We start from the raw sequence: 56,451 nt of genomic DNA on the forward strand, positions 1-56,451 counted from the left end.
ATCCCGTCGTCCTCGATGGAGCCCGGCCTGGTCGAGAACGACCGGATCCTGGTGCAGAAGGTGTCCTACTGGTTCGGCGGCTCGCCCTCGCGTGGCGACGTCGTCGTCTTCGAGGACCCGGGCGGCTGGCTGGGCAACACCAGCGACGACGGCCAGGGGCCCGTCGAGGACCTGCTCTCCACCATCGGTCTCTACCCCGAGGGCGGCCACCTCGTGAAGCGGGTGATCGGCGTCGAGGGCGACGTCATCACCTGCTGCGACGACCAGGGCCGGATCATGGTCAACGGCAAGCCCCTCGACGAGGGCGACTACATCGCCCCGCGGGGCGAGGACGTCGAGTGCAACGGCCCGATGATCCCGTGCGACCCCGGGTGGTCGGCGGGCCCGGTGCCGGCCGGCAAGGTCTTCGTGATGGGTGACAACCGCGCCGACTCGGCCGACTCCACGGTGCACCTGTGCCTGCCCGACGAGGTCGACTGCAACCGCGACCCGTTCGTCGACGTCGACCTCGTCGTCGGCAAGGTCTTCGCCGTGGCCTGGCCGCTGAGCCACCTCGGCTTCGTCGGCCGCCCCGACGCGGTCGAGGACGTCCCCGACGCAGCCGACGCCGGCTGAGCGATGAGCACCCTCCCGCGCGGGCTGACCGTACGCCGGGACGCCGGCCTCTACGGCTACGAGCGCGCGCTGCACCGCCACGGCGCCCAGCTGGTCGCCGGGGTCGACGAGGCCGGCCGCGGCGCCTGTGCCGGGCCCCTGGTGGCCGGTGCGGCCATCCTGCCGCCCGGCAGGGCCGGGATCGTGCCGGGCCTGGCCGACTCCAAGCTGCTCACCGAGAAGGCCCGCGAGCGCTGCTACGCCCAGGTCGTACGCCGGGCCCTGGCCTGGTCGGTCGTCGTGGTGCCCCACGACGAGTGCGACCGGCTCGGCATGCACGTCGCCAACATCGAGGCGCTGCGGCGCGCGGTCGCGCAGCTCGAGGTGCGCCCCGACTACGTGCTCTCCGACGGGTTCCCCGTCGACGGCCTCGGCGTCCCCGGCCTGGCGGTGTGGAAGGGCGACCGGGTCGCGGCCTGCGTGGCCGCCGCGTCGGTGCTCGCCAAGGTCACCCGTGACCGGATCATGGTCGAGCTCGACCGCGAGCACCCGGCGTACGACTTCAAGACGCACAAGGGCTACATCACCGACGTCCACACCGCGGCGCTCGAGGCCCACGGGCCCTCACCGGTGCACCGCATGCGCTTCGTCAACGTCCGCCGTGCCGCCGGTCTGGAGCCGCCGGCGCCCCTGGGCGGGTCAGCAGACGACCCGGGGCACGCCGAAGACGGTGTGGACGCCGGTGGAGAACAGCACCGACTCGGGCGGTGACCCGACGACCCCCGGCAGGCCCGCGGCCGCGACCAGCTCGTCGTCGAGCGACAGCAGCCGGGCCCGGCGCAGCGGCCACGGCGAGTGGGTGTTGGGCACCCATAGCGTGCGGCCCCAGGCGCGGGTGTGCGCCCCGAAACGCGCACTGAGGAAGACCTCGAGGTCGCTGGGCTGCTCGACCGGGGCCCCGATCTCGACCGACACCTCGCTGCTCGGGTGCGGCCGCGTACGCCGACGGGTGCGGTAGGTGACCACGATGCCGGTCGGGTCGCCGGGCAGCACCCGTGGCTCCCGGCTCATCGAGGCCAGCTTGTAGGGCACGCGCAGCGAGAGGTTGGCCGCCAGCACGATGGGGACCTGCGCGGCCTCCAGCGAGCGGAACACCACACCGCGGCGTCCCTCGTCGTCGACGGAGTACAGCCGCACGTTGGTCTCGAGGAAGGTGCCCCACCGCGGCACGGCCGGTCCGCTGCTGCCGAAGCCGGCCTCGGACAGGGTGAACGGGATCAGCCCGACCCAGGTGCTGCCGTCGTGGACGTCGGGACGCACGCCACGGGGGAGTAGCGGGGCCACGCGGTCGGGATCGACCCGCCAGTGCACGTAGGTGAGGTCGCGCCACCACTGGTGCACCGTGCCCCGGCTCGTCAGCGGTGGTCCCTGCGGGTCCAGCGAGCGGGTGGGGGCCATGCCACTAGGCTCGCAGAAAGCGTGGCTCCGCCGAACACCCCGAGGAGGGCAGGTCGCATGAGTGCTGAGGACCTCGAGAAGTACGAGACCGAGCAGGAGCTCACCCTCTACCGCGAGTACCGCGACGTCGTCGGCATCTTCAAGTACGTCGTGGAGACCGACCGGCGCTTCTACCTGTGCAACCAGGTCGACGTGAAGGCGCGCACCGAGGCCGACGACGTGTTCTTCGAGGTCTCGATGTCGGACGCGTGGGTGTGGGACATGTACCGCCCGGCCCGCTTCGCCAAGAACGTCAAGGTGCTGACCTTCAAGGACGTCAACGTCGAGGAGCTCGTGCAGCCCGAGGTCGACCCGCCCAAGCCCTGACCCCCGCGTCCGGGGTGACTAGTCCGATCGGTCATTTCTCTTCTAGTCCTGCCCTAGGTCGGGTACGGGGCCCTTACCCTGAGGGCCTGGCGGCATGGGGCCGTCGTTCCCCACGTAGGAGCAGATGGTGCGACGCCTGGTCAGTCGGCGCCCCGAGGACCGTGGCGCGGCCGCGGTCGAGTTCGCGCTGGTGGCACCCGTCCTGCTGCTCATCCTCTTCGGCATCATCAGCTATGGCTTCATGCTCGCGTTCCGGCAGTCGATGAGCCAAGCCGCCGCCGAGGGTTCCCGAGCGGTGGCCGTCCTGCCCGTCAGTTCCACGGTGACCGCCGCCCAGCAGGCCGACGCGGCACGGGCCGGGGTCAACAACTCGCTGAGCTCGTTCGGGGTGACCTGTGTCGGGTCTGATCTCAAGAGAGGGTCGACCGTGGCCGGTACCTGCATCATCACCGTGGCCCCGTGTGTGGGCCAGACCACGGTGAACTGCGCGACCGTCTCGCTCGACTACAGCTACCGGGACCACCCGTTGGTGCCCACGCTCTTCGGCTTCACCTTGCCCAGCAGCCTCTCCTACGCCGCTTCGACGCAGGTGAACTGATGGTGGCGCTCAGCCGGCGACGGTGCCTTGACGAACGTGGCTCCGTCGCGATCCTCGCCGCCGTCATGTCCTTGGTGCTCGTGATGATGACCTCGTTCGTGGTCGACCTGGGCATGCAACGCATCGTGCGGCGCGACATGCAGGCCCTCGCTGATGTCGTGTCGTTCGACATGTCGCGCCAGCTCGACGGCCGTAGGGCCTCGGTCGTACTCGCCAGCGCGTCGTGGCAGGCCGCCCTGACCGCGTCGGTCGCCCGCAACTCCTCGACCCTGGGAGCCACCCCGTCAGTGACCGCCGAGGTCGGCGAGGTGAGTGACTCGGGCGTCTTCACGGTCTTCACCGGGACCGACATCCCGACCGCGGTCCGCGTCACGGCCTCGAGCAGCGTGGGGTTCTCGATCCCGGTGATCGCCAGCAGAGGCAGTGCCACGCGGTCGGCGGTCGCGACACAGCGTCGCCAGGCCTGCATCAAACTCGGTTCCTATGCCGCCTCGGTCCAGTCCGGTCAGAGCGCGTTGTTGTCCTCCCTGCTCAGCCAGCTCGGCGTCAACATCACCGCGGTCGGCTACCAGGGCCTGGCCACGTCGACGGTGTCGACAGGTGCCCTGGCCACGGCACTCGGCCTCGGCAGTCCGACCCAGCTGACCACAGCGACCGTGACCTATGGCCAGTTGGTCAGTGCGGCGGCGACGGTGCTCAACCAGAGCGGCAACAGCGCCGCCGCCGCGACGTTGACGAGCTTGTCGACGACACTGGGCGCCCAGGCAAGCCAGGTGGTCAATGTCGGCACGCTGATCGGGGTGGCTGCCGGGTCGAGCTCAGCCCTAGCGGCCAATCTCAACGTGCTCGACCTCGTCGCGGGCGGGGCCTTCTTGATCAATGGCAGCTCCTTGCTGAGCGTTCCCGGACTGGGGGCCAACCTCGGACTCCTCAACGCGACCACCTCACTCAGCCTCATCGAGGGAGCCAGGACGAAGTGCGGTTTCCGGGGCTCGACCACGGTCGACACGTCCCAGGCTCACCTGGTGGTCCAGGGCGGCATCAACCCGATCTCGCTCGTCGACGCACCCCTGGGCCTCGCCAACGTGACGGTCAGCAGCCCGCCGGGCTCGAAGGTCAAGCTGGAGGTCGACCTCGCCAAATCCACGGGATCGCTGGACGACGTGACCTGCCCCAGCACCGACGCCGCGTCTACGAACACGTCCTTCGGTGCCACAGTCGGAGTCACCAGCGGCGCCCTGAGCGCGGTCCTCACGGTACCGATCCGGATCTCCGGCAAGATCCAGCTCTTGGGCATCATCGGACTCACCAGTTTCACCATCGACGCGACCATGACGGTGCGCAGTGACTCGGCGTCTCGGACCAACTCGGTCACAGTCACGATCCCGCCCAGCAGCTTCGACACGGCCTACTCGAGCGGAACCGGTCAGCTGGCCCTCAACTCGACATCGACCAGCACCTCCGCCGTGACCATCACTGCGACGACGCTCAGCGGGACCCTCTCGTCGAGCACGAGCACCTCGATCCTCGACGACACCGTGGCGCAGCTGGTCACCCCGTTGGTGAACGCCGTCAACAGCTCGGCGCTCAGCCCGCTCGGCGGCCTGCTCGGTGTCGGCCTGGGCGGTGCTGATGTCTTCATCCTGGGTCCTCGCCTGGTGTGTGACAGTCCCGCGCTTCGGGGCTGAGCGCCGGAGGCCGGACCGGAGTTCGTCGGCCCGACCAGGAGTTGTCCACAAGGACACCGTCATGCTCGTTGTCCACAAGGTGCGGCCTCGACCCACGTGAACGTCCTTGTCCCACATCACGCTGGCCCCAGGAGGTCAGCAGATGACGACGAGACAGACGGGCCCCGCCACCGCGGCCAGCAGGACCGCCCTGGGGGCCTACGGCGAGGCGGTGGCCGAGCGCCACCTGGTCGAGGCCGGGTTGCTGGTGCTCGACCGCAACTGGCGCTGCGACGAGGGCGAGATCGACCTGGTGCTGCGCGAGGGCGCCGTCCTCGTGGTGTGCGAGGTCAAGACCCGCAGCAGCGTGCGCAGCGGCACCCCGCACGAGGCGATCACCGACGACAAGCTCGACCGCCTCCACCGGCTCGGGCAGCGGTGGGCCCAGGCGCGCGGCGTCCGACCGGCCGAGACGCGGGTCGACCTCGTCGCCGTGCTGCGCCCGCCGCGGGGTGCTGCGGTCGTCGAGCACGTGCGGGGGCTGTGCTGATGCCGTTCGCCACCGCCCGCACGGTGTCCCTCCACGGTGCGCTCGGCCACCTCGTCGACGTCCAGGCCGACGTCTCGCCCGGCGGCTCCCACTTCGTGATCGTCGGCCGGCCCGACCAGTCGTTGCGCGAGGCGGGCGACCGATGCCGCATGGCGATCGTCAACAGCGACCACGTCTGGCCCGCGACGACCCGTCGGGTCACCGTGCTGCTGTCCCCGGCCGACCTGGTCAAGCGCGGACCCCACTTCGACCTCCCGGTCGCCGTGGCCATCCTCGCCGCCGACGGCGTGGTCCCGACCAGCGCGCTGGTCGACACCGCGTTCATCGGCGAGCTGACCCTCGACGGTGGCCTGCGCAGCGTCCCGGGCGTGCTGCCGATGGTGCTGGCGGCCGCCAGCCGCGGCGTGCGGCACGTGTTCGTGCCCGAGCCACAGGCCCGCGAGGCCGCGATGGTCCCGGGCATGGCGGTCTTCGGCATGCGGTCGCTGTCCCAGGTCGTCGCCGAGCTGTGCGGCGAACCCGTGCCGGAAGCGCCACCGGTCGCCCCGATGAGCGGGGCACGGCTGCTCTCCTGGCGCGGGGAGGGACGTCTCGACGAGGTCGACCTGGCCGACCTGCGGGGCATGACCGACGCCAAGTACGCCGCCGAGGTCGCCGCGGCCGGCGGCCACGCGCTGCTGCTGTCCGGTCCCAAGGGCGCCGGCAAGACCAGCCTGGCCGAGCGCATCCCCGGACTGCTGCCCGACCTGGGCCCCGAGGAGTCGCTCGAGCTGACCGCGGTCCACTCGCTGGCCGGCGTCCTCGAGCCCGGTGACGGCCTGATCACCCGCCCACCCTTCTCCGCACCCCACCACGACGCCAGCAAGTCCAGCCTCATCGGTGGCGGCACCGGGCAGGTGCGGCCCGGCGAGATCAGCCGCGCCCATGCCGGCGTCCTGTTCCTCGACGAGTTCCCGCTGTTTCGCCACGACATCATCGAGGCGCTGCGCCAACCCCTCGAGAGCGGCGACATCACGGTGGCCCGCGCCGACGAGTCCGTCACGCTGCCGGCGCGCGGCATGCTCGTGCTGGCCTGCAACCCGTGCCCGTGCGGCGAGTGGTCCGCCGAGACCGCCAAGAACCGTTGCACGTGCAAGGTGCCCCAGCTGCGCGACTATCGCAACAAGCTCACCGGCCCGCTCGCCGACCGGATCGACATCACCCGCTACGTCGGGCCGCTGCGCCACGACCAGCACGACCCGTTCACCCCGGCCGAGACCTCGGCCGAGGTGCGCGAGCGGATCGCCGCCGCCCGGGCCCGTCAGCTGCAGCGGTACGCCGACTGCAGCTGGCGACTCAACGCCCACGTCCCCGGCCCGCTGCTACGTGACCGCTGGCCGTTGAGCGAGGCCGGCCAACGGATGGTCGACCGCGACCTCTACGACGGCCGGATCAGCAGCCGAGGCGCCGTCCGTGTCCAGCGACTGGCGTGGAGCCTGGCCGACCTGGCCTCGGTCGTGTCGGGTCGCGACGTGGTGCCGGGGGTCGCCCAGGTGGCGGTCGCGCTCCAGCTGCGCAAGGGTGACCCCCTCGCCGTCGCCACGACCTCGCGGCGGGCCGCCGGATGAGCGTCCCCGAGCAGGAGCGTCTCGCGCGGGTCGCGCTCAACCGCCTCGGTGAGCCGGGCGAGACCCGGATGACCGGGCTGGTCGCCGAGCTCGGCCCGGTCCGGCTCCACGAGCTGCTGCTCGCCGAGACCGACCTCGACGGCCTGGGCACCGACGTCGCCGCACGCCTGGCCGCGGTCGACCCGGCGCGCGACCTGGAGCGCGCCGAACGCATCGGCCTGCGGTTCGTCGTGCCCGGCGACGACGAGTGGCCCACGCAGCTCGACGACCTCGCTGCGGCCGGTTCCCTCCACGAGCGTGGCGGCGTCCCGGTCGGGCTGTGGGTCAAGGGCCCCTTCCACCTCGGTGGTCTCGCGGCCTCGGTCGCCGTGGTCGGCTCGCGGGCGGCCACCGCCTACGGCGACGACGTCGCCGGCGAGATCGCGGCCACGGTCGCGACCGCGGGACACACCGTCGTGTCCGGCGGGGCCTTCGGCATCGACCGGGCCGCCCACCGGGGAGCGGTCAGCACGGGCGCCCCGACCGTCGCGGTCGTCGCGTGCGGTGCCGACCGGGTCTACCCCGCGGCCCACGAGGCGATGTTCGACCACATCGCCCGTACCGGGGCGGTGGTGTCCGAGGCGGCCCCGGGCTGTGCGCCCCACCGCATCCGGTTCCTGGCGCGCAACCGGCTGATCGCGGCGCTCTCGCTGGGCACCGTCGTGGTCGAGGCCGCCGTGCGCAGCGGCGCGCTCAACACCGCCAACTGGGCGACCCGGCTCAACCGCACCCTGATGGGCGTCCCCGGCCCGGTCACCAGCGGCTCGTCGGCCGGGGTCAACGAGCACCTGCGCAGCGGCACCATGTCGCTGGTCACCCGCGGCGCCGACGTACTCGAGCTCGTGTCGCCCGCCGGCACCCACCTCGTCGAGCCGGCCCGGGCCGAGGAGACCGCGCGGGACCGGCTCACCCCCCGTCAGCGCCAGGTGCTCGACGCGGTCCCCGCGGCCTCGGGTGCCGGCTCCGACTCGATCGCCCGAGCAGCGGGGCTGGGGCTGCGCGAGGTGCGAGGAGCCCTGGGGGCGCTCGAGGAGTCCGGTTTCGTCGAGGGCGCCCTCGACGGCTGGCGGCTCACCGAGCTCGCTCGGCCATGACCGCGGCCCGGGCTCCTACGATCGGGGCGTGAGCGACGACCCGGCCCCACCCGAGCAGGACCTCCTGCCGGAGCCGATGGCGCGCGTCCTCGCCGACTACGAGCGCCACCTCGTCGCCGAGCGCGACCTGACCGCCCACACGGTGCGGGCCTACCTCGGCGACGTGACCGGCATCCTCGAGCACGCCCGACGGCTCGGCCAGACCGATCCGGCCCAGCTCGACCTCCGCACGCTGCGCAGCTGGCTGGCCCAGCAGCAGAGCATGGGCCGCTCGCGGACCACCGTGGCCCGACGCGCCACCGCAGCCCGGGTCTTCACCGCATGGTTGGCCCGCAGCGGTCGCGCACCGACCGACGTCGGGGCGAGCCTCGGCTCACCCAAGGCCCACCGCACGCTGCCGGCGGTGCTGCGCGCCGACGAGGCCAGCGACCTGATCGCCGCGGCCGTGGCGGTCGCCGACGACGGCAGCGCGCTCGGCCTGCGTGACGTCGCGATGCTCGAGGTCCTCTACGCCACCGGCATCCGCGTCGGCGAGCTCGTGGGCCTCGACGTCGACGACGTCGACCGTGAGCGCAACGTGGTGCGGGTGCTCGGCAAGGGTCGCAAGGAGCGCATGGTCCCGTTCGGCCGTCCGGCCGCACGCGCGCTCGACTTCTGGGTGCGGCAGGGGCGGCCGCTGCTCGTCGCCGACGGCGCCGGGGGCGCACTGTTCCTGGGTGCTCGAGGGCGCCGGATCGACCAGCGTGCGGTGCGCACGCTGGTGCACCGGCGCATCGCCGAGGTGCCCGGCGCACCCGACATCGGGCCCCACGGCCTCCGGCACAGCGCGGCCACCCACCTGCTCGAGGGGGGTGCCGACCTGCGCTCGGTGCAGGAGCTGCTGGGCCACGCCTCGCTCGCGACGACCCAGCGCTACACCCACGTCACCACCGACCGGCTGCGCCGCGCCTACCAGCAGGCGCACCCCCGCGCCTGACGCAGCTGGCGCTCGGCCGCTGCCGAGCCGCCGCCCAGTGGGGGACCGGTGGCGGACGGGCCTTCCGACCCTGGTGCGGGGTGGAGGACCGGGCCGACGGTGGGGGAGCGCCAGCGCACCCCGAGGAGCTGGTGGCGCGTCTCGGGACCCGCCTCGGACCGACAGACAGGAAGAACCCCATGGCCAACCCCATGACCGAGGAGCACCCGCTGCTCGACGCGATCCAGGACATGACCGTCGCCTCCGTCACGCGTGCCCACCTCGGCGCGCGCGAGCTGATGATGGTGCGGTTCGCGGCGCTGGCCGCGGTGGGGGCCCCGCCCTCGTCGTACCTGCTCAACATCGCCGCCGCCGCCGACACCACCGACCTCACGCTCGAGGACGACCTGGCCGAGATCGACTCGACGATCTAGTCAGCAGGACCGGGGGACGAGCGCGCCGGCGGCGACGGCCGGCCCCTCGCAGGCCGGGGCCGCCCAGGCGGTGCTGCTCACGCTGGCGGCCGCGCAGTTCGTGATGATCCTCGACGCGTCGGTCATGAACGTGTCGATCGCGACGGTCGCCAGCGACCTCGGCACCACCGTCACCGGCATCCAGACCGCCATCACCCTCTACACGCTGGTGATGGCGGCGCTGATGATCACCGGTGGGCGGATGGGCGCGATCCTGGGGCGCAAGCGTGCCTTCTCGATCGGGTGCGTCATCTACGCCTGCGGGTCGCTGGTCACCGCGGCCTCGCCCAACCTGACCGTGCTGATCCTCGGCTGGTCGGTGCTCGAGGGGCTCGGGGCCACCCTCGTGATGCCGGCGGTCGTGGCCCTGGTGGCCTCCAACTTCGCCAAGCCCGAGCGGCCCAGGGCGTTCGGGGTGGTCGCCGCGGGCGGGGCGATCGCCGTCGGGGTCGGGCCCCTGATCGGCGGCCTGTTCACCACCTACTGGTCGTGGCGCTACGTGTTCGTGTGCGAGGCCCTGGTGATCGGCGGGGTCCTGCTGCTCAACCGGCGTACGGCGGACACGCCCAAGGACGAGCAGGCGCGCCTCGACCCCGTCGGCACCGGGCTGTCGGCCCTCGGGCTCGGGCTGCTCGTCTACGGCGTGCTGCGCTCGGGCACCTGGGGCTTCCTGCTGCCCAAGCCCGAGGCGCCCACCTGGCTCGGGTTGTCGCCGGTGGTCTGGCTGGTCCTCGGCGGCGGCGTGGTGCTGCTGGGCTTCCTGGCCTGGGAGAGGCGCCAGCGCGACGCCGGCCGCCCGGCCCTGCTCGACCCGGCCATGCTGCGGGTCAAGCTGCTGCGCACGGGTCTGGTCGCCTTCTTCTTCCAGTACCTGCTGCAGGCCGGCCTCTTCTTCGCGGTGCCGCTCTACCTGTCGATCGCGCTCGGGCTCAACGCCATCGACACCGGGGTGCGCATCCTGCCCCTGTCGATCACCCTGGTGCTCGCCGCCGTGGTGATCCCCAAGCTCTGGCCGCGGGCCTCGCCGCGCCTGGTCGCCCGGATCGGTTTCCTCGCGCTCTTCGGTGGCCTGGTCGTCTTCGTCGGCGCCCTCGAGGCCGGCGCCGGACCCGAGATCGTCACCTGGCCGATGATCCTGGCCGGGCTCGGCATCGGCGCCCTGGCCTCGCAGCTCGGGGCGGTCACCGTGTCGTCGCAGCCCGACGAGCTCAGCAGCGAGGTCGGCGGTCTGCAGAACACCTTCTCCAACCTGGGCATCTCCCTCGGCACCGCGCTGGCCGGTGCCGTGCTGATGTCGGCGCTGACCGCGTCGTTCTTCACCGGCGTGGCCGACAACCCCGACGTCCCGCAGAGCCTCGTCGACCAGGCCCAGACCTCGTTGTCCGGAGGGGTCCCCTTCATCTCCGACGCCGACCTGAAGACCGCGCTCGACGAGGCGGGCGTCACCGGCAGCACGGCGTCGGCGATCGAGGAGGAGAACGCCACCGCCCGCCTCGATGCCCTGCGTGCCGCGCTGTCGGTGCTCGCCGTGCTGGCCCTGGTCGCTCTCGCTCTCAGCGGCAGCCTGCCGACCCGGCCGGTCGGTGCCACACCCGAGGCCGCGCCCGAGGTCGCGGCCGACGGCCACTGACGCTCAGAACCAGTCGAGCAGCCGCTGCAGCGTGGTGGCCGCGGCCGTACGCGGGTCTGGTGGCTCGGGTGGGTCCTGCGGCACGGGCGACGGCGGGTCACGCCAGAGTGGCAACAGCCGCACCGGGCCGGCCCCCACCAGCCGGAGCGGGTCGAGGTAGGTCGAGGCCCCCTCGATCCACCCCCAGTGGAGGCAGGCCCGAGGGAAGCAGTGGGACGTCGGCAGCTGCAGGGTGCCGATCGGGGCGCCCCGGGGGAGCCGGTCGCCGACGGCGACCGTGGCGGCCACCGGCTGGTAGGTCGTGCGGGTGTGGCCGTGGGTCACGACGACCACGCCGCGGCCGGCCAACGCACCGGCGTAGGAGACGGTGCCGGCCAGCGCCGTGTGCACCACCTGGCCGACCGTGCCGCGCAGGTCGACCCCGCGGTGACCGGCGGCGTAGGGTCCCGCGGGTGGATCGAACGCTCTGACGACCTCGGGCTCCGGCTGCACCGGCCACACCCCGACCGGGTCCGGGCCCTGTGGTGCGCCGGCCGCCCCCGTCGCGCCCACGACGAGCAGCGACCAGAGGACGGCCAGGACGACGGTGGCGCTCCGCAGGGCCCGGGCCCGGTGGGCGGGGGGATGGTAACGGGTCATGCGCCCATCGTCGGCGGCGACGACGACACCCGGGCCGAGCTCGACCGGGGGCCTGTGGACCACGGACCTGAGGGCCGGGCTGTGGACGACTCCGGGTCGTAGGTCGGTGGATTCGCGAGGTGACGCCAGGCTCCCGTAGGCTGTGGCCACCACTCTCCGGAGTGGAATTCGCACGCCCTCTCACCACGAGGACCCACCACGGGTCGTCGTGGGCGTCGGCCCTCAGTCCCGCCCGGTCACCACGTCCGGGCCGGTCGGGTCACGCGAGGGCGTCAGGGCCAAGGGCACCCGTCCGCGGCGTCGAACTGAAAACAACCCGGACCCACCACCGGTGTGCCCTGCTGGACACGTCACCGCCTGCACGCAGGCACGGCGTGGGCAGTCGAAGGGCACGCGCACGGCGGTGCGTCCACAACGGAAGAGAACCTCCATGGCAGTCGTGACCATGCGCCAGCTCCTCGAGAGCGGCGTCCACTTCGGGCACCAGACCCGTCGCTGGAACCCCAAGATGAAGCGCTTCATCATGACCGAGCGCAACGGCATCTACATCATCGACCTGCAGCAGTCGCTGGCCTACATCGACCGCTCGTACGCGTTCATCAAGGAGACCGTCGCCAAGGGCGGCACCGTGATGTTCGTCGGCACCAAGAAGCAGGCGCAGGAGGCGATCGCCGAGCAGGCGACCCGCGTGGGCATGCCCTACGTCAACCAGCGCTGGCTCGGTGGCATGCTCACCAACTTCCAGACCGTGCACCAGCGGATCAACCGCCTCAAGGAGCTCGACGAGCTCGACTTCGACAACGTCGCGGGCTCGGGTCGCACCAAGAAGGAGCTCCTGCAGATGAAGCGGGAGCGCGACAAGCTCGACAAGACCCTGGGCGGCATCCGCGAGATGACCCGCACCCCCTCCGCGGTGTGGATCGTCGACACCAAGAAGGAGCACCTGGCGGTCGAGGAGGCCCGCAAGCTGCGGATCCCGATCATCGGCATCCTCGACACCAACTGCGACCCCGACGAGGTCGACTTCCCGATCCCGGGCAACGACGACGCCATCCGCGCCGTCGGCCTGCTGACCCGCGTGATCGCCGACGCCGTGGCCGAAGGCCTCATCTCCCGCTCGGGCGCCAAGTCCGGCGAGGGTGCCGCTGCTGCCGCCGAGGAGCCGCTGGCCGCGTGGGAGCGCGAGCTGCTGACCGGTGACGCCGCTCAGGCCGCCGAGTCCGCGACCTCCGCCGAGCCCGAGGCCGCTGCCTCCGAGGCAACCGGTGCCTCCTCCGAGGGCGCTGCCGCCACCGAGGTCGCCGAGTCGGCCGAGGCGCCGGCCGCCGAGGTCACCGAGGCCCCCGCCGACTCCGCGGTCCCGACCGAGGCTCCGGCCGAGGCGACCACCGAGTCCTGACCCACCCCCTGCCTCAACCACTCGTACGAAGGAGTACCCATGGCTTTCACCGCTGCCGACGTCAAGCGGCTGCGTGAGCAGACCGGCGCCGGGATGATGGACTGCAAGAAGGCGCTCGACGAGACCGACGGCGACTTCGAGAAGGCCGTCGAGACCCTGCGCATCAAGGGCGAGGCCAAGGCGGCCAAGCGCGGTGCCGAGCGCGAGGCGTCCTCGGGCCTGGTGGCCCACGCGCCCGGTGTCCTGGTCGAGCTCAAGAGCGAGACCGACTTCGTCGCCAAGAACGCCGACTTCGTCGCGGCCGCCCAGCGCATCGCCGACGCGGCGTCGCAGGCCAAGCCGGCCGACGTCGCGGCCCTGCGAGCCGTCTCGCTCGGTGACCAGACCGTCGGTGAGGTCGTCGACGCCCTGGCCGTGAGCATCGGCGAGAAGATCGAGCTCGGGCAGTACGCCTGCTTCGACGGCAACGTCGTGGCCTACATGCACAAGCGTGCGGCCGACCTGCCGCCCGCCGTGGGTGTCCTGGTCGAGTACGACGGCGACGCCGACGCCGCTCGCGCCGCCGCCATGCAGGTCGCCGCGATGCGCCCGCAGTACCTCACCCGCGACGAGGTCCCCGCCGACGTCGTCGCCAAGGAGCGTGAGATCGCCGAGGCGACCTCGCGCGAGGAGGGCAAGCCCGAGCAGGCCATCGCCAAGATCACCGAGGGCCGGCTCAACGGCTTCTTCAAGGACGTCGTCCTGCTCGAGCAGGCGTCGGTGACCGAGAACAAGAAGACCGTCAAGGCGGTCCTCGACGAGGCCGGCACCACCCTCAAGCGCTTCGCGCGCTTCGAGGTCGGCGCCTGACGTCTCGTCCCAGCCTGACCCGTCCAGCAGCGCTGCCGCCCGCGGCAGCGCTGCTGGCGTTTTGGGTGCCGTGCTCTCCCGGGTCCGGGCACGTGACCCACGTCGCGGCCGCCCGGCCCTGACCGTGCACGCGCCCGGGTCGGCCGGTAGCCTCGCACCCGATCGCAACCCGATCGCACCCACGGACGGAAGGGCCCGATGACCGGCTACAAGCGAGTTCTGCTCAAGCTCTCGGGCGAGGTGTTCGGCGGCGGCAAGGTCGGTGTCGACCCCGACGTCGTCCAGGGCATCGCCCGCGAGATCGCCGCGGTGGCCGAGTCCGGCGTCCAGGTGGCGGTGGTCACCGGCGGCGGCAACTTCTTCCGGGGCGCCGAGCTGCAGCAGCGCGGCATGGACCGGGTCCGGGCCGACTACATGGGCATGCTCGGCATCGTCATGAACTGCCTGGCGCTGCAGGACTTCCTCGAGAAGCTCGGCATCGACACCCGTGTCCAGACCGCCATCACGATGGGCCAGGTCGCCGAGCCCTACATCCCGCGGCGCGCCATCCGCCACATGGAGAAGGGCCGGGTCGTCATCTTCGGCGCCGGGATGGGCATGCCGTTCTTCTCCACCGACACCGTCGCGGTGCAGCGGGCCCTCGAGAGCCGCTGCGACGTGGTCATCTTCGACAAGAATGGCGTCGACGGCATCTACACCGCCGACCCCAAGGTCGACCCGACCGCGACCCGCATCGAGCAGATCACCTTCGACCAGGCCATCGAGCAGGGGCTGCGCATCGTCGACCAGACGGCGTTCACCCTGGCCCGCGAGAACAAGCTCCCCCTCATCGTCTTCGGACTCGGCGAGCCCGGCACCATCCTGCGCGCCGTGCAGGGTGAGAGGATCGGGACGCTCGTCACCGCCGACTGACCGGCCGCTACCCGAGCACCACCACCCCGAAAGGAACCACCCGTGATCAAGGACATCCTCAACGAGGCCGACGGCAAGATGGACAAGTCCGTCGAGGCGACCCGCGAGGAGTTCGCCGCGATCCGGGCCGGACGGGCCACGCCCTCGATGTTCTCGAAGATCTTCGTCGACTACTACGGCTCGCCGACGCCGCTGCAGCAGCTGGCGTCATTCACCGCCCCCGAGGCGCGGATCATCATGATCCAGCCCTACGACATGGGCGCGATGAACGCCGTCGAGAAGGCCATCCGCGACTCCGACCTCGGGGTCAACCCGTCCAACGACGGCAAGGTGCTGCGCTGCGTCTTCCCCGAGCTCACCGAGGACCGCCGCAAGGAGTACATCAAGCTCGCGCGCACCAAGGCCGAGGACGGCCGGATCGCGGTGCGCAACCTGCGTCGTACGGCCAAGCAGAACCTCGAGAAGCTCGAGAAGGACGGCGAGGTCGGCAAGGACGACGTCACCGGCGCCGAGAAGCGGCTCGACGGCGTGACCAAGAAGCACACCGACGCCATCGACGAGATGCTCAAGAACAAGGAGGCGGAGCTGCTCGAGGTCTGAGACCTCGACGCCCGCACCGGCCCCAGATGACGACCGAGTCAGGTCCCACAGCCCCGCCCCAGAAGGACCACGGGCGGGCCGGACGCGACCTCAAGGCCGCCGTCGCGTCGGCCGTCGTGCTCCTCGGCGCCATCGCCGCCTCGCTGGCGGTGTGGAAGACCGCGTTCATGGTCATCGTCGTCGTGGCGCTCGTCGTGGCGATCTGGGAGCTGCGCCGCGGGCTGCTCGCCCACGACGTCGACCTGCCCGAGCAGCCGCTGATGCTCGGCGGTGCCGTCATGGTCGTGGTCGCCTACGTGTGGGGCACCGACGCCCTGGTGACGGCCACCGCCGTGACCGCGCTCGCGCTCATGCTCTGGCTGCTGCACCGCGGCATCGACGGCTACGTCAAGACGGCCACGGCGTCGGTCTTCACCCTCGTCTACGTGCCGTTCCTGGGCTCGTTCGTCGCCCTCATGCTCGCCGAGGGCGGCCTCGACGGCGGGGGGCTCGACGACGACGGCGTGCAAGGCATCCTCGTCTTCATCCTGGTCACCATCTCCTCCGACATCGGCGGCTACATCGCCGGCGTGCTCTTCGGCAAGCACCCCATGGCTCCGGTCATCTCGCCGAAGAAGTCCTGGGAGGGCTTCGCCGGCTCGCTGCTGGCCTGCGTGGGGGCCGGCTGGGTGCTCGTGGTCTACCTGCTCGACGGCGACTGGTGGGTCGGGCTGCTCCTGGGCCTGATCACCGTGGTGATGGCGACCCTGGGCGACCTGTGCGAGTCGGTGATCAAGCGCGACCTCGGCATCAAGGACATGAGCCAGGTGATCCCCGGCCACGGCGGCCTGATGGACCGGCTCGACTCGTTGCTGGCCACGATCGCGCCGATCTGGCTGCTGCTGCACTACCTCGTCTTCACCTGATGGCGGTGCGGCTCCACCTGGTGCGCCACGGCCTCTCGCTCCCGGTGCGCGGGGTCCCGGCCAGCGACTGGTCGCTCGACCCGGCCGGCTACGACGACGTCTGGGCGCTGCGCGACCGGTTGCCGCACGACGTCGCCTGGTACTCCTCCCCGGAGCCCAAGGCGGTCGAGACCTCCCAGCTGTTGACCGACGCCCAGGTCGGCATCGTCGACGGGCTGCGCGAGCACCAGCGTGACGGCGCCTGGATCGACGACTTCGACGGCGCCGTACGACGGGCGTTCGCGCGTCCCGACGAGCGGGCCGAGCCGGGGTGGGAGCCGCTGGCCGAGTGCCGGGAGCGGGTGGTGGGCGCCGTCCGACCGATCCTGGCCGCGCACGAGCACGAGGACGTGGTGCTGGTCGGCCACGGGACGGCCTGGACCGTCCTGGTCGCCGCGCTGACCGACACCCCGGCCGACCTCGACCGGTGGGCCGCGTTGTCGATGCCCGACGTCATCTGCGTCGATCGGCCATGAGCCCGTGGTCCTCGGACCTACGATCACAGCAATGAGTACCGACGAGGGCGTCCGCGCCCAGCCCGCGGACGACGCCGACGCGGCCGACGAGGGGGAGGCCGCCGCCGACCCCTACCGCCGCCGCGGCGGTGCCCGACGGGGGAGCCGCCGCGAACCGGGGACCGGCACGTCCGCCGAGGCGGCGCAGCCGCGCTTCTGGCACCGCGACCACCCGGTCTTCACCCCGCTGGCCGGGTTCTTCACCGGGGTCCTGCTGGTCGTGGTCGTCCTCGGTCTGCTCGGCGCGCTCCTCGACCTCGTCCTGGGCTACGACGTGGGCGCGCACCCGTGGGTGTTCCTCGTGGCGCTGGGGGTGCTCCTGGCGGCCAACCTCGTGCTCGTGGTCGCCGGTGGCACCCGGCGCTTCGCCCGCTACATGCTGTTCGGGGTGCTGACCACCCCGGCCGTCGTGGTGGCCGTCGGCGCTCTCACGCTCTCGCTGCTCATCAAGAACGACGGCTGAGGCCGGCCCGGGGCCGGGCGACGACTCTCAGCTCCCGCGTCGCGCGGGCGTCACCGGGTCGCCGTCGACCACCCAGCCCAGGGTCCGCTCGACCGCGCGGTCCCAGCCGGCGCGCTCGCGCCGGCGCAGCGCCGCACTCATCGCCGGCTCCCAGCGGGCGGCCTGGTGCCAGTTGTCGCGGAGCACCTCGAGGTCGGGCCAGTAGTCGACGGCCAGGCCGGCGGCGTACGCCGCTCCCAGCGACACGGACTCGGCCATCAGGGGGCGCTCGACGGGGAGGGCCAGCACGTCGGCGACCTGCTGCATCAGCAGGTGGTTGGCGGTCATGCCGCCGTCGACCTTGAGGCCGGTGAAGGCGATCCCCGTGTCGGCGGCCATGGCCTCGACGACCTCGGCGGTCTGCCAGGCGGTCGCCTCGAGCACGGCGCGCGCCAGGTGCGAGCGGGTCACGAACGAGGTCAGCCCGACGACCACCCCCCGGGCGTCCGGTTGCCACCGCGGGGCGAACAGTCCGGCGAACGCAGGCACGATGTAGCACCCGCCGTTGTCCTCGACGCGGCGCGCGAGGGTCTCGATCTCGGGGGCGGAGCGGATCATCTCGAGCGAGTCGCGGAACCACTGCACGAGTGCGCCGGCCACGGCGATCGAGCCCTCGATGGCGTAGCGGGGCGGCTGGTCGTCCAGGGCGTAGGCCACGGTCGAGATGAGACCGTGGTCGGAGGTGACGATGCGCTCGCCGGTGTTCATCAGCAGGAACGCTCCGGTGCCGTACGTGCACTTGGCCTCGCCGGCGGCGAAGCAGGTCTGGCCGAACAGGGCGGCCTGCTGGTCGCCGAACGCCCCTCCGATCGGTACGCCGGGCAGCCCGACCCGGCAGGTGCCGTAGACCTGGGCGTTGGGGCGGATCTCCGGGAGGATCTCGCGGGGGATGTCGAGCGCGTCGAGCAGCCGCTGGTCCCAGTCGAGGGTGCGGATGTCCATCAGCATCGTGCGGCTGGCGTTGGTGACGTCGGTGACGTGGACCCCGCCGTCCGGACCGCCGGTGAGGTTCCAGATCAACCAGCTCTCGACGGTGCCGAAGGCGACCTCGCCGAGGCGGGCGCGTCGTGGCAGGTCGGGCACGTGGTCCAGCAACCACCGCAGCCGGGGCGCGGCGAAGTAGCCGGCCGGGGTGAGCCCGCACACCTCGCGGAACAGGTCGGCCGACGGGCCGCGGTTGAGCTCCTCGACCATCTCGGAGGTGCGGGTGTCCTGCCAGGTGATGGCCGGTGCCACCGGGTGCCCGGTCGCGCGGTCCCAGACGACGGTGGTCTCGCGCTGGTTGGCGATGCCGACCGCGGCCAGGTCGGAGGGCTGCAGCCCGGCCTGCAGGAGCGCCTCGGGCAGCACCCGCAGGGTGTTGACCCAGATCTCGGCGGCGTCGTGCTCGGCCCACCCCGGCCGCGGGAAGTGCTGCTGGTGCTCGTGCTGCGCGACGGCCACCATCCGGCCACGGCGGTCGAAGATCAGGCAGCGCGTCGACGTCGTCCCCTGGTCGATGGCGGCCACGTGGGTCCGGGCGCCGGGCCGGACGGGGCGGTCGGGCGTGGCGGGGCGGGTCACAGTCGCTCCTCGAGGCGGTCGGAGATGGCGCTGCCCGCCGCGACGAGCTGCTCGAGCAGCCCGGGCAGCGGCTCGCCGGCGGGGGTGAGGACCCGTTCGCGCAGCCCGACGACGGCCAGGGCCCCGACCCCGACACCGACGTGGTGGCGGATGGGCGCGGCCAGGGCCGCCACGCCCGGGCGGTAGGTGCCGTCGGCGAGGCTCCAACCGCGCCGTGCGGTCTGCTGCACCGCCCTGGTCAGGTCGAGGGCCCTGGTCACCGTCGCCGGGGTGTAGGCGGTCATCACCAGGTCGCGCGGTCGCACGGCCGCGGGGGAGAAGGCGAGCAGCGCCAGCCCCAGGGCCGTGGCGTGCAGGGGTTGCAGCTCGCCGACGCGCAACCGCTGCGGTGAGTCGTCGGGGCGGAAGACGTGGTGGAGCAGCTCGACGGCCGAGCCGGACAGGATGCCGAGCTGCACCTCGAGGCCGGTGCGGGCGGCCAGTCCGTCGGCCCAGTTGGCGGCGCGGGAGCGCAGCAGGTGGGGGTCGAGCGTCTCGCCGAGACGCGTGAGGCCCCCGCCGATCGCGTAGTGCCCGCTCTCGGGGTCCTGGACGACGAAGCCGACCCCGAGCAGGGTCCGCACGATCCCGTGCGTCGTCGGCTTGGGCAGCCCGAGCGCGCGCGCGAGGTCGCCCAGCGCCACCGGTTCGGGCACCGCCCCCAGGAAGTGCAGCACCGCGGCGGCCCGCTCGATGGACTGGATCGGACCGCTCACCCGCGTCACCCTACGCGTTCGGTCTTGGCGAACGGACGTTCGGCAATGCCGAACGTCTGCTCTGTTCTCCCGGGGCTGATTCGGGGCAAGGTGTGACGGACGCCACGGCGGCGTCTCTCTCGGGAGGAGAAATCGTGAGCAAGTCTCGGAATCCACTGGTCGGGGAGCTGTGTGCCGAGTTCGCCGGCACCCTGATCCTGATCCTCTTCGGCACCGCGGTCGTCGCCCAGGTAGTGACCAGCACCGACGGGTCGCTGGGCGACCACGACTCGATCGCCTGGGCGTGGGGCATCGGCGTCACCCTCGGTGTCTACGTCAGCGCGCGCCTGTCCGGCGGTCACCTCAACCCGGCCGTCACCATCGCCCTCGCGGCGTTCAAGGGCTTCTCGTGGGCCAAGGTCGGTCCCTACGTGGTCGCTCAGACCCTGGGCGCCTTCGTCGCGGCGCTGATCGTGCGCATCAGCTACGCCGAGCTCATCGGCACCGTCGACCCCGGCCACACCATCAAGACCCAGGGCATCTTCTCCACGCTGCCCGGCAACGGGATCGACGGCTTCAGCATGACGACGGCCTTCGTCGACCAGGTGGTCGGCACCGCGATCCTCGTCTTCGTCGTCTTCGCGCTCACCACCGTGTGGAACAACCCGCCGATGGCCAACCTCGGCCCGGTCGTGGTCGGTCTGCTCGTGGTCGGCCTCGGGATGGCGTGGGGCGCCAACGCGGGCTACGCGATCAACCCGGCTCGAGACCTGGGCCCGCGGCTCGCCTCGTTGATGACCGGGTACGGCGACGCGCTGTCGGACCAGAACGGTGATCTCTACTTCTGGCTGCCGATCGTGGCGCCCATCATCGGCGGGCTCATCGGCGGAGCGCTGTTCAAGGTGCTCATCGAGATGCACCTGACCGCCGGCATCGCCGAGGACGAGGCCGTCAGCGAGCCCGCCAACGCGCACCGCTGAGCCGGCGTACCCCACGACACCCTTCACCCGCAGCACACGACAAGGAGACAACGATGGCCGAGTACGTCGGAGCAGTCGACCAGGGCACCACCAGCACCCGCTTCATGATCTTCGACCACGGGGGCAACGAGATCGCCCGCCACCAGCTCGAGCACGAGCAGATCCTGCCGCAGGCCGGGTGGGTCGAGCACGATCCGGTCGAGATCTGGGAGCGCACGAGCTCGGTGATCCAGTCGGGGCTGAGCAAGGCCAAGCTGACGGCCAGCGACCTGGTCGCCCTCGGCATCACCAACCAGCGCGAGACCACCGTGGTGTGGGACAAGAACACCGGTCGCCCCTACTACAACGCGATCGTGTGGCAGGACACCCGGACCGACCGGATCGCGAGCAAGCTCGAGCGCGACGGTCACGGTGACCTCATCCGCACCAGGGCGGGGCTGCCCCCGGCGACCTACTTCTCCGGCGGCAAGATCCAGTGGATCCTCGAGAACGTCGACGGGGTCCGCGAGGCCGCCGAGGCCGGGGACGCGCTGTTCGGCAACACCGACTCCTGGCTGGTCTGGAACCTCACCGGCGGCACCGACGGTGGCGTCCACGTCACCGAGCCGACCAACGCCAGCCGCACCATGCTGATGGACCTCGAGACCCTCGAGTGGGACGACGAGCTGCTCGCCCTGTTCGACATCCCGCGCGCGATGCTGCCCGAGATCCGCTCCTCCAGCGAGCCCGGCGGCTACGGCACGACCCGGGCCAACGGGCCGCTGCGCGGTGAGGTGCCGCTGACCGGCATCCTCGGCGACCAGCAGGCCGCGACGGTGGGCCAGGTGTGCTTCCAGCCCGGCGAGGCCAAGAACACCTACGGCACCGGCAACTTCATGCTCCTCAACACCGGCACCGAGCTCGTCCGCTCGAAGTCCGGCCTGCTGACGACCGTCTGCTACAAGTTCGGCGACGAGAAGCCGGTCTACGCCCTGGAGGGGTCGATCGCGGTCACCGGGTCGGCCGTGCAGTGGCTGCGCGACCAGCTCGGCATCATCAGCGGGGCCGCACAGAGCGAGTCGCTGGCCCGCCAGGTCGAGGACAACGGCGGCGTCTACTTCGTCCCCGCCTTCTCCGGCCTCTTCGCGCCCTACTGGCGCTCCGACGCCCGCGGCGCGATCGTCGGCTTGTCGCGCTTCAACACCAACGCCCACCTGGCCCGCGCCACCCTGGAGTCGATCTGCTATCAGAGCCGCGACGTAGCCGAGGCCATGGAGAAGGACTCCGGCGTGCGGCTCGAGGTGCTCAAGGTCGACGGCGGCGTCACCGCCAACGAGCTGTGCATGCAGATCCAGGCCGACATCCTCGGCGTCGAGGTGAGCCGGCCCGTCGTGGCCGAGACCACGGCGCTCGGTGCGGCGTACGCCGCCGGCCTGGCCGTCGGCTTCTGGAACAACACCGACGAGCTCGTCGAGAACTGGAACGAGGCGAGGAGATGGTCGCCACAGTGGGACGAGAAGCAGCGCGAGGCGGGTTACACCCAGTGGAAGAAGGCCGTGACCCGCACGCTCGACTGGGTCGACGTCGACTGACCGACCGGTCGACCCGCGTCGCAGGCCCACCCGCCCCCACCCCACCGACATCCCTGACATCCCCGAAGCAAGGAGAGGTAGCACCTGATGAGGTCCGTCGCACTGTCGCCCGAGTTCCGCGAGGAGTCCCTGAGGGCCATGGCCGCCGAGGAGCTCGACATCCTGGTCATCGGCGGCGGGGTGGTGGGGGCCGGCAGCGCCCTCGACGCCGCCACGCGCGGGCTCAAGGTCGGTCTGGTCGAGGCCCGTGACTTCGCCTCGGGCACGTCGAGCCGCTCGAGCAAGCTGGTCCACGGTGGCCTGCGCTACCTCGAGATGCTCGACTTCCGGCTCGTCGCCGAGGCGCTCAAGGAGCGGGGCCTGCTGCTGCAGGAGCTGGCCCCGCACCTCGTGCGTCCGGTGGCCTTCCTCTACCCCCTGCAGCACCGGGGCTGGGAGCGTTTCTACGCCGGGTCCGGCGTCGCGCTCTACGACGTGATGTCGCGCGTCTCGGGTCGCGCGGGGGTGCCGCTGCACCAGCACCTGACGCGGCGCGGGGCCCGCAAGCTCGTGCCGTCGTTGCGCAAGGACGCGCTGGTCGGGGCCCTGAAGTACTACGACGCCCAGGTCGACGACGCCCGCCACACCATGTTCCTGTCCCGTACGGCGGCGGCCTACGGCGCGAAGGTCGCCTCGCGGGCCCGCGTGGTCGAGCTGCTGCGCGAGGGCGAGCGGGTCACCGGCGCCGTCGTGCGCGACCTCGAGAACGACACCACCGTGACGATCCGCGCCAAGCAGGTCATCAACGCCACCGGGGTGTGGACCGACGAGACCCAGGACCTCGGCGGGCAGCGCGGCACCTTCCACGTCCGCGCCAGCAAGGGCATCCACCTCGTGGTGCCGAAGGACCGGATCCGCTCCGAGGTCGGGCTGATCCTGCGCACCGAGAAGTCCGTGCTCTTCGTCATCCCGTGGGGCCAGCACTGGATCATCGGCACCACCGACACCGACTGGACCCTCGACAAGGCCCACCCGGCCGCCAGCCAGGCCGACATCGACTACCTCCTCGAGCACGTCAACGCCGTGCTGGAGACCCCGCTGACCCGCGCCGACGTCCAGGGTGTCTACGCCGGGCTCCGGCCCCTGCTCGAGGGGGAGTCCGAGGCGACCTCCCAGCTGTCGCGCGAGCACGCCGTGGCCCACCCCGCGCCGGGCCTCGTGGTCGTCGCCGGCGGCAAGTACACGACCTACCGGGTGATGGCCGAGGACGCCGTCGACGAGGCCGTCTTCGGCATGTCGTCGCTCTTCGACCGCAAGGTCGGGCCCTCGGTGACCGCCAAGGTGCCGCTGCTGGGGGCCGAGGGCTACGACGCCCTGGTCAACTCCCGCCACGTGCTCGCCGACTCCTCGGGCCTGCACGAGGTCTGGATCGAGCACCTGCTCGACCGCTACGGCTCGCTGATCCACGAGCTGCTCGACCTCGTGGCGGCCGACCCCACGCTGGGTGAGCCGGTGACGGGTGCGCCCGACTACCTGCGCGTCGAGGTCGTCTACGCCGTCAGCCACGAGGGGGCGCGCCACCTCGACGACGTGCTCACGCGTCGTACCCGCGTGTCGATCGAGACCTTCGACCGCGGGGTCCGCGCGGCCGAGGAGGTCGCCGGTCTGATGGGGCCCGTGCTCGGGTGGAGCGACGAGCAGACCAAGCTCGAGATCGACCACTACGTCAAGCGGGTCGAGGCCGAGCTCGAGAGCCAGCAGATGCCTGACGACGCCACCGCCGACGCCGCGCGCCTCGGCGCTGCCGACGTCGTTCCGCTGAGTTAGGCACGCGTGCGGCGTGGTGGGAGAATCGGGCCCCTGATGTCCGAGACTCCCGCCCCGCCCGCCGGCGCCACCGCCCTCCCGCTGGTCTTCGACGAGCCGCGGGGCCGCAAGAAGCCGCCGCCCCACCTCGCCGACCTCGACGCGGCCGGCCGCAAGGCGCTGCTCGAGGAGCAGGGTCTGCCGGGGTTCCGGGCCACGCAGCTCTCGACCCACTACTTCGGCCGCCTGGTCGACGACCCGGCCGAGATGACCGACCTGCCCGCCGCGCAGCGTGACGAGCTCGTCGCGACCCTGCTGCCCCACCTGATGACGCCACTGCGCACGATGGAGGCCGACCAGGGCACCACCCGCAAGACCCTGTGGAAGCTGTTCGACGGCGCCCTGGTCGAGTCGGTGCTGATGCGCTACCCCGACCGCGCCACGATGTGCGTGTCCAGCCAGGCCGGGTGCGGCATGGCGTGCCCCTTCTGCGCCACCGGCCAGGGCGGTCTGCAGCGCAACATGTCGACCGCCGAGATCGTCGAGCAGGTCGTCGCCGGGGCCCGCTCCCTGGCTCGCGGCGAGGTGCCCGGCGGACCGACCCGGGTCTCCAACGTCGTGTTCATGGGCATGGGGGAGCCGCTGGCCAACTACAAGGCCGTCATCGGCGCCGTACGCCGCCTGGTCGACCCGAGCCCCGACGGGCTCGGCATGAGCGCGCGTGGCGTCACGGTCTCGACCGTCGGTCTCGTGCCGCGCATCCGCCAGCTCGCCGACGAGGGCATCCCGGTCACCCTGGCGCTGAGCCTGCACGCGCCCGACGACGAGCTGCGCAACGAGCTGGTCCCGATCAACACCCGCTTCTCGGTCGAGGAGACCGTCGACGCCGCGTTCCACTACGCCGAGACGACCAAGCGCCGCGTCAGCATCGAGTACGCCATGATGCGCGGCATCAACGACCAGGCCTGGCGCGCCGACCTGCTCGCCGACGTGCTGATGCGCGGTGGCTGGGGCTGGGTCCACGTCAACCTCATCCCGCTCAACCCCACCCCGGGCAGCAAGTGGACGGCTTCCGACCCGGCCGACGAGCGCGAGTTCGTGCGCCGCCTCGAGGCCCGCGGCATCCCCACGACCGTCCGCGACACCCGAGGCCGAGAGATCGACGGCGCCTGCGGACAGCTGGCCGCCACCGAGGCCTGACCCCGTCAGGCAGGATTGGTGGGCGTGACTCCCGCTGAGGTGGCCGCCGCGAGTGCGGCCTGGAACTGGTTCCCCGACGACGCCGTCACGGTCGACACCGACGCCTACCTGCTGGTGCGGTGGCCCGACTACTACCTCGTCCCGCCCTCCGTGATCCGGTTCGACCCCGGCGCAGCGGTGCCAGCCGCCCTGGACCAGGCGGCCGCCCACGCCCGGGGCTGGGGCGCCGAGGCGCTGCTCGTCTGGGTCAAGCTCGACGCCCCCGCCGAACTCGAGCCGGCGCTGCAGGCGCGAGACGGCGTGCTCGAGGAGCGGGTCGACGTGTTCGCGCTCGACCTGGCCGCGGGCGTGCTCGACCTCGCCGTGCCCGGCGACCTCGCCGTGCGCTGGCAGGTCGACGAGGCCACCACCCGCGACGCCCTCCAGGTCGGCATCGCCGCCTTCGACGAGGGCTCGATCCCTGACGACGACCGGGTCCGCGCGCTCGCCGCCGAGGCCGCCGACGACTTCGCGGCAGGGCGTGGGGCGTGCGCGCTGGCCTACGCCGACGACCGCCCGGTCGCCTCGGGCGGGCTGACGCTCGCCGACGGCGTCGCCCGGCTGTGGGGCGGCGGCGTCGTGCCGGACGCCCGGGGCCGCGGTGCCTACCGTGCCGTGCTCGACGCCCGGCTGGCGCACGCCGTCGACCGCGGCGCGACGATGGCGCTGGTCAAGGGGCGCGTGGAGACCTCGGGCCCGATCCTGCGCCGCGCCGGCTTCGAGGTCTTCGGCCAGGAGCGCTCCTACGTGCTCGCACTCGGCTGAGCGCCGCCCAACGAGACAGCCGCTGTTCACGCGAGGGCCACGCGGATCCCGCCGCTCGTTGAGGCGGCGTCCCTAGCGTCCTGGCCATGGCCGACGTGCTCCCGCTCGACCGTCCCGCAGCTCCCACCGAGCGACCTACGGCTCCTCCCGACCGGCTCCGCGTCCTGGTGGTCGCCGAGTCGTTCCTGCCGCAGGTCAACGGCGTCACCAACTCCGTACGCCGCGTCCTCGAGCACCTCGCCGCCGAGGGCCACGACGCCGAGCTGGTCGCCCCGACCGGCCCCGACGTCTACGCCGGCTTCCGGGTGCGCCACGCACGCGGTGCGACGCTGCCGTTCTACAAGGACTTCAAGATCGGGCTGGAGACCCGGCGACGCCTTCGTCGCACGATGCTCCGCTTCGCCCCCGACGTGGTCCACATCGCCTCCCCGGCCACGCTCGGCTACCAGGCGGCCAAGGTGGCCGGCGAGCTCGGCATCCCGTCGGTGGCGATCTACCAGACCGACCTGGTCGGCTTCGCCGAGCGCTACGACGTCCCCGGCGGCGCCGCGGCCGCAGCAGCGCTCACCCGACGCATCCACACCCGCGTCGACCGCACCCTCGCCCCGTCCTCGGCCAGCCTGCGCCAGCTGAGCGACCTCGACGTCCCCGGCACCGCCTTGTGGCCGCGGGGGGTCGACCTGCAGCAGTTCCACCCCGTCCGGCGCGACGCCGCCCTGCGTGAGCGCCTGCTGGGCGACGGTCCGAAGGACCGTCTCCTGGTGGGCTACGTGGGCCGGCTCGCCCCCGAGAAGGAGCTGGACCTGCTGACCGTCCTGGCCGCCGACCCCCGTTACGCACTGGTGGTCGTCGGCGGGGGCCCTGAGGAGCAGCGACTGCGCTCGCTGCTCCCCGGCGCTCGCTTCCTCGGCGTCCTGCACGACGACGAGCTCGGCGCGGCCTACGCGTCGCTCGACGTCTTCGTGCACACGGGGCGGCACGAGACCTACTGCCAGTCGGCCCAGGAGGCCCTCGCGTCCGGCGTCCCGGTGGTCGCCCCGCGCCAGGGCGGACCGGTCGACGTGGTGGACGACGGCGTGGCCGGCTTCCTCTACCGTCCCGGTGACGCCACCGACCTGGCGACCTACGTCGACCTGCTGGCCTCGCACCGCCTGCTGCGGCGCCGGATGGGCCTGGCGGCACGCCGGTCCGTGGCGGGTCGGTCCTGGGCCTCGGTCAACGACGCACTGGTGTGGCACTACCGCGACGTCATGGCCGGCCGGGCCGAGTGGGACGCCCTGTCGGGCTGAGGTCCTCACCTCGACGAGGTCACCACCGCCGGGCGGCCTACCCGAGCAGCACCTCGGCCGCCTCCTCGACGGTGTCGACGAGGTGGACGTGCTCCTCCATGGCGCGGTCGCGCGCCAGGGAGCGCAGCAACGGCCAGGCCGGCAGCGTCGTCGTCCAGTGCTCGCGGCCGACGAGCACCATCGGGGCCACCGAGGTCTCCTCGGTGTAGTAGTTCTCGCACGCGTCCTGGAAGACCTCCTGCAGGGTCCCCGCGGCGCCGGGGAGGAAGACGATGCCCGCGTCGCAGATCTCGAGCAGGACCGCCTCGCGCACGGCGTTGCGGACGTACTTCGCGATCGCGGTCGCGAAGAGGTTGGGCGGCTCGTGGCCGTAGTGCCAGGTCGGGATGCCGAGGCTGGGTCGGGGCGTGGGCAGGTCCGCGACGGCGGCGCGGGCGTTGGCGACCCAGGCGTCGATCGAGGGCCGGTACGACGGCACCCCCGCCAGCACGGCGAGCGCGGCGTCGAGCGCGGCGACGTCGAGGTCGGCGAGCCGGCCGCCGAGGTTGGCGGCCTCCATCGCCCCGGGCCCGCCGCCGGTGGCGACCAGGAGCGAGGAGCCGAGCGCGTGGCCCAGTCGGGCGGTGTCGGCGTACGCCGGCTGGTCGCGACCGAGGGCGTGGCCACCCATCACGCCCACGACGCGGTGGCCCGGGGTGAACCGGGCCAGCGCCTCGTCGATGGCGTGGTCGTGCAGGGCCGCGGCCAGCGAGTCGTCGCGGTCGGGCGCGCGTTGGGCCCAGGCGTAGGCGCGGGCGTCGAGGCTGCGCGGGTAGGGGGTGCGGTCGAACAGCTCGTCGGCGGTGTAGAGCCGGGGCCGGTAGACGTCGAGGGGCGAGTCCCCGACGGCGGGCATGACCAACGCCCCGGCGGCGGTCAGCCGGTCGTCCTCGCCGGGCTCGAAGGTGCAGCCCAGGAAGGCGGCGCCGTGGACCTCGCGCGACATTAGCTCGCTGCCGCGGCCGCTGAGGTCGAGGCGGTGCACGCGCCACGACCCCAGCCGCCGGGCCCCTGCGTCGAGCCGACGGTCGAGCTCGGCGGTCGACTCGACGTGGATCACGCGTCCGCGGGTGCCCCTCACGTGCGGGAGGCTACCGATCTCGACCTAGAACGCGTGCGCCACCAGGTCCCCGAAGAGCTCCTGCTCGTCGGCCGTCGCCAGGCCCTTGCCGCGCAACCACGTGCAGATGTTGGTGCAGTCGCGCATCAGGTAGTCGAACCCGTTGACGTTGCCGACCAGGTCGACGATCTGCGGCAGGTCGATGATGACCAGCCGCTCACCCGCCGCCAGGATGTTGTACGCCGAGAGGTCGCCGTGCACGACGCCGTGCTGCACCATCGTGGCCAGGGCGTCGCGCAGCTGGTCGAAGTAGGAGGCCAGCAGCGCCGGCTCGGGCCGGGTCTGCGCCAGCCGTGGCGCGGTCTCGCCGTCGACGGTGATCCACTCCATCAGGATCTCGGTGCCGTCGATCTGCACGGGGTAGGGGACGGGCAGCCCGATCGTCCACAGACGCTTGAGGGCGTCCCACTCCGACACGGCCCACTCGCCGGCGGCGACCAGCTTGCCGAAGGTCGACTTGCGCTTGAGGGCGCGCTCGTCGCGCGAGCGCTTCATGGCGCGGCCCTCGGTGTAGCCGGCCGAGCGGTGGAAGGTGCGGTGCTCGGAGGACCGGTAGCGCTTGGCCGCCATCACGACGCCCTTGTCGGGCTCGAGCGGGTCGGCGCGCTCCAGCAGGAAGACGTCGGCCTCCTTGCCGGTCTTGAGGATGCCGAGCTCGGTGTCGATGGCCCCCTGCGAGGTCACGACCCAGTCGGGTCGGGGCTCGGGGCCGCGCGACAACGGCTCGACGCTGAGCCAGGTCGACCAGCGCTGGGTGCTGTCGTCGACGTCGTCGTAGGTGTTCCAGTCGATCGCGAACTCGGGGTGAAGGTCGGGCTGGAGGTCGTGCTGGAGGTCGTGCTGGAGGTCGTGCGTGGGGTCAGGCGTGAAGTCCTGAGAGGTCATGGCGGGTGGTGCTCGTCTCTGGGAGGAGGGTGGGGTGGTCTGCGGACAGGCCAACGACAGTCATGGACATGTCACGCTCCTCTCGACGGGCACCGGCAGGACGCCGACGACTCGGGGACCATCCTCGGGGTCGCCCCGGACCGCGCGCAACGGATTTGATCGCGACGTCGCCCCGGACGGCCCGCTCAGGCCGCGGCGGCGGTGGTCTCGATGTGCAGCTCGCCGACCCGGTCCCAATGGTCGTCGACGTGCACGACGTGGCGACCGGCCCGGTGCAGCAGGCTCGCCGCGATGCCGGCGCGGTAGCCCGAGCGGCAGTGCACCCAGAGCTCGCCCGGTGGCATCCGCCGCGCGCCGGTCTCGACCTCGTGGACCGGCAGGTGCAGGGCGCCGGGCAGGTGACCGTCGAGCCACTCGTCGCGTTGACGGACGTCGACGACCACCGGTGGCCGCAGCCCGGTGGCCGCAGCGAGGGCCCGGGCCTCGCGGTAGGCCGCCCAGTCGGCGCGGCGGTAGCGCGCGGTCAGCGGCTGCTCGCTCGGCAGCACGTGGGCGCCCACGCCGTCGATGCCGATGCGCGCGAGGTCGCGCAGCGCGGGCTCGAGCAGCTGCGGGCTGTCGGTGAGCAGCACGATGTCGTCGTCCCACGGGACCAGCCAGCCGACGTAGGTCGCGAACTGCGCGGAGTACTCCACGTTGATGCTGCCGGGCAGGTGGCCCTCGGCGTACGCCGCGCGACCGCGCAGGTCGACGACCCACGACCCGGCCAGGACGGCGTCGGTGACCTCCTCGGCGGTGACCGGGCGCGCGGGCCGGGGCGTCGCCGCCCCGGTGCCGGCCCGGTTGAGCGGGTCCATCCGGGCGTAGTGGCGGGGGATCGGGCCGAGGCCCGTGACGAGGTCGTGCACGAAGGTCTCCTTGTCGATGAGCAGGGCGGGGTGGGTGGTCTGCTGGTCGCCGATGGTGGCCGGCGGGTCGGCGGGGCCGGGCGGTACGACCGCCGTGCTCGCGCACAGGCTGCCGAAGCCGTGGGTGGGCAGCAGGAGCGTGGCCGGGTCGAGCCGGGCCAGGCGCCGGGCGCTGTGCCACTGCGCGCCGGCGAGCAGGCTGGCGAGCCTGGGGTCGACCAGGTCGGTGCGTCCGACGGTGCCGAGCAGCAGGCTGCCGCCGCTGAGGAGGACGGCGGGCTGCGGGTCGGTCGTGACCCGGGCCAGGAAGGCCTGGTGGTGGCGGGTGTGTCCCGGGGTGTCGAGCACCTGGAGCTCGACGCCGCCGTAGGTGAGCAGGTCTCCGTCGCGCACCCCGACCCGCTCGAAGGCCACCGTCTCGCCGGCGGAGAGCAGCAGGTCGGCGCCGTGCCTGCGGGCCAGCGCGAGACCTCCCGAGACCTGGTCGTCGTGCACGTGGGTCTCGGCGACGGCCGCGATCTCGAGACCGGCCGCCGCGGCGGCGTCCTCGACCAGGGCGACGTCGCGCGGCGGGTCGACGACCACGGCCATCCGGCCGTCGTGGACCAGGTGGCACCGGTTGCCCAGCGACCCCACCTCGATCGTCAGCACTGCCATGTCCGCTCCTCTCTTAAGTCAGTCAACTAAGTAGAGTTATAGCAGGACCGCGAGAACCGCACGACCCGACGACGCCGCGGGGCGTGTCGTGACCGGTAGGCGGTCCGGGGGGCTGCGCCCTAGCGCACGCCCCACGAGTAGGTCTGCTTGCGCAGGCTCAGGTACATGAAGGTCTCGGTCGACACCACGCCCTCGATCGCCCGGATCTTGCTGGAGATGAGCTCGAGCAGGTGCTCGTCGCTCTCGCAGACGACCTCGACGAGCAGGTCGTAGCGGCCGGCGGTGACCACGACGTAGTCGACCTCCTCGAGCTCGGCCAGCGCGTCGCCGACCGCGACCAGCGGACCCTCGGCCGTCACGCCGATCATGGCCTGGCGCGCGAAGCCGAGCTGGAGCGGGTCGGTGACGGCCACGACCTGCATGACGCCGTGCTCGACCAGGCGCTGCACCCGTTGACGCACGGCGGCCTCGGACAGGCCGATGACCTTGCCGATCGAGGCGTAGGAGCGCCGTCCGTCCTGCTGCAGCTGCTCGATGATCGCCTTCGACACCTCGTCGAGGGCAGCGCCACTGCGTTCAGGCTTCCGCGTCATGGTGCGCGATCCTTGCAGTCCTGTCGGTCTGGACCAAGGACAAACAAGGATTTCGTTGCGTTCTTGTTTCGGCTCAACGGTTTCCTTGTTCTCTGGGCTGTGCTCTGGAACTATCCACACTCAAGGAGCTCGTCCAACAGGGAGGTACGCGGATGTCGGTGGATCCGGTTCGGATGGAGGCCCTGCTCCGGCTGGGCCGTGCGACCGGCCGCGGTCGTCGTGCCGCCGGCATCGACCGACGTACGTTCGTCCGCGGCGCGTCGCTCTCGGCGATGGCCCTCGGGGTGCCGGGCCTGCTCGCCGCCTGCGGCACCGACGCCCAGACGCAGACCGCCGACAGCTGCCAGAGCACCGACAGCTCCTCCAGCCAGCCCGTGCTCAACTTCGCCAACTGGCCCGAGTACATCGACGTCGACGGCAACCGGATGCCGACGCTGGAGGACTTCCAGAAGACATCCGGCATCGCGGTCACCTACAACGCCGAGATCAACGACAACAACGAGTTCTTCGGCAAGGTCAAGGACCAGCTCGGCGCCTGCGAGCCGACCGGGCGCGACATCATCACGATGACCGACTGGATGGCGGCGCGGATGATCGGCTTCGGGTGGATCCAGAAGCTCGACAAGACCAAGCTCCCCAACGTCGAGGCCAACCTCAACGACAGCCTGCGCTCGCCGTCGTGGGACAAGAACCGCGACTACAGCGTTCCGTGGCAGACCGGCCTGACCGGCATCGCCTACAACGCCAAGTACACCGGCGAGATCTCCTCCTTCGAGGAGCTGATGACGCGCCCCGACCTCAAGGGCAAGATCAGCCTGCTCTCCGAGCTGCCCGACACGATGGGGTTCATGCTGTTGCTCGAGGGGGCCGACCCGGAGAACTTCGACTCGGAGGACTGGGACGGTGCCATCGACCGCCTGCAGGGCTATGTCGGGTCCGGGCACGTCCGCAAGTTCACCGGCAACAACTACATCCGCGACCTCAACGCCGGCAACCTCGTGGCCTGCGAGGCGTGGTCGGGCGACGTGATCGCCATGCAGTACGACAACCCCGACATCAAGTGGGTCGTGCCCGAGGAGGGCCTGGCCATCTGGTCCGACAACATGATGGTTCCCAACAAGTCGTCCCACAAGGCCAACGCCGAGGCGTTGATGAACTACTACTACGAGCCCGAGGTCGCGGCCACGCTCTCGGCATGGGTCAACTACATCTGCCCGGTCCAGGGGGCCCAGGAGGCGATGCAGAAGGTCGACCCGTCCCTGGTCGACAACCCGCTGATCTTCCCCGACGAGGAGTTCCTGTCGGGCGCGTTCACGTTCATGGGCCTCGACGACGCAGTCCGTCAGGGCTACGACAAGGACTTCGCGCGGGTCATCGGGGCCTGATGAGCGACGACCTCACCCTCACCTCGGTCACCAAGACCTTCGGCTCCTTCACCGCCGTCGACGACCTCGACCTGACGGTGCCGCAGGGCTCGTTCTTCGCGCTGCTGGGGCCGTCGGGCTGCGGCAAGACCACCACCCTGCGGATGGTGGCCGGCCTCGAGGAGCCCAGCGCGGGCACCATCACCCTCGGCGAGCGCGACATCACCCGGCTCAAGCCCTACCGGCGCCCGGTCAACACGGTCTTCCAGAGCTATGCGTTGTTCCCCCACCTGACCATCGAGCAGAACGTCGCGTTCGGGCTGCACCGGCAGGGGCGCAAGAAGGTCGACGCCGAGGTCGCGCGGATGCTCGAGCTGGTCGAGCTCGGTGGCATGGGCGGACGCCGGCCCGCTCAGCTGTCCGGAGGCCAGCAGCAACGTGTGGCCCTGGCCCGGGCCCTGATCAACGAGCCCGACGTGCTGCTGCTCGACGAGCCGCTCGGCGCCCTCGACCTCAAGCTGCGCCGCCAGATGCAGATCGAGCTGAAGCGGATCCAGGTCGAGGTGGGGCTGACGTTCGTCCACGTCACCCACGACCAGGAGGAGGCCATGACGATGGCCGACACCGTGGCGGTCATGAACCAGGGCCGCATCGAGCAGATGGGTGCCCCCGAGGACCTCTACGAGGCGCCGGCCACCACGTTCGTGGCCAACTTCCTCGGCCAGTCCAACCTGGTGCCGGGCAAGGTCGTGCGCGGCGACGCCGAGGTCCTCGAGCTCGACGTCGAGGGCACGCGACTGACGGCCGACGTGGCGCGGGCGCGGGTGCGCGACGGTGCGGTGTGGGTCGGCGTACGTCCTGAGAAGGTCTATCTCAGCCACGCGGGCGAGGAGGCCGGCGATGACGACAACCGGCTGCACGACGGGATCGTGAGCGACGTCAGCTTCGTCGGGGTCAGCACCCAGTACCTCGTGCGGATGCCGTGGGGCCAGGAGCTGACGGTCTTCGAGCAGAACACCGGCAGCCGTGATCGCTTCCGGCCCGACGACAAGGTCGACCTGCACTGGCGTGCCGACCACACCTTCCTGCTCGACGCCTCGCAGGACGCGACGGCCGGGGTCGACCGGGTCGGCGAGTGAGCGCCGCGACCCAGCTGCCCCCGGCACCGGTGGCGGCCGCTCCCGCGGCCGACGTGGGTGAGGGCGCGGGCCGCAGGGGCTGGACCGGCTACCTCCTGCTGCTGCCCGGGGCGCTGTGGCTGACGCTGTTCTTCATCGTCCCCACGGTGTCCCTGGTCAGCACGAGCCTCTACGACCCCTCGGGGTCGCTGGCCACCGGCTACTCGATGACCGGTCACTGGCAGAACTACACGCAGGCCATCTCCGACTACTCCCCGCAGATCCTCCGCTCCTTCGTCTACGCGCTGATCGCCACCGTCGCCTGCGTGCTGCTGGGGTTCCCACTGGCCTACGCGATCGCCTTCAAGGCCGGGCGCTGGAAGAACCTCATGCTGGTCGCGGTGGTCGCGCCGTTCTTCACCAGCTTCCTGGTGCGCACCCTCGCCTGGCAGTACATCCTCGGCGACAACGAGGCGCTGGTGTCGCTGCTGCGCAAGGTGCACGTCCTGGGTGCCGACGGCTACCTGCTCGACACGCCCTTCGCGGTGGTCACCGGTCTGACCTACAACTTCCTGCCCTTCATGGTGCTCCCGCTCTACGCCTCGCTCGAGAAGCTCGACCCGCGCCTGCTCGAGGCGGGCGCCGACCTCTACGCCTCGCCGGTGGCCGTGTTCCGCCGCGTGACCCTCCCGCTGGCGATGCCGGGCCTGGTCGCCGGCACGCTGCTCACCTTCATCCCCGCCTCGGGCGACTTCATCAACAGCGAGCTGCTGGGCAACCCCCGCACCCGCATGGTCGGCAACGAGATCCAGGACCTCTTCGCCGCCGGCGACTACCCGACCGCCTCGTCGCTGTCGATCACGCTCATGGCCGCGATCGTGGTGCTCGTGCTGCTCTACGTACGCCGCGCCGGCACCGAGGAGCTCCTGTGACCGGCCGGGCCGGGCGCTGGGTGGGCGAGCACGTGGTGCTGGTGCTCGGCCTGCTCGTGCTGCTCTACATGTGCATCCCGGTGTTCGTGGTCATCCTGATGTCCTTCAACGACCCCGCCAGCCGCAACAGCTACACCTTCGACGGCTTCACCTGGAACAACTGGCGCAACGTCTGCGAGCCCTACCAGCTGTGCTCCTCGCTGGCGCTGAGCCTGCGCGTCGGGTTCCTGGCCACGGCGGTCGCGACGCTCCTGGGCACCCTGATGTCCTTCGCCATGGCGCGCCACCGCTTCCGCGGTCGGGCGAGCGCCAACCTGCTGATCTTCCTGCCGATGGCGACCCCGGAGATCGTGCTCGGCTCGTCGTTGCTCGCCCTCTTCGTCGGCAACGGCGCCGCGGGCGTGCTGGGCTTCTGGACGATCTTCATCGCCCACGTGCTGTTCTGCCTGTCCTTCGTCGTGGTGACGGTCAAGGCGCGGCTCGCCGGGCTCGACCCGCGTCTGGAGCAGGCCGCCATGGACCTCTACGCCAACGAGTGGCAGACGTTCTGGCGGATCACGTTCCCGCTGGTCTTCCCCGGCATCCTGGCCGCGGCGCTGCTGAGCTTCTCGCTGTCCTTCGACGACTTCATCATCACCAACCTCAACGCCGGGCAGGAGGTCACCTTCCCGATGTTCGTGTGGGGAGCGGCCCAGCGCGGCATCCCCCCGCAGATCAACGTGGTCGGGACCGTCATGTTCGTCGTCGCCCTGGCGATCGTCGCCTCGGGCCAGCTGGGCAGCCGCCGCCGCGCCGTACGCACGTGAGGGGCGCGATGGCCCTGCCGGCGTCGCTGCGTGGGGCCGCCCCCAGGGTCTTCTGGCTCGACGACCCCGCCCGCCCGGCCGCGCTGCCGCGGCTGGAGGGCCACCACGAGGCCGACCTCGTCGTGGTCGGCGGCGGGTACGGCGGGCTGTGGACGGCCCTGCGTGCGGTCGAGCGCGACCCCGGTCGTTCGGTCGTGGTGCTCGAGGCCGGCCGCTGCGGTGACGAGGCGAGCGGGCGCAACGGTGGCTTCGCCTCCGCCTCGTTGACCCACGGCTTCGGTAACGGCGTCGAGCGCTGGCCCGACGAGCTCGCGACGCTCGACGCGCTCGGCGCCGACAACCTGGCCGCGATCGGCGACACCGTGCGCCGCCACGACATCGACTGCGGCTGGGAGGAGACCGGTGAGCTGACCGTGGCGACCGCCGCGCACCAGCTCGACGAGCTGGCCGAGGTGGCCCACGGCATGCGCGCCGCAGGGCACGAGGTCGAGCTCCTCGGCACGGCCGCGGTCCGGGCCCGGGTCGACTCCCCGACGTACGTCGGGGGCCTGCTCGACCGCACCGGCACCGCGCTGGTCGAACCGGCGCGGCTGGCCTGGGGGCTGCGGCAGGCGTGCCTCGACCTCGGGGTGGTCATCCACGAGGGGTCCCTCGTCGAGTCGCTCGACGACGACGGCTCCACGCTGCGCGTGCGCACCGCTCTCGGGTCGGTACGTGCGCGCAGGGTGGCGCTGGCGACCAACGCCTTCCGCCCCCTGCTGCGCCGCCTGCGGCTGATGACGGTACCGGTCTACGACCACGTGCTCATGACCGAGCCGCTGTCTCCCGAGCAGCAGGTGGCGATCGGGTGGTCGGGGCGCGAGGGGGTCGGCGACAGCGCCCACCAGTTCCACTACTACCGCCAGACCCGCGACGGCCGGATCCTGTGGGGCGGCTACGACGCGACCTACCACTACGGCTCGCGGATCGACCGCTCGCTGGAGCAGTCCGACCGCACCCACGCCCTGCTAGCGCGGCACTTCTTCGAGACGTTCCCGCAGCTCGAGGGGCTGCGTTTCACCCACCGCTGGGGCGGGGTCATCGACACCTGCACCCGCTTCACCGCCTTCTACGGCACGGCGTACGCCGGACGCGCGGCCTACGCGCTGGGCTACACCGGCCTCGGGGTCGCGGCCACCCGGTTCGGGGCCGACGTCGTCCTCGACCTGCTGGCGGGTCAGGAGACCGAGCGCACCGCACTCGCGATGGTGCGCAGCAGGCCGCTGCCGTTCCCGCCCGAGCCGGCGCGCGCCCTCGGCATCAACCTCACCCGCTGGTCCCTGGCCCACGCCGACCGCCACGAGGGGCACCGCAACCTGTGGCTGCGCACCCTCGACCGCGCCGGCCTCGGCTTCGACAGCTGAGCCCCTCGACGCCACCGTGGGGCCGTACGACGCTCGTCGACCGACGTCGGGTCAGAGCATCGATCCGGCCTTGTCGAGCACGACGCGCAGGATCTGCTCCATCTCGTCGAAGTGCTCCTGGGTGGCGATCAGCGGGGGAGCGAGCTGGATGACCGGGTCGCCGCGGTCGTCGGCGCGGCAGTAGAGGCCCTCGGCGAACAGCTGCTTGGACACGAACCCGTAGAGCAGGCGCTCGCACTCCTCGGCGGTGAAGGACTCCTTGGTCGTCTGGTCCTTGACCAGCTCGATGCCGTAGAAGTAGCCGTCGCCGCGGACGTCGCCCACGATCGGCAGGTCGAGCAGCCGCTCGAGGGTGGCCCGGAAGGCGCCCTCGTGGTCGCGGACGTGCTCGAGCACCTTCTCCTCCTCGAACAGCTCGAGGTTGCGCAGGCCGACCGCGGTGGCGACGGGGTGCCCGCCGAAGGTGTAGCCGTGGGCGAACATCGTGTCGCCGTGCAGGAACGGCTCCATGAGCCGGTCGGAGGTGATCATCGCGCCGAGCGGGGCGTAGCCGGAGGTCAGGCCCTTGGCGCAGGTGATGATGTCGGGCTGGTAGCCGTAGCGCTCGGCGCCGAACATGTGACCCAGTCGCCCGAACGCGCAGATCACCTCGTCGGAGACCAGCAGCACGTCGTACTGGTCACAGATCTCGCGCACGCGCTGGAAGTAGCCGGGGGGCGGCGGGAAGCAGCCGCCGGCGTTCTGCACGGGCTCGAGGAAGACCGCGGCGACGGTGTCGGGCCCCTCGTCCTCGATGGCGACCGCGATCTGGTCGGCGGCCCAGCGGCCGAAGGCCTCGGGGTCGTCGCCGTGCAGCGGCGCGCGGTAGATGTTGGTGTTGGGCACCCGGAACGTCGAGGGCACCAAGGGCTCGAACTGCTGCTTGAGCAGCGGCAGGCCGGTGATCGACAGGGCGCCCTGGCTGGTGCCGTGGTAGGCGATGGTGCGGCTGATGACCTTGTGCTTCATCGGCTTGCCGGTGAGCTTGAAGTAGTTCTTGGCCAGCTTCCACGCCGACTCGACGGCCTCGCCGCCACCGGAGGTGAAGAAGACGCGGTTGAGGTCGCCGGGGGTGTACGACGCGACCTTGGCGGCCAGCTCGATCGCGGTGGGGTGGGCGTAGGACCACAGCGGCATGAAGGCCAGCTGCTGGGCCTGCGCGGCGGCGGCCTCGGCGAGCTCGGTGCGGCCGTGCCCGAGCTGCGAGACGAAGAGCCCGGCCAGGCCGTCGAGGTACCTCTTGCCGGCGCTGTCGAACAGGTAGGCGCCCTCGCCGCGGACCATGACGGGGACGTCGCCGTGCTCGTAGGAGCCGTGGCGGGTGAAGTGCAGCCACAGGTGGTCCTTGGCGGCGCGCTGCAGGTCCTGGTGGTCCATCGTCATGCTCCCATCATGACGACGGGCCTACGCCGAAGCAAGTGGAATCGTGCGTCTCCGGGCCGTTCTGCCGACGGATTCCGCATCAGATGCTCCCCAGGCCTACAGATCCGGTGGATTTCTCATTAGGCTCCGGCCATGACTGACCAGCGCTTCCTCAACGTCGTCGGTGGCGAGCTCGTCTCGTCGGTCGCCGGCACGACCTACGACGTCGTCGACCCCAGCACCGGCGAGGTCTACGCCCGGGCGCCGCTGTCGGGGGCCGAGGACGTCGACCGGGCCTATGCCGCCGCGGCCACCGCCTTCGAGACCTGGGGGCAGACGACCCCGCAGGAGCGGGCCCGGGCCCTGCTGCAGATCGCCGACGCCATCGACGCCCGGGCCGACGAGATCGTGCAGGTCGAGGTGCGCGACACCGGCAAGCCGGTCGGGCTGACCGCGAGCGAGGAACTGCCGCCGAGCTCGGACCACTTCCGCTTCTTCGCCGGCGCCGCGCGGGTGCTCGAGGGACGGTCGGCGGGGGAGTACCTCGCCGACCACACGTCGTTCGTGCGCCGCGAGCCCGTCGGCGTGGTCGGCCAGGTGACGCCGTGGAACTACCCGCTGATGATGATGATCTGGAAGATCGCACCGGCGCTGGCCGCGGGCAACACCGTCGTCCTCAAGCCCAGCGACACCACACCGGCGTCCTCGACCCTGCTGGCCGAGATCTGCCAGGAGTTCCTGCCGCCCGGCGTGCTCAACGTCGTGTGCGGTGACCGCGGCACCGGACGGCTGCTCGTCGAGCACCGCACGCCGCAGATGGTCTCGATCACCGGCTCCGTGCGCGCCGGGATGGAGGTCGCGGGCTCCGCGGCCGCCGACGTCAAGCGGGTCCACCTCGAGCTCGGCGGCAAGGCGCCGGTGGTCGTCTTCGACGACGCCGACGTCGCCCGGGCCGCCGGCGCGATCGCCGAGGCCGGGCTCTTCAACGCGGGCCAGGACTGCACCGCCGCCTGCCGGATCCTGGTCGGCTCGGGCGTCCACGACGAGTTCGTCGCCGCCCTCACCGAGGCCACCCGCGCACTGCGCACCGGCCCGCCCAGCGACGAGGACGCCTTCTATGGCGCCCTCAACAACGCCGACCAGCTGGCCCGGGTGACCGGGCTGGTCGACCGCCTGCCCGACCACGCCGTCCTGCACACCGGCGGTCGCCGCCAGGGCGACGTCGGCTACTTCTACGAGCCCACGGTCGTCTCAGGGCTGCGCCAGGACGACGAGCAGGTACAGGACGAGATCTTCGGCCCGGTGATGACCGTGCAGTCCTTCGACAGCGAGGCTGAGGCGGTGCACCTGGCCAACGACGTCCGCTACGGGTTGTCGTCCTCGGTGTGGACCCGCGACCACGGCACCGCGATGCGGATGTCCAAGCGACTCGACTTCGGCGTCGTGTGGATCAACACCCACATCCCCTTCGTCTCCGAGATGCCGCACGGCGGCTTCAAGCACTCCGGCTACGGCAAGGACCTGTCGATGTACGGGCTCGAGGACTACACCCGGATCAAGCACGTCATGAGCTGGATCGGCGAGAACGATGGTTGAGGTGCGAGCGCAGCGAGCCTCGAAACCACCACGTCGGCAGCTCGTCGGACCGGTGGCGTCGACCCCGGGGGTCTCGAGGCTCCTCGCCGGGGCTCGTCGCACCTCGACCACCGTCGGAAGAGAGTCATGCTCATGAAGATCCTCCTGGTCGGCGCCGGCGGCGTGGGCGGCGCGTTCACCGCGATCGCCGCACGCCGCGACTTCTTCGAGACGGTCGTGGTCTGCGACTACGACCTGACCCGCGCCGAGCGCGCCGTGGCCGCCCTCGCGGACCCACGATTCGTCGCTGCGCAGGTCGATGCCTCCGACACGGCTTCGGTGACGGCGCTCTGCCGCGAGCACCGGGTCACCCACGTCATGAACGCCGTCGACCCGGTCTTCACGATGCCGGTCTTCGAAGGGGCCCTGGCCGCCGGTGCCGACTACCTCGACATGGCGATGTCGCTGTCGAAGCCGCACCCCGAGGCGCCCTACGCGCAGACCGGCGTCAAGCTCGGCGACGAGCAGTTCGCGGCCGCCTCGCAGTGGGAGGACGCCGGACGCCTGGCCCTGGTCGGCATCGGCGTCGAGCCGGGGCTCTCCGACGTCTTCGCCCGCTACGCCGCCGACCACCTGTTCGCAGAGATCGACGAGCTCGGTACCCGCGACGGCGCCAACCTCACGGTCACCGACGACGACGGCAACGAGGTCTTCGCGCCGTCGTTCTCGATGTGGACGACGATCGAGGAGTGCCTCAACCCGCCGGTCGTCTGGCAGGACGGCGCCTGGCACACGACCGCCCCGTTCAGCGAGCCGGAGGTCTTCGACTTCCCCGAGGGCATCGGCCCGGTCGAGTGCGTCAACGTCGAGCACGAGGAGGTGCTCCTCATGCCACGCTGGATCGACTGCAGGCGCGCGACGTTCAAGTACGGCCTGGGCGACGAGTTCATCACCATCCTCAAGGTGCTGCACACCCTGGGCCTGGACCGCACCGAGAAGGTCACGGTCAAGGGCGTCGAGGTGAGCCCGCGCGACGTCGTCGCGGCGGTGCTGCCCGACCCGGCCACCATCGGCCCCCGGATGACCGGCAAGACGTGTGCCGGCGTCTGGGTGACCGGCACGGGCCGAGACGGCGAGCCGCGCTCGACCTACCTCCACCACGTGGTCGACAACGAGTGGACGATGCGCGAGTACGGCCACCAGTGCGTGGTCTGGCAGACCGCGATCAACCCCGTCGTCGCCCTCGAGCTGCTCGCGACCGGGGTCTGGAAAGGCGCCGGGGTGCTCGGGCCCGAGGCCTTCGACGCCGTGCCGTTCCTCGACCTGCTCACCGCCTACGGCAGCCCGTGGGGCATCAAGGAGCTCGACCCCCAGTAGGTTCCAGTCATGTCTCGGGCCTCCCGTCTCCTCGCCGCGACGGTCGTGGCCGCGCTGGCGCTCGGCCTGTTGCCCGCCTCGGCGACCGGGAGCCTGTCGCGCGACGACGCCCGACCGGGTGCGGTCGGGATCGGCGACCCTTACTGGCCGCTCGACGGCAACGGCGGCATCGACGTGCGCCACTACGACATCGCCGACCGCTACGACTTCACCACCGGTCGGCTCTCCGGTACGACGACCGTGACCCTGCAGGCCACCGCCGACCTGTCGACGTTCAGCCTCGACCTGCTGCTGCCGGTCACGGCCGTCACCGTCGACGGGGTGCCCGCGACCTTCGCCAAGCCGGTCGCGCACGAGCTCCGGGTCACGCCGGCCACCCCGCTGGTCCGCGGTTCGGTGGTCGACGTCGCGGTGACCTACGCCGGCGACCCCGGTGGCCTCTCCTACGCCGGCGAGCGCAGCTGGGTCGTGGGCGCCGGCGAGGTCGTGACGATGAACGAGCCGCACATGGCTCCCTGGTGGTTCGCCGCCAACGACCACCCCAGCGACAAGGCGACCTTCGACGTCACCGTCACGGGTCCTGCGACCCACCAGGTCGTCTCCAACGGGCGGCTGCTGGGGCGCATGGTCGCCGGTGCCGAGGCGACCACCCACTGGCGCTCGGTGCACCCGATGACGACCTACAACGCGTTCTTCGCCCTGGGGCGTTACGACGTCGAGCAGTCCACGCGCGGCGGGCTGCCGTCGTACATCGCGGTCTCGCGGAGCCTGCCTTCCTCGCAGAGGCGCGCCGGGATGGTGGGCCTGCGGCGCAGCGACGAGGTCACGGCCTGGCTCACGGGCCGCCTGGGGCGCTACCCGTTCGAGTCGACCGGGGGCCTGGTGACCTCGCTGACCGTCGGGTTCGCGCTCGAGACCCAGACCCGCCCGGTCTACCCCGGCACGCCCGACGTCTCGCTGCTGGTGCACGAGCTGTCCCACCAGTGGTTCGGCGACTCGGTCTCGGTGCAGCGCTGGCGCGACATCTGGCTCAACGAGGGCTTCGCGAGCTTCATGGAGGCCGCCTACGCCGAGCATCACGGCGGCACGTCCGCGCAGCAGTGGCTGCGCGACACCCGCAACGACCTGGTCGGGGAGCGCCGCTTCTGGCGTGTCGACCTCACCGACCCCGGGGCCGCCCACGTCTTCGACAACGCGGTCTACACGCGCGGCGCCATGGCCCTGCAGGCCCTGCGGCACCGCATCGGCGACCTCCGGTTCTGGCGCCTGCTGCGCACCTGGACCCGCGACCACCGCTACGGCAACGGCAGCACCCGCTCGTTCCTCGCCCTCGCCGAGCGGGTCGCCGGTCGCCGGCTCGACCGCTTCTTCCGGGTCTGGCTCCGCGCGCCGCGGCCGCCTGCGCCGACCCGCGCCAACGGCCTGCGCTGACGACGTCGACCGGGACGCGGGCCGCTGACGGCAGGGCCGTGACGGGGTAACGTCCGCCACATGAGTCTCGGGAACCCGGACGGCGCCTCGCGCCCCGACATCGACGTGCCCCCCACCGACCGGCGCAAGATCGTGGCCGCCTGCGTCTGCCTGGCGGTCCCGGTGGTCGCCCTGCTGTGGGTGCCCAGCTATGCCCGTGAGGACCCCAGCCTCGGGGGCTTCCCGTTCTTCTTCTGGTACCAGTTCCTCTGGGTGTTCCTCTGCTCCGGCTTCACCTGGACGGCGTTCAAGCTGGTGCAGAGCGCGCGCGGGGGCAGGCGATGAGCGCGCCCCTCGGCCTGGTCACCGACTCGAGCGTCAACGTCACCGCCCTGGTGGTGCTGGTCGCGCTCTTCCTCGTCGTGACGGTGCTCGGCTTCATGGCCTCGCGGTTCCGGCGCGCCGAGTCGCTCGACAGCCTCGACGAGTGGGGCCTGGGCGGGCGCAGGTTCGGCACGTGGGTCACGTGGTTCCTGCTCGGCGGCGACCTCTACACGGCCTACACGTTCGTGGCGGTGCCGGCCGCGATGTTCTCGCTGGGTGCGGTCGCGGGGTTCTTCGCGGTGCCCTACACGATCATCCTCTACCCGATCATCTTCGTCTTCATGGCGCGGCTGTGGTCGGTCAGCCACCGCCACGGCTACGTCACGACTGCCGACTTCGTGCGGGGCCGCTACGACGACCGCACCCTCTCGCTGGCCGTGTCGGTCACCGGCTTCGTCGCGACGATGCCCTACATCGCCCTGCAGCTCGTCGGCATCCAGGCCGTCCTCGAGGTGGCCGGGGTCGGCGGCGGCGACAACGCCCTGGCCAAGGACCTGCCGCTGCTGATCGCCTTCGCGGTCCTGGCCGCCTACACCTACTCCTCGGGCCTGCGGGCGCCCGCGATCATCGCCTTCGTCAAGGACGCCCTGATCTACGTCGTCATCATCGTGGCGGTCGTCTACCTGCCCTCGCAGGTCGGCGGCTGGGACGAGATCTTCGGGGCGGCCAAGGACAAGATGGCCGCGCCCAACCCGGCCACCGGCGCTCCGACCGGCAGCTTCATCCCCGGTGACGGGCAGATGTGGGCCTACGCCACGCTGGGTCTCGGGTCGGCGATGGCGCTGTTCATGTATCCCCACTCCGTCACCGCGAGCCTGTCCTCGGGCAGCCGCAACACGATCCGCCGCAACGCCGCCATCCTGCCGGCGTACTCCTTCGTGCTGGGCCTGCTCGCGCTCCTCGGCTGGGTGGCGATCGCGGCCGGCACCGACGTGACCGGCCTCGACGGCGAGAAGAACCCCCAGCTCGTCGTGCCGCAGCTGTTCGAGGACTTCTTCCCCGACTGGTTCGTCGGGGTCGCCTTCGCCGCCATCGCGATCGGCGCGCTCGTGCCCGCGGCGATCATGTCGATCGCGGCGGCCAACACGTTCTCGCGCAACATCTACAAGGAGTGGCTCAACAAGGACGCGACCCCGCAGCAGGAGGCGAAGGTCTCCAAGCTGATGTCGCTGGTGGTCAAGGCGTTCGCGCTGCTGTTCGTGCTCACCCTCGACAAGCAGAACGCCATCAACTTCCAGCTGCTGGGCGGCATCTGGATCCTGCAGACCTTCCCGGCGATCGTGTTCAGCCTCTACACGCGGTGGTTCCACCGCAAGGCGCTGCTGGCCGGCTGGGCGGTCGGCATCGTCTACGGCACCGTCAAGGCCTACGGCGTCGCGAGCGCGTCGACCGACCACTTCGGCGGCAGCCTGGCCGAGATCCCCGGCCTGGGCGACATGGGCTACATCGCCATGACGGCCTTCGCCCTCAACCTGGTGGTCACCGTCGTGCTGACGCTGGTGCTGCGCCGGCTCAAGATCGACAACGGCACCGACGTCACCCGACCCGGCGACTACCACGCCGACGCCGACGACCCGCGGGTCCAGGCCGACCTCGAGGTCGAGGACCCCTTCGCCCGCGAGCCCGACCACGCCTGACCGACGTCTCGACGCGCCGTGGTGCGGTCAGCCGTCGCTGCCCACCAGGGCCGCGCGCGCCGCCTGCGCCACGGCGGTGTCGCGTGCGGGGTCGAGGCTCCCGCCGACGCCGACCGCCCCGAGGACCCGGCCCTCGTGACGGACGAGCAGACCGCCGGCGAACACGTTGACCGGGTAGGGCAGGCCGCTGACCATCGCGGGCACGTAGGGACTGTCCGGCGGCAGGCCGCCGGTGTCGGCGCGCAGGTACGCCGCCGTGCGGGCCTTGGTCTCGGCGCTGTGGCCGGCCGCGATGGTGGCCTCGGCGGGCCGCAACGCGCCCAGCACGTGCCCTCCCGCGTCGACGATGCAGGTCGCGAACGCCTCGTCGGGATAGGTGGAGGCGGCGCGGGTCGCCGCGGCCAGTGCGTCCTGGACGGCCTGGGTGGTGAGCTGGTCCATGGGTTCATCTCTCTCTCGGTGTGGTGGCACGGCCGGTGGGCCGGCCGGGTGGCGTCCCCTCACGGTGTTGGAGGGGAGGCTCGGGGGCGACGGCGGCGCGGGCGGCGCGGGCAGCGGGGGCGGCGGGGGCGGCGGGGGAGTCGTCGCGCGGGACCGTCCGGCGCAGACACAGGGCGACGATCGCGGCCGTCGCGAGCAGCAGCAGACCGTTGACCAGGAACACCAGGTGCAGGGCGCTCGTGAAGGCGTCCGCCGCCGCAGCGACCCCGGAGGGTGTTGCGGGCCGGGGGTCGGACCCCAGGCGTGCGGCTACGAGCGCGGAGAGGACGGCGATGCCGAGGGTCCCGCCCACCTGGCGGGCGACGTTGTTGGCCGCACCGGCGACTCCTGCGTCGGGTGCGGGCACCGAGGAGACGGCCGCGCCCACGAGGGGGCTCAGCATCAGTCCGAAGCCGGTCCCGACCAGACCCAGGGGGACCACCAGGGCGAGGTAGCGGGTGCCGGGCTCGACCAGCGTGAGCGACAGGACCCCCGTCCCGGCGAGCACGGCCCCGCTCGCCACCGGGGTGCGGTAGTCGAAGCGGGCGGCGAGCCGGCCGGCGACGGGGGCGAGGGCGAAGATGCCTACGGTCGTGGGCAGCGTCCGCAGACCTGAGGTCAGCGGACCGACTCCCTGCACGTCCTGGAAGAACTGGCTGAGGAAGAAGCTGTGCGAGGTCAGCACCCACCCCACCGCGAGCGTGGCCAGGGCGCCGAAGGAGAAGAGCGGGACGCGGAAGAAGCCCAGGGGCAGCATCGGCTCGGCGCAGCGCGACTCGCGCACCAGGAACAGGGCCGCGCAGCACGCCGCCCCGACCACCAGGGAGGCCGCCGTCGCGCTCGTCCAGCCGCGGTCGTCGGCCTCGGAGATCGCCAGCACCAGCAGGGCCAGCGCCAGCGCGGCGAGCACCTGTCCCGGGAGGTCGAGCGAGCGGTCGCGCCGCGCGCCGGTCCGGGGAAGCAGACGGTGACCCACCCAGGAGGGCGACCAGCCCCAGCGGCAGGTTGACCCATAAGACGGCGCGCCAGTCACCGACCCCCTCGATCAGCACGCCGCCGAGGAGCGGCCCGGCGGCGAGCGCCACGCCCGTCACCCCTGACCAGAGCCCGATCGCGCGGGCGCGCTCCCGCTCGTCGGGGAACACCCCGGCGACCAGGACGAGGCCGGTCGGAGCCACCGCGGCGCCGCCGATGCCCTGGACGGCTCGACCGAGCGCGAGGGCGGGCAGCGTCGTCGCCAGCGCGCAGGTCGCCGACCCCGCCGTGAAGACGGCGATCCCGACGAGCAGCACGCGACGTCCGCCGAGCCGGTCGCCGAGAGCGCCGCAGGTCAGGAGCAGGGCGGCGAACGGCAGCGTGTAGCCGGTGACGACCCACCCGAGCCCGGTCACCGAGGTGTCCAGGTCGCTGCGGATGCTCGGCAGGGCCACCGAGACCACGGTGACGTCGAGCAGCACCATGAAGAAGGCGATGCCGGTGACCGCGAGGGTGGCGGCTTGGGTGCGGTTCAGTGTCATGAGCACCTCATAGTCCAATGTTGACTAGTACGGATTGGACTATGCTTGGCTCAGCACCCGACGTCAAGCCCCGAGAGGAGATCCGCGTGAGCCCCGAGCCCTCGCCCCGGTCAAGCGCGCGACCGCTGTCGACCGGCGGCCACGTCGTCCTCGGCCTGCTGATGGACGGCCCGGCCACCGGGTGGGACCTCGCGCGGGTCGCCGACCGCTCGATCGCCCACTTCTGGCCCGTGACCCGCGCGCACATCTACGCCGAGCTGCCCAAGCTCGCCGCCCGTGGCCTGGCCACGGCGACGGAGGTCCCCCAGGTCGGTGCCCCCGACCGGCGCGTCTACGAGGTGACCGAGGCCGGCCGGGAGGCGTTCGCGCGCTGGCTGGCCGAGGTCGACCTCACCGAGGAGCGGGGACGTCAGCCGCTCCAGCTGCAGCTGTTCTTCGCGGCGTACGCCGACACCGGGCGCCTCACCGGGCTCCTCGACGCGTGGCGTGAGCGCGCCACGGCCGCCGAGGCCCACTGTGCCGACATCCTGCGCCGCCGCGGGGTCGCGGTCGACGACCTCCCGCCCCTGGCGCTGTCGTCCGACGCGGGCGCCGGGGCGGACGAGCGGTCGGCCAGGCTGCTGGCGGGCCTGGACGCGCGCGCCATGACGGCGTTGTTCGGCCTGCGTCGGGCCCAGGCCGACCTCGTCTGGCTCGGTGAGGTGCAGCGCTCGCTGCTCGAACCGCCGCAGTGACCGACCCGGGTCAGGACCGGACGGCCTCGCAGTCGAAGACCTTGTCGGAGGCGTCGCGCACGGCCGTGTCGCGGCCGGGGCCGCCACCGATCGTGTCGGGGTCGGCGTCGCCGCGCAGGACGTCGTCGCCCTTGCCGCCGAACACCTGGTCGCGACCGGGGCCCCCGGCGATGGTGTCGCGGTCGTCGCCGCCGGCGAGCTCGTCGTCGCCGGCCCCGCCCGACACCCGGTTGCGGCCGATGCCGGCGCGGACCCAGTCGGCGCCCCCGCCGCCGGAGATGGTGTCGTCGTCGAAGGCACCGTTGGCGAAGTCTGCGCCCGCGCCCATCCGGATCGAGTCGTCGCCGGCGTCGGTCAGCACCCACATGCGAAAGCGCGACGAGAGCGTGGTGCCGTCGACCCGGTCGTCGCCGAGCCGCGGCCAGACCTCCAGGAACATCCGGCCGTCGCGGAACCTCGCGGGGATGCGGCACTGGGCGCCGACCCCGCGGGGGACCTGGATCGTGCGGCAGGTCGACGGCAGCGCCTTCCAGCCGCGGGCGGCGCGGTCGACGTAGCGCAGGCCCCCGCCCACCTCGGTGATCGTCAGGTCGTTGCCGGTGCCACCGCCCTGGAAGCGGTAGCCCCACCTGTCGATGCTCAGGTGCACCTGGCGGGTGCGCAGCCTCGGAAGGTCGAACTGCCCCACCAGCTCGGTGTCCGGGTGCGCGCCGTGCCCGTCACCGCGAGACGACGCCGGCCGCGCGTCCGCCGGGCTGACGGCGACCACGCCGACCACGCCAACCACGCCGACCACGCCGACCACGCCGACCGCGACGACGGCGGGGACCGTCGCCACGAGCAGGGAGACCAACAGGGCAGCGGCTCGCGTGCGCATGCCCGAGGGTAGCCCGCCACGCGGCTGACAGACTCTCCTCGTGGCAGATCGCAGCGCAGGTCCCAGGGACGTCGTCATCCTCGGCTCGACCGGCTCGATCGGCACCCAGGCCCTCGACGTCGTGCGCCGCAACCCCGGCCGGTTCCGCGTCGTCGGGCTGACCGCCGGTGGGAGCAACCCCGACCTGTTCGCCCAGCAGGTCGCGGAGTTCGCCCCGGCCTTCCACGGGCTGGGGGAGGAGGCCTCGACCGAGGCGGCCGCGCACCCGTGCGACGTCGTCCTCAACGGCATCACCGGCGCCGTCGGGCTGCGGCCCACGCTGGCCGCGCTCGACGCCGGCACGACGCTGGCCCTGGCCAACAAGGAGTCGCTCATCATGGGCGGCCCGCTGGTCCTCGAGCGCGCGAGGCCCGGGCAGATCGTGCCGGTCGACTCCGAGCACAGCGCGATCGCGCAGTGCCTGCGCGGCGGCAGCGCCGATGAGGTCCGGCGCCTGGTGCTCACGGCCAGCGGCGGCCCGTTCCGCGGCCGCAGCCGCGACGAGCTCGCCGCGGTCACCCCCGAGCAGGCGATGGCCCACCCGACCTGGGACATGGGCCCGGTCATCACCATCAACTCCGCCACCCTGGTCAACAAGGGGCTCGAGGTGATCGAGGCGCACCTGCTCTTCGGCATCCCGTTCGACCGGATCGAGGTCGTGGTGCACCCGACGAGCGTCGTGCACTCGATGGTCGAGTTCGTCGACGGCTCGACGCTGGTCCAGGCCAGCCCGCCGACGATGCTGATCCCGATCGCCCTGGGCCTCGCGTGGCCCGACCGGGTGCCCGACACGGCCCCGCCCGTCGACTGGACCCGCACCGAGACCTGGGAGTTCCACCCGCTCGACGACGAGGCGTTCCCCGCGGTCGCGCTGGCGCGCGAGGCCGGGCAGCGCGGGGGCACGGCGCCCGCGGTCTACAACGCCGCCAACGAGGTGTGCGTCGAGGCGTTCCGCACCGGCCGGCTCGCCTTCGTCGACATCGTCGACCGTGTCGGGGACGTCGTGCGGACCCACGACGTACCCTCGGAGGGGACCCCCACGGTCGACGACGTGCTCGCCGCCGACTCCTGGGCCCGCGACCTGGCGCACCACCTGATCGGAAACTGAGTTGACCGTCCTCCTCTACGTGCTCGGCGTGCTGATCTTCTTCACCGCCATCCTCACGTCCATCGGCCTGCACGAGCTCGGCCACATGATCCCCGCCAAGGCGTTCGGCGGGAAGGTCACCCAGTACTTCGTCGGCTTCGGTCCCACCGTGTGGAGCAAGCAGGTCGGCGAGACCGAGTACGGCGTCAAGGCGATCCCGCTCGGCGGCTACGTCAAGATCGTCGGCATGCTGCCGCCGGCGGCCGAGGAGCTCGTCGACAGCGTCGAGTACGACGACGAGGGCAACAAGGTCCAGCGGGTCCGCAAGTCCAACACCGGCATGTTCACCCAGCTCATCAGCGACGCCCGCACCGCCGAGTGGGAGCTGGTCAAGCCCGAGGACGCCGACCGCCTCTTCTACAAGATGCCGTGGTGGAAGAAGGTCGTGGTGATGGCGGGCGGCCCGACGGTCAACCTGCTCATCGCGTTCTTCCTGTTCTGGGGCGTCTTCGCGTTCAACGGCGTCCAGGGCGAGCCCAAGGTCGACCCCGGCGCGCCGGTCGTCGAGTCGGTCTCCGAGTGCCTCGTGCCCTACTCCGAGGACGGCCGCGCCTGCACGGCGTCGGACAAGAAGACCCCGGCCTACCTGATCGGGCTGCGCCCCGGCGACACCATCACGTCGTTCAACGGCACCGCCATCACCGGCTGGACCCAGCTGCGCGACCTGATCCGGTCCAACACCGCGGGCGACGCCACCATCACCTACCTGCGTGACGGCCAGCCGGTCACGCGCACCACCAGCACGACGGTCCAGGCGCGCCCCGACCCCGACTCCGCCGACGACAAGGTCCTGACCCAGGTCGGCTTCCTCGGGGTCACCCCGACCTCGACCGCCACCGTCACCAAGGGCGGGCCGATCTTCACCCTCGAGCAGATGGGCACCATGACCGTCGACACGGTCAAGGCCATCGGCACCCTCCCGGTCAAGGTCTACGGCGTCGGGAAGGCGATCGTCGGGGTCCAGGAGCGGGCGGCCGACAGCCCCGTCAGCATCGTCGGCGGTGGCCGCTTCGCCGGCGAGTCGACCGCGAGCGACCGGCTCGACGTCGGCGAGAAGGTGCTGTTCCTGGTCGTCCTGGTCGCCGGGTTCAACCTCTTCATCGGGCTGTTCAACTTCGTGCCGCTGCTGCCGCTCGACGGTGGCCACATCGCCTCGGCGCTGTGGGAGGCCCTGCGCCGCGGCATCGCCCGCTCCCGCCGACGCCCCGACCCCGGCTACGTCGACGCGGCCAAGCTGCTCCCGATCGCCTACGTCGTGGCCAGCGTGATGCTGGTGATGGGCCTGGTGCTCATCGTGGGCGACCTGGTCGCCCCGGTCGCGTCCCCGTACTGAGTCTGATTGGTCGTGCCCGGTCGGCTCGTGCCGCCGCGCCCGCGTTGCCTGGTGGCGCTGCCGCCGGTCTGGGCTGGCGGGCCGGACCGGCACGGGGGCCGACCGGGCCCGACGTGCGCCGTGTGGTCGGCCGGGGTGGGTGGTCGGGGCGCCTGGTGATCGGACCCGACCCGGTCGGCTCGTGCCGCCGCGCCCGCGTTGCCTGGTGGCGCTGCCGCCGGTCTGGGCTGGCGGGCCGGACCGGCACGGGGGCCGACCGGGCCCGACGTGCGCCGTGTGGTCGGCCGGGGTGGGTGGTCGGGGCGCCTGGTGATCGGACCCGACCCGGTCGGCTGGCGCCGCCTCCGCTCACCCTGGTGAGTCGGGTGGGTGCGGAAGGCGGCAGTAGCCTGGGACCCATGACCTCGACGCCCATCAACCTGGGGATGCCCGAAGCGCCGCCGCCGGTGCTGGCCCCCCGACGTCCCACCCGCCAGATCAAGGTCGGCAAGGTCGGGGTGGGCAGCGAGTCGCCGGTGTCGGTGCAGTCGATGACCACGACCCTGACCTCCGACGTCAACGCCACCCTGCAGCAGATCGCCGAGCTCACCGCGACCGGCTGCGACATCGTGCGGGTGGCCTGTCCCAGCCAGGACGACGCCGACGCCCTCAAGGAGATCGCGGCCCACTCGCAGATCCCGGTCATCGCCGACATCCACTTCCAGCCCAAGTACGTCTTCGCCGCGATCGACGCCGGCTGCGCGGCCGTCCGGGTCAACCCGGGCAACATCCGCAAGTTCGACGACCAGGTCAAGGAGATCGCCAAGGCGGCCCAGGACCGCGGCACCTCGATCCGGATCGGCGTCAACGCGGGCTCGCTCGACAAGCGGATCCTCGACAAGTACGGCAAGGCCACGCCCGAGGCGCTCGTCGAGAGCGCCGTGTGGGAGGCGAGCCTGTTCGAGGAGCACGGCTTCCGCGACTTCAAGATCTCGGTCAAGCACAACGACCCGGTCGTCATGGTGCGCGCCTACGAGCTGCTCGCCGAGGCCGGCGACTGGCCGCTGCACCTCGGCGTCACCGAGGCCGGGCCGGCGTTCCAGGGCACCATCAAGTCCGCGACCGCCTTCGGCGCGCTGCTCAGCCAGGGCATCGGCGACACGATCCGGGTGTCGTTGAGCGCGCCCCCGGTCGAGGAGGTCAAGGTCGGCATCCAGATCCTGCAGTCGCTCAACCTGCGCCCGCGCAAGCTCGAGATCGTCAGCTGCCCCAGCTGCGGGCGCGCCCAGGTCGACGTCTACACGCTCGCCGAGCAGGTCACCGCCGGCCTCGACGGGCTCGAGGTGCCGCTGCGCGTGGCCGTCATGGGCTGCGTCGTCAACGGCCCCGGCGAGGCCCGCGAGGCCGACCTCGGTGTGGCCTCGGGCAACGGCAAGGGACAGATCTTCGTCAAGGGCGAGGTCATCAAGACCGTGCCCGAGTCCAAGATCGTCGAGACCCTCATCGAGGAGGCGCTGCGCCTGGCCGAGGGCATGGAGGCCGTCGACGGTGCGGGCGCCCAGGTCTCCGTCAGCTGACCACTGCCCTAGGGTTGGCCCGTGCCAGCCAGCCGTCACGGGGTCCGCGTCCTCGGGACCCCTGACCTCGAGGCGTTCCTGCGCCTGGCCAACCGCGACCCGGTCGTCAACGTCTTCGCCCTCTACCGGGCCCGCACCACGAGCCTCGAGCCGCGCTGGCTCGGCGGTGAGATGTGGGGTCGCTTCGACGACGGCGAGCTGGTCGCCGCGTGCCACGTCGGTGCCAACCTGGTGCCGATCGAGGCCACGCCCGACGACGCGCGCGCCTTCGCCGAGCGGGCGCTGACCCGCAGCCGCACCGCGACCACCATCGTCGGCCCCCACGAGGCGGTGCGGACCTTCTGGAACGGTGTCGCCGGTAGCTGGGGGCGCCCCCGCGAGACCCGCTGGATGCAGCCGCACCTGGTCATCGACGGACCCCCGGCGGTCGAGCCCGACCCGTTCGTACGCCGTACCGAGCGCGCCGACATGGCCCTGCTCTACCCCGCCTGCGTCGCGATGTACACCGAGGAGGTCGGGGTCTCGCCCGAGGCCGGCGGCACCGGCGACCTCTACCGGGCCCGGGTCACCCAGCTGATGTCGCGCGGCTGGTCGTTCGCCCGCTTCGAGGGCGGCCGGCTGGTGTTCAAGGCCGAGGTCGCCTGCGCCACCGCCGACGCCGCGCAGATCCAGGGCGTGTGGGTCCCGCCCGAGCGGCGCGGCGAGGGCCTGGCCGTCGCGGGCATGGCCGCGGTGGTCAAGATGGTGCAGGCCGACATCGCCCCCGTCGTCTCCCTCTACGTCAACGAGTGGAACCAGCCCGCGCGGCGGGCCTACGCCCGGGTCGGGTTCCGGGAGTCCGCGCGCTTCTCGACCGTCATGTTCTGAATCCCGGGCCGAGCCCTACGATCGCCCGGTGACCCTGCAGCGCAGCACCCGGTTCCTGGCCCTCGGCTTCCTCGGCAGCGGGGCCGTCCACCTCGCCCGGCCCGCGGTCTACGAGCCGATGATGCCGGCGTGGGTGCCGGCCCACCGCGAGGTCATCCTCGGCAGCGGCGTCGCCGAGATCGTCCTGGGGCTCGGGCTGCTCGCGCCCCCCACCCGGCGGCTGGCCGGGTGGGGGAGCGTCGCGCTGCTGCTCGGGGTCTTCCCCGCCAACCTCAAGATGGCCGCCGACGCGATGGGCACCGACAACACCGCGCTCAAGGTCGGCACCGTCGCGCGGCTGCCCGGCCAGTGGCCGATGGTCAAGGCCGCGCTGGCCGCCACCCGCGGCGACTGACGGCGACTGACGGCGACTGACGGCGACTGACGGCGACTGACATGGCCCGTCAGTAGCCCGGCGTGCGGCGTACGGCGGACGCCCGCTCGCAGCTGCCCTGCGAGCAGCGCACGACGGCCCAGCGGCGGGTGCCGTAGGCGTCGAGCAGCAGGTGGGTGTCGTCCTCCCACGTGACGCCGCCGACGTGGCTCCCCACGGTGTACGACGCCAGGAGCCGGCCCTCGAGGGTGCGCTCCCACAGCCGGCCGGCGCCGAGCCCGTCGGTCAGCTTGTGCTGGGTCACGATCCGGTCGCCGTCGGGTGCGAACGCCCGCACCGCCTCGCGGCACGACGCCCAGAGCAGCTCGCGGGGCGAGCGCAGCTGGCTGACCTGGGAGCAGCCGCCGTCGTAGGGGTCCTTGTCGAAGGACGCGAGCCGGTTGCTGCTGATGTCGGCGGCGTAGACGATCCCGGAGTCGACCAGGGTGCGCCGGTTGGTGCGCACGTTCCACAGGTAGCCGCCGTCGGGCCCGCCGACGACGACGCGGTCGCCCTCGGCGTCGAGTACCCGCGGGAAGCGGGCGAACAGGCCGTGCCGCACCAGGTCGCCGGTGCCGGCGACGTAGTAGTCGATCGCCGTGCGTCGCTGCAGGAAGGACGTGACCAGCACACCCCCGCCGTCACCCGACAGCGTCACCTGCTCGGGGAGCGGGCCCTCGACGATCGTGGCCGCGGGGCCGGTGCCGACGCGCGAGGTCGTCCAGGTGTCCCCGACCAGCGACACCACGACGTACCCGCCGCCGGAGCGGCCCAGGACCGACGCCGAGCGACCGGGCACGTCGACGCGTCGGTCGCCGTCGACGACCTCGCCGCCCGAGACGTACGGCGTGGCGGGGTCGGCCCCGCGGCTCAGCTGGGCCGGCTTGATCTCGACCGGGCCCGCGGCCGTGGCCGGCGACGCGAGCAGAGGTGCGGCCGCGAGCGCGGCGAGCGCGAGGGCGCCGACGGTGCGCAGGGTGCGCAGGGTGCGCAGGGGGCGCAGGGTGCGCAGGGTGGTGAGCATGGGGGTTCCTCCCGAGTGACGGGCCGGCGGGTCGCCGGCTCGAACAGAAGACGCACGGGGTAACTGATTGGTTGCTCCGCACCGGCGAGCCGTAGCCTCACCCCATGATCATGCGGATGTCGACCCTGTTCGTGCGCACGCTGCGCGACGACCCCAACGACGCCGAGGTCCAGAGCCACCGCTTCCTGGTCCGCGCCGGCTACATCCGCCGCGCGGCGCCGGGCATCTACTCCTGGCTGCCCCTGGGGCTGAAGGTGCTGCGGCGCGTCGAGGCCATCATCCGCGAGGAGATGGACGCCATCGGCGCCCAGGAGCTGAGCTTCCCCGCGCTGCTGCCCCGCGAGCCCTACGAGGCGACCAACCGCTGGACCGAGTACGGCGACGGCATCTTCCGTCTGCAGGACCGCAAGGGGGCCGATTACCTGCTGGGCCCCACCCACGAGGAGATGTTCACCCTCGTGGTCAAGGACCTCTACTCGTCCTACAAGGACCTGCCGCTGTCGATCTACCAGGTCCAGACGAAGTACCGCGACGAGGCCCGTCCCCGCGCCGGGCTGCTGCGCGGGCGCGAGTTCATCATGAAGGACTCCTACTCCTTCGACGTCGACGACGCCGGGCTCGACGCCAGCTACCAGAAGCACCGCGACGCCTACATCCGGATCTTCGACCGGCTCGGCTTCGACTACGTCATCGTCAAGGCCACGTCGGGAGCCATGGGCGGCTCGCGGTCCGAGGAGTTCCTGGCCCGCTCGGCCGTCGGCGAGGACACCTACGTCCGCTGCACCCACTGCGACTACGCCGCCAACGTCGAGGCCGTCGAGGTGCGCGCCCCGCAGCCCGTGGCCTTCGACGACGCCCCCCAGGCGCACGCCGAGGCGACCCCCGCCACCCCCACCATCGACACGCTGGTCGACCACCTCAACGAGGCGTTCCCCCGCGCCGACCGTCCGTGGGCGGCCGGCGACACCCTCAAGAACGTGCTCGTCATGCTCAAGCACCCCGACGGCACCCGCGAGCCCCTCGCCATCGGCCTGCCCGGCGACCGCGAGGTCGACCAGAAGCGGCTCGAGGGCCAGCTCGAGCCCATCGAGGTCGAGCCCATGGACGAGGCCGAGCTCGCCCGCCACCCCGCGCTGGTCAAGGGCTACATCGGGCCCGGCGTCCTGGGGGAGAAGAGCGCGTCCGAGATCCGCTACCTGGTCGACCCCCGGGTCGTCGAGGGCACCCGCTGGGTCACCGGTGCCGACGTCGAGGGCAGCCACGTCCTCGACCTCGTCGCGGGTCGCGACTTCACCCCCGACGGCACCATCGAGGCCGCCGAGGTCCGCGACGGCGACGCCTGCCCCAGCTGCGACGAGGGCACCCTCGAGACCGCCCGTGGCATCGAGATGGGTCACGTCTTCCAGCTCGGCCGCAAGTACGCCGACGCCCTCGACCTCCGGGTGCTCGACCCCCACGGCAAGCTCGTGACGGTCACGATGGGCTCCTACGGCGTCGGCGTCAGCCGCGCCGTCGCCGCGATCGCCGAGGACACCCTCG

At 72.0% G+C, this 56,451-nt stretch carries 55 protein-coding genes and 1 pseudogene (2 of these 56 running past the window's edge); 42 read left to right on the forward strand and 14 right to left on the reverse strand.

Annotated elements, in window-relative coordinates; all coding sequences use genetic code 11:
• Both lepB and FZC61_RS12345 read left to right on the forward strand, forming a co-directional pair.
• Positions 1-615, forward strand: the 3' portion of a protein-coding gene (gene lepB / locus FZC61_RS12340) for a signal peptidase I (protein ID WP_246142662.1). It extends 228 nt beyond the left edge of the window; 615 of the gene's 843 nt are visible here — the last part of the coding sequence; its start codon lies beyond the left edge, outside the window; it ends in the stop codon at positions 613-615.
• Between the two features lie 3 nt (positions 616-618).
• Positions 619-1,365, forward strand: coding sequence for a ribonuclease HII (locus tag FZC61_RS12345; protein ID WP_148614493.1), 747 nt, complete (start codon positions 619-621; stop codon positions 1,363-1,365).
• Here the strand turns inward: FZC61_RS12345 and FZC61_RS12350 are convergent.
• Entirely contained in the window at positions 1,294-2,052 is a 759-nt protein-coding gene (locus tag FZC61_RS12350; protein ID WP_148614494.1) for a YqjF family protein, read from the reverse strand. The genes FZC61_RS12345 and FZC61_RS12350 overlap by 72 nt on opposite strands.
• Before the next feature lie 57 nt (positions 2,053-2,109).
• Here FZC61_RS12350 and FZC61_RS12355 point away from each other — a divergent pair, with 57 nt between their 5' ends.
• From FZC61_RS12355 to FZC61_RS12390, 9 genes are all read left to right on the forward strand, one after another.
• Positions 2,110-2,418 carry a DUF2469 domain-containing protein gene (locus FZC61_RS12355; RefSeq protein WP_148614495.1) on the forward strand — a complete coding sequence of 103 codons (309 nt, stop codon included), beginning with the start codon at positions 2,110-2,112 and terminating at the stop codon, positions 2,416-2,418.
• Between the two features lie 127 nt (positions 2,419-2,545).
• A complete protein-coding gene (locus tag FZC61_RS12360; protein WP_170286089.1) occupies positions 2,546-3,016 on the forward strand; it encodes a TadE/TadG family type IV pilus assembly protein in 471 nt (156 codons plus the stop codon).
• A complete protein-coding gene (locus FZC61_RS23680) occupies positions 3,016-4,704 on the forward strand; it encodes a pilus assembly protein TadG-related protein (protein WP_281289819.1) in 1,689 nt (562 codons plus the stop codon). Before FZC61_RS12360 ends, FZC61_RS23680 begins: the two co-directional genes overlap by 1 nt.
• Positions 4,705-4,846: 142 nt before the next feature.
• Entirely contained in the window at positions 4,847-5,233 is a 387-nt protein-coding gene (locus FZC61_RS12365; protein WP_148614497.1) for a YraN family protein, read from the forward strand.
• On the forward strand, positions 5,233-6,840 hold the full coding sequence (locus FZC61_RS12370) for a YifB family Mg chelatase-like AAA ATPase (RefSeq protein ID WP_148614498.1): 1,608 nt from the start codon (positions 5,233-5,235) through the stop codon (positions 6,838-6,840). The genes FZC61_RS12365 and FZC61_RS12370 overlap by 1 nt, the downstream gene beginning before the upstream one ends.
• A complete protein-coding gene (dprA, locus tag FZC61_RS12375; protein ID WP_148614499.1) occupies positions 6,837-7,973 on the forward strand; it encodes a DNA-processing protein DprA in 1,137 nt (378 codons plus the stop codon). The genes FZC61_RS12370 and dprA overlap by 4 nt, the downstream gene beginning before the upstream one ends.
• 76 nt (positions 7,974-8,049) lie before the next feature.
• Complete coding sequence (locus FZC61_RS12380; protein ID WP_148614579.1) at positions 8,050-8,949, forward strand: tyrosine recombinase XerC; 900 nt, start codon at positions 8,050-8,052, stop codon at positions 8,947-8,949.
• A gap of 179 nt (positions 8,950-9,128) precedes the next feature.
• The gene (locus FZC61_RS12385; protein WP_148614500.1) at positions 9,129-9,362 is read left to right on the forward strand and encodes a hypothetical protein; all 234 of its coding nucleotides are present in this window, start codon (positions 9,129-9,131) and stop codon (positions 9,360-9,362) included.
• Between the two features lie 70 nt (positions 9,363-9,432).
• Complete coding sequence (locus tag FZC61_RS12390) at positions 9,433-11,031, forward strand: MFS transporter (protein ID WP_148614501.1); 1,599 nt, start codon at positions 9,433-9,435, stop codon at positions 11,029-11,031.
• A 3-nt stretch (positions 11,032-11,034) separates the two neighbouring features.
• Here the strand turns inward: FZC61_RS12390 and FZC61_RS12395 are convergent, their stop codons facing one another.
• Positions 11,035-11,670, reverse strand: coding sequence for a M23 family metallopeptidase (locus tag FZC61_RS12395; protein ID WP_148614502.1), 636 nt, complete (start codon positions 11,668-11,670; stop codon positions 11,035-11,037).
• A 430-nt stretch (positions 11,671-12,100) separates the two neighbouring features.
• Between FZC61_RS12395 and rpsB the strand changes: the two genes are divergently transcribed.
• The 7 genes from rpsB to FZC61_RS12430 all read left to right on the forward strand — a co-directional run bounded on the left by rpsB (position 12,101) and on the right by FZC61_RS12430 (position 17,352).
• Positions 12,101-13,069, forward strand: coding sequence for a 30S ribosomal protein S2 (rpsB, locus tag FZC61_RS12400; RefSeq protein ID WP_148614503.1), 969 nt, complete (start codon positions 12,101-12,103; stop codon positions 13,067-13,069).
• Positions 13,070-13,108: 39 nt separating this feature from the next.
• Positions 13,109-13,918, forward strand: a complete 810-nt coding sequence (tsf, locus tag FZC61_RS12405; RefSeq protein WP_148614504.1) for a translation elongation factor Ts — start codon at positions 13,109-13,111, stop codon at positions 13,916-13,918.
• Positions 13,919-14,116: 198 nt separating this feature from the next.
• On the forward strand, positions 14,117-14,830 hold the full coding sequence (pyrH, locus tag FZC61_RS12410; RefSeq protein ID WP_148614505.1) for a UMP kinase: 714 nt from the start codon (positions 14,117-14,119) through the stop codon (positions 14,828-14,830).
• A 45-nt stretch (positions 14,831-14,875) separates the two neighbouring features.
• On the forward strand, positions 14,876-15,430 hold the full coding sequence (frr, locus tag FZC61_RS12415) for a ribosome recycling factor (RefSeq protein ID WP_211357234.1): 555 nt from the start codon (positions 14,876-14,878) through the stop codon (positions 15,428-15,430).
• Between the two features lie 26 nt (positions 15,431-15,456).
• The gene (locus FZC61_RS12420) at positions 15,457-16,335 is read left to right on the forward strand and encodes a phosphatidate cytidylyltransferase (protein ID WP_148614507.1); all 879 of its coding nucleotides are present in this window, start codon (positions 15,457-15,459) and stop codon (positions 16,333-16,335) included.
• Positions 16,335-16,850 carry a histidine phosphatase family protein gene (locus FZC61_RS12425; protein WP_148614508.1) on the forward strand — a complete coding sequence of 172 codons (516 nt, stop codon included), beginning with the start codon at positions 16,335-16,337 and terminating at the stop codon, positions 16,848-16,850. The genes FZC61_RS12420 and FZC61_RS12425 overlap by 1 nt, the downstream gene beginning before the upstream one ends.
• A gap of 31 nt (positions 16,851-16,881) precedes the next feature.
• A complete protein-coding gene (locus FZC61_RS12430) occupies positions 16,882-17,352 on the forward strand; it encodes a hypothetical protein (protein WP_148614509.1) in 471 nt (156 codons plus the stop codon).
• A gap of 27 nt (positions 17,353-17,379) precedes the next feature.
• Here FZC61_RS12430 and glpK (FZC61_RS12435) read toward each other — a convergent pair whose 3' ends face one another.
• On the reverse strand, positions 17,380-18,954 hold the full coding sequence (gene glpK / locus FZC61_RS12435; RefSeq protein WP_148614510.1) for a glycerol kinase GlpK: 1,575 nt from the start codon (positions 18,952-18,954) through the stop codon (positions 17,380-17,382).
• Entirely contained in the window at positions 18,951-19,709 is a 759-nt protein-coding gene (locus FZC61_RS12440) for an IclR family transcriptional regulator (RefSeq protein WP_170286090.1), read from the reverse strand. Before FZC61_RS12440 ends, glpK (FZC61_RS12435) begins: the two co-directional genes overlap by 4 nt.
• 134 nt (positions 19,710-19,843) lie before the next feature.
• Between FZC61_RS12440 and FZC61_RS12445 the strand changes: the two genes are divergently transcribed.
• From FZC61_RS12445 to FZC61_RS12470, 6 genes are all read left to right on the forward strand, one after another.
• Positions 19,844-20,668: an MIP/aquaporin family protein gene (locus FZC61_RS12445; RefSeq protein ID WP_148614512.1), complete on the forward strand. Its 825-nt coding sequence runs from the start codon at positions 19,844-19,846 to the stop codon at positions 20,666-20,668.
• Positions 20,669-20,721: 53 nt separating this feature from the next.
• Positions 20,722-22,239: a glycerol kinase GlpK gene (gene glpK / locus FZC61_RS12450; protein WP_148614513.1), complete on the forward strand. Its 1,518-nt coding sequence runs from the start codon at positions 20,722-20,724 to the stop codon at positions 22,237-22,239.
• 87 nt (positions 22,240-22,326) lie between these two features.
• Entirely contained in the window at positions 22,327-24,045 is a 1,719-nt protein-coding gene (locus FZC61_RS12455; protein WP_148614514.1) for a glycerol-3-phosphate dehydrogenase/oxidase, read from the forward strand.
• A 36-nt stretch (positions 24,046-24,081) separates the two neighbouring features.
• Complete coding sequence (gene rlmN / locus FZC61_RS12460; protein WP_148614515.1) at positions 24,082-25,224, forward strand: dual-specificity RNA methyltransferase RlmN; 1,143 nt, start codon at positions 24,082-24,084, stop codon at positions 25,222-25,224.
• Between the two features lie 24 nt (positions 25,225-25,248).
• Positions 25,249-26,028 (forward strand): GNAT family N-acetyltransferase, encoded by a 780-nt coding sequence (locus FZC61_RS12465; RefSeq protein WP_170286091.1) that lies wholly within the window; start codon positions 25,249-25,251, stop codon positions 26,026-26,028.
• Positions 26,029-26,114: 86 nt separating this feature from the next.
• The gene (locus FZC61_RS12470) at positions 26,115-27,317 is read left to right on the forward strand and encodes a glycosyltransferase family 4 protein (RefSeq protein ID WP_148614517.1); all 1,203 of its coding nucleotides are present in this window, start codon (positions 26,115-26,117) and stop codon (positions 27,315-27,317) included.
• 37 nt (positions 27,318-27,354) lie between these two features.
• On the opposite strand, the gene FZC61_RS12475 is transcribed toward FZC61_RS12470, so the two are convergent.
• From FZC61_RS12475 to FZC61_RS12490, 4 genes are all read right to left on the reverse strand, one after another.
• The gene (locus FZC61_RS12475; protein WP_148614518.1) at positions 27,355-28,437 is read right to left on the reverse strand and encodes an LOG family protein; all 1,083 of its coding nucleotides are present in this window, start codon (positions 28,435-28,437) and stop codon (positions 27,355-27,357) included.
• Between the two features lie 24 nt (positions 28,438-28,461).
• Positions 28,462-29,361 carry a serine protein kinase RIO gene (locus FZC61_RS12480; protein ID WP_148614519.1) on the reverse strand — a complete coding sequence of 300 codons (900 nt, stop codon included), beginning with the start codon at positions 29,359-29,361 and terminating at the stop codon, positions 28,462-28,464.
• Positions 29,362-29,546: 185 nt separating this feature from the next.
• Complete coding sequence (locus FZC61_RS12485; RefSeq protein ID WP_148614520.1) at positions 29,547-30,926, reverse strand: rhodanese-like domain-containing protein; 1,380 nt, start codon at positions 30,924-30,926, stop codon at positions 29,547-29,549.
• A 119-nt stretch (positions 30,927-31,045) separates the two neighbouring features.
• The gene (locus FZC61_RS12490) at positions 31,046-31,519 is read right to left on the reverse strand and encodes an Lrp/AsnC family transcriptional regulator (RefSeq protein ID WP_148614521.1); all 474 of its coding nucleotides are present in this window, start codon (positions 31,517-31,519) and stop codon (positions 31,046-31,048) included.
• Between the two features lie 173 nt (positions 31,520-31,692).
• Here FZC61_RS12490 and FZC61_RS12495 point away from each other — a divergent pair, with 173 nt between their 5' ends.
• The 5 genes from FZC61_RS12495 to FZC61_RS12515 are packed head-to-tail and all read left to right on the forward strand — an operon-like array spanning position 31,693 to position 37,142.
• Entirely contained in the window at positions 31,693-32,904 is a 1,212-nt protein-coding gene (locus FZC61_RS12495; RefSeq protein ID WP_148614522.1) for a polyamine ABC transporter substrate-binding protein, read from the forward strand.
• Positions 32,904-34,022: an ABC transporter ATP-binding protein gene (locus FZC61_RS12500; protein ID WP_148614523.1), complete on the forward strand. Its 1,119-nt coding sequence runs from the start codon at positions 32,904-32,906 to the stop codon at positions 34,020-34,022. Before FZC61_RS12495 ends, FZC61_RS12500 begins: the two co-directional genes overlap by 1 nt.
• Complete coding sequence (locus FZC61_RS12505) at positions 34,019-34,933, forward strand: ABC transporter permease (RefSeq protein WP_246142663.1); 915 nt, start codon at positions 34,019-34,021, stop codon at positions 34,931-34,933. The genes FZC61_RS12500 and FZC61_RS12505 overlap by 4 nt, the downstream gene beginning before the upstream one ends.
• The gene (locus tag FZC61_RS12510) at positions 34,930-35,739 is read left to right on the forward strand and encodes an ABC transporter permease (protein ID WP_246142664.1); all 810 of its coding nucleotides are present in this window, start codon (positions 34,930-34,932) and stop codon (positions 35,737-35,739) included. The genes FZC61_RS12505 and FZC61_RS12510 overlap by 4 nt, the downstream gene beginning before the upstream one ends.
• A complete protein-coding gene (locus FZC61_RS12515) occupies positions 35,736-37,142 on the forward strand; it encodes an NAD(P)/FAD-dependent oxidoreductase (protein ID WP_246142665.1) in 1,407 nt (468 codons plus the stop codon). Before FZC61_RS12510 ends, FZC61_RS12515 begins: the two co-directional genes overlap by 4 nt.
• A gap of 51 nt (positions 37,143-37,193) precedes the next feature.
• Here the strand turns inward: FZC61_RS12515 and FZC61_RS12520 are convergent, their stop codons facing one another.
• Positions 37,194-38,564, reverse strand: a complete 1,371-nt coding sequence (locus FZC61_RS12520) for an aspartate aminotransferase family protein (RefSeq protein WP_148614524.1) — start codon at positions 38,562-38,564, stop codon at positions 37,194-37,196.
• A gap of 132 nt (positions 38,565-38,696) precedes the next feature.
• On the opposite strand from FZC61_RS12520, the gene FZC61_RS12525 reads away from it, so the two are divergent.
• The 5 genes from FZC61_RS12525 to mctP all read left to right on the forward strand — a co-directional run bounded on the left by FZC61_RS12525 (position 38,697) and on the right by mctP (position 44,926).
• Entirely contained in the window at positions 38,697-40,139 is a 1,443-nt protein-coding gene (locus FZC61_RS12525) for a gamma-aminobutyraldehyde dehydrogenase (protein ID WP_148614525.1), read from the forward strand.
• Between the two features lie 132 nt (positions 40,140-40,271).
• Positions 40,272-41,495, forward strand: a complete 1,224-nt coding sequence (locus FZC61_RS12530) for a saccharopine dehydrogenase family protein (protein WP_148614526.1) — start codon at positions 40,272-40,274, stop codon at positions 41,493-41,495.
• A 9-nt stretch (positions 41,496-41,504) separates the two neighbouring features.
• Positions 41,505-42,926, forward strand: a complete 1,422-nt coding sequence (locus FZC61_RS12535) for a M1 family metallopeptidase (RefSeq protein ID WP_148614527.1) — start codon at positions 41,505-41,507, stop codon at positions 42,924-42,926.
• Positions 42,927-42,986: 60 nt separating this feature from the next.
• A complete protein-coding gene (locus FZC61_RS12540) occupies positions 42,987-43,250 on the forward strand; it encodes a DUF3311 domain-containing protein (protein WP_148614528.1) in 264 nt (87 codons plus the stop codon).
• Positions 43,247-44,926 carry a monocarboxylate uptake permease MctP gene (gene mctP / locus FZC61_RS12545; RefSeq protein WP_148614529.1) on the forward strand — a complete coding sequence of 560 codons (1,680 nt, stop codon included), beginning with the start codon at positions 43,247-43,249 and terminating at the stop codon, positions 44,924-44,926. Before FZC61_RS12540 ends, mctP begins: the two co-directional genes overlap by 4 nt.
• Before the next feature lie 27 nt (positions 44,927-44,953).
• On the opposite strand, the gene FZC61_RS12550 is transcribed toward mctP, so the two are convergent.
• The 3 genes and pseudogenes from FZC61_RS12550 to FZC61_RS24075 all read right to left on the reverse strand — a co-directional run.
• Positions 44,954-45,367 carry a GlcG/HbpS family heme-binding protein gene (locus FZC61_RS12550; protein WP_148614530.1) on the reverse strand — a complete coding sequence of 138 codons (414 nt, stop codon included), beginning with the start codon at positions 45,365-45,367 and terminating at the stop codon, positions 44,954-44,956.
• A 4-nt stretch (positions 45,368-45,371) separates the two neighbouring features.
• On the reverse strand, positions 45,372-46,382 hold the full coding sequence (locus FZC61_RS12555) for an MFS transporter (RefSeq protein ID WP_170286092.1): 1,011 nt from the start codon (positions 46,380-46,382) through the stop codon (positions 45,372-45,374).
• Positions 46,383-46,443: 61 nt separating this feature from the next.
• A pseudogene (locus FZC61_RS24075) lies at positions 46,444-46,845 on the reverse strand (MFS transporter); the annotation flags it as partial.
• On the opposite strand from FZC61_RS24075, the gene FZC61_RS23685 reads away from it, so the two are divergent.
• Together FZC61_RS23685 and FZC61_RS12565 are read left to right on the forward strand one after the other, a co-directional pair.
• Entirely contained in the window at positions 46,772-46,936 is a 165-nt protein-coding gene (locus FZC61_RS23685) for a hypothetical protein (protein ID WP_246142666.1), read from the forward strand. The pseudogene FZC61_RS24075 and the gene FZC61_RS23685 overlap by 74 nt on opposite strands.
• 73 nt (positions 46,937-47,009) lie before the next feature.
• Positions 47,010-47,657 (forward strand): PadR family transcriptional regulator, encoded by a 648-nt coding sequence (locus FZC61_RS12565; RefSeq protein ID WP_170286093.1) that lies wholly within the window; start codon positions 47,010-47,012, stop codon positions 47,655-47,657.
• A 10-nt stretch (positions 47,658-47,667) separates the two neighbouring features.
• Here the strand turns inward: FZC61_RS12565 and FZC61_RS12570 are convergent, their stop codons facing one another.
• On the reverse strand, positions 47,668-48,534 hold the full coding sequence (locus tag FZC61_RS12570) for a calcium-binding protein (protein WP_170286094.1): 867 nt from the start codon (positions 48,532-48,534) through the stop codon (positions 47,668-47,670).
• A 40-nt stretch (positions 48,535-48,574) separates the two neighbouring features.
• Between FZC61_RS12570 and dxr the strand changes: the two genes are divergently transcribed.
• The 5 genes from dxr (at position 48,575) to FZC61_RS12600 (ending at position 53,870) form a co-directional block, all read left to right on the forward strand.
• Positions 48,575-49,681: a 1-deoxy-D-xylulose-5-phosphate reductoisomerase gene (dxr, locus tag FZC61_RS12580; RefSeq protein ID WP_148614535.1), complete on the forward strand. Its 1,107-nt coding sequence runs from the start codon at positions 48,575-48,577 to the stop codon at positions 49,679-49,681.
• A gap of 1 nt (position 49,682) precedes the next feature.
• The gene (locus FZC61_RS12585; RefSeq protein WP_148614536.1) at positions 49,683-51,053 is read left to right on the forward strand and encodes a M50 family metallopeptidase; all 1,371 of its coding nucleotides are present in this window, start codon (positions 49,683-49,685) and stop codon (positions 51,051-51,053) included.
• A gap of 398 nt (positions 51,054-51,451) precedes the next feature.
• Positions 51,452-52,609 (forward strand): flavodoxin-dependent (E)-4-hydroxy-3-methylbut-2-enyl-diphosphate synthase, encoded by a 1,158-nt coding sequence (ispG, locus tag FZC61_RS12590; RefSeq protein ID WP_148614537.1) that lies wholly within the window; start codon positions 51,452-51,454, stop codon positions 52,607-52,609.
• A gap of 21 nt (positions 52,610-52,630) precedes the next feature.
• Positions 52,631-53,476, forward strand: a complete 846-nt coding sequence (locus FZC61_RS12595; RefSeq protein WP_148614538.1) for a GNAT family N-acetyltransferase — start codon at positions 52,631-52,633, stop codon at positions 53,474-53,476.
• Between the two features lie 28 nt (positions 53,477-53,504).
• Positions 53,505-53,870, forward strand: a complete 366-nt coding sequence (locus tag FZC61_RS12600; RefSeq protein ID WP_148614539.1) for a DoxX family protein — start codon at positions 53,505-53,507, stop codon at positions 53,868-53,870.
• Positions 53,871-53,919: 49 nt separating this feature from the next.
• Here the strand turns inward: FZC61_RS12600 and FZC61_RS12605 are convergent, their stop codons facing one another.
• Positions 53,920-54,912, reverse strand: a complete 993-nt coding sequence (locus tag FZC61_RS12605; RefSeq protein WP_148614540.1) for a hypothetical protein — start codon at positions 54,910-54,912, stop codon at positions 53,920-53,922.
• A gap of 104 nt (positions 54,913-55,016) precedes the next feature.
• Between FZC61_RS12605 and FZC61_RS12610 the strand changes: the two genes are divergently transcribed.
• Positions 55,017-56,451, forward strand: the 5' portion of a protein-coding gene (locus FZC61_RS12610; RefSeq protein WP_148614541.1) for a proline--tRNA ligase. The gene runs 335 nt beyond the window's last position; the window shows 1,435 of its 1,770 coding nt (coding positions 1-1,435); the start codon lies at positions 55,017-55,019; its stop codon lies off the right edge, out of view.

The sequence above is a fragment of the Nocardioides rubriscoriae genome (assembly GCF_008087085.1).
Classification (GTDB): domain Bacteria; phylum Actinomycetota; class Actinomycetes; order Propionibacteriales; family Nocardioidaceae; genus Nocardioides; species Nocardioides rubriscoriae.

Coding starts and splice junctions, on each gene's coding strand:
- FZC61_RS12495 (WP_148614522.1), top strand. CDS start 31,693: ATGGAGGCCCTGCTCCGGCTGGGCCGTGCGACCGGCCGCGGTCGTCGT.
- FZC61_RS12520 (WP_148614524.1), bottom strand. CDS start 38,564: ATGACGATGGACCACCAGGACCTGCAGCGCGCCGCCAAGGACCACCTG.
- ispG (WP_148614537.1), top strand. CDS start 51,452: ATGACCTCGACGCCCATCAACCTGGGGATGCCCGAAGCGCCGCCGCCG.
- FZC61_RS12480 (WP_148614519.1), bottom strand. CDS start 29,361: ATGACCTCTCAGGACTTCACGCCTGACCCCACGCACGACCTCCAGCAC.
- FZC61_RS12350 (WP_148614494.1), bottom strand. CDS start 2,052: ATGGCCCCCACCCGCTCGCTGGACCCGCAGGGACCACCGCTGACGAGC.
- FZC61_RS12430 (WP_148614509.1), top strand. CDS start 16,882: ATGAGTACCGACGAGGGCGTCCGCGCCCAGCCCGCGGACGACGCCGAC.
- FZC61_RS12395 (WP_148614502.1), bottom strand. CDS start 11,670: ATGACCCGTTACCATCCCCCCGCCCACCGGGCCCGGGCCCTGCGGAGC.
- dprA (WP_148614499.1), top strand. CDS start 6,837: ATGAGCGTCCCCGAGCAGGAGCGTCTCGCGCGGGTCGCGCTCAACCGC.
- rlmN (WP_148614515.1), top strand. CDS start 24,082: ATGTCCGAGACTCCCGCCCCGCCCGCCGGCGCCACCGCCCTCCCGCTG.
- FZC61_RS12355 (WP_148614495.1), top strand. CDS start 2,110: ATGAGTGCTGAGGACCTCGAGAAGTACGAGACCGAGCAGGAGCTCACC.
- FZC61_RS12365 (WP_148614497.1), top strand. CDS start 4,847: ATGACGACGAGACAGACGGGCCCCGCCACCGCGGCCAGCAGGACCGCC.
- FZC61_RS12570 (WP_170286094.1), bottom strand. CDS start 48,534: ATGCGCACGCGAGCCGCTGCCCTGTTGGTCTCCCTGCTCGTGGCGACG.
- FZC61_RS12500 (WP_148614523.1), top strand. CDS start 32,904: ATGAGCGACGACCTCACCCTCACCTCGGTCACCAAGACCTTCGGCTCC.
- FZC61_RS12345 (WP_148614493.1), top strand. CDS start 619: ATGAGCACCCTCCCGCGCGGGCTGACCGTACGCCGGGACGCCGGCCTC.
- tsf (WP_148614504.1), top strand. CDS start 13,109: ATGGCTTTCACCGCTGCCGACGTCAAGCGGCTGCGTGAGCAGACCGGC.
- FZC61_RS12380 (WP_148614579.1), top strand. CDS start 8,050: ATGGCGCGCGTCCTCGCCGACTACGAGCGCCACCTCGTCGCCGAGCGC.
- FZC61_RS23680 (WP_281289819.1), top strand. CDS start 3,016: ATGGTGGCGCTCAGCCGGCGACGGTGCCTTGACGAACGTGGCTCCGTC.
- FZC61_RS12370 (WP_148614498.1), top strand. CDS start 5,233: ATGCCGTTCGCCACCGCCCGCACGGTGTCCCTCCACGGTGCGCTCGGC.
- pyrH (WP_148614505.1), top strand. CDS start 14,117: ATGACCGGCTACAAGCGAGTTCTGCTCAAGCTCTCGGGCGAGGTGTTC.
- FZC61_RS12550 (WP_148614530.1), bottom strand. CDS start 45,367: ATGGACCAGCTCACCACCCAGGCCGTCCAGGACGCACTGGCCGCGGCG.
- FZC61_RS12425 (WP_148614508.1), top strand. CDS start 16,335: ATGGCGGTGCGGCTCCACCTGGTGCGCCACGGCCTCTCGCTCCCGGTG.
- FZC61_RS12540 (WP_148614528.1), top strand. CDS start 42,987: ATGAGTCTCGGGAACCCGGACGGCGCCTCGCGCCCCGACATCGACGTG.
- FZC61_RS12470 (WP_148614517.1), top strand. CDS start 26,115: ATGGCCGACGTGCTCCCGCTCGACCGTCCCGCAGCTCCCACCGAGCGA.
- FZC61_RS12530 (WP_148614526.1), top strand. CDS start 40,272: ATGAAGATCCTCCTGGTCGGCGCCGGCGGCGTGGGCGGCGCGTTCACC.
- FZC61_RS12385 (WP_148614500.1), top strand. CDS start 9,129: ATGGCCAACCCCATGACCGAGGAGCACCCGCTGCTCGACGCGATCCAG.
- FZC61_RS12535 (WP_148614527.1), top strand. CDS start 41,505: ATGTCTCGGGCCTCCCGTCTCCTCGCCGCGACGGTCGTGGCCGCGCTG.
- FZC61_RS12525 (WP_148614525.1), top strand. CDS start 38,697: ATGACTGACCAGCGCTTCCTCAACGTCGTCGGTGGCGAGCTCGTCTCG.
- rpsB (WP_148614503.1), top strand. CDS start 12,101: ATGGCAGTCGTGACCATGCGCCAGCTCCTCGAGAGCGGCGTCCACTTC.
- FZC61_RS12420 (WP_148614507.1), top strand. CDS start 15,457: ATGACGACCGAGTCAGGTCCCACAGCCCCGCCCCAGAAGGACCACGGG.
- FZC61_RS12455 (WP_148614514.1), top strand. CDS start 22,327: ATGAGGTCCGTCGCACTGTCGCCCGAGTTCCGCGAGGAGTCCCTGAGG.
- FZC61_RS12490 (WP_148614521.1), bottom strand. CDS start 31,519: ATGACGCGGAAGCCTGAACGCAGTGGCGCTGCCCTCGACGAGGTGTCG.
- mctP (WP_148614529.1), top strand. CDS start 43,247: ATGAGCGCGCCCCTCGGCCTGGTCACCGACTCGAGCGTCAACGTCACC.
- glpK (WP_148614513.1), top strand. CDS start 20,722: ATGGCCGAGTACGTCGGAGCAGTCGACCAGGGCACCACCAGCACCCGC.
- FZC61_RS12605 (WP_148614540.1), bottom strand. CDS start 54,912: ATGCTCACCACCCTGCGCACCCTGCGCCCCCTGCGCACCCTGCGCACC.
- FZC61_RS12485 (WP_148614520.1), bottom strand. CDS start 30,926: ATGGCAGTGCTGACGATCGAGGTGGGGTCGCTGGGCAACCGGTGCCAC.